Genomic DNA, 55,802 nt, shown 5'->3' on the forward strand with positions numbered 1-55,802 from the left:
CCGGGGGGTGGGGGGGTGCCCTGCTGTCGCTCTAGTTCGTCCCGCCCCCCCCCCCCCCCCCCCCCCCCCCACGACCGGCATCCAGGCGACTTGACCGCCGTGCCGGAGGCGCGGCCATCAAGCACCGTCAAGTTTTGGTGCGGTCGGAGCATTCCAGCCGCGCCAGAGAGCCAGTATGCGCAGGCCCATGATGACCACCGACCCGGTGATGGCGACCGGCTCGGGCGGCAGGCCCGCCCAGTCACCCAGGGCGACGATCATGGCACCGGCCAGGGCCGCTACGGCGTAGATCTCGCGTCGGAGGACCAAGGGGATCTCGCGCAGGAGCACGTCCCGCAGGGCGCCGCCGCCGATGCCGGTGGTCATCCCGACCAGGCACGCGGCATAAGGGGGTGCGCCCAAGGCGAGGGCGGTGTTGGTGCCGCCGGTGACGAACAGGCCGAGGCCCACCGCGTCCAGCACCAACACGGAACGGCGAAGTTTGGCCACGGTCGGGTGAAACAGGAACACGACGAGTCCCGTGCCGCCCGCGACCGCCAGGTACGGCCAGGTCACCAGGGCCGTGGGCGGGGTCACGTCCAGCAGCACGTCTCGGATGGTGCCGCCGCCCAGCGCGGTGGTCAGGGCGAGCACGATGACCCCGAAGACGTCCAACCGGGACCGCACGGCGGCCAGCGCGCCCGAGGCGGCGAACGCGGCGATCCCGATCAGCTCCAGCGCGGTCAGCACCGGTGGAGGCTAGGCGACACCGCCGCGTCCGGTCACATCGAGGAGTCAGAAGAAGTCGGCCAGGCGGGGCACGCCCGGTGCGCCGACCAGCCGGTCCAGCAGGGCCGCCTCACCACCGCCGTCGAGCAGGCCGGCGCGGCGCAGGGCGTGGGTGTCCTGCATCCCGCTGAACCACGGCCCCAGCGCACGGGCGTGCAGGCGGACCGCACCGCTGCCGCCGGGCTCGACCCGCACCTTCCCGTCCTCCACCACGAGCCGCTGCCGGCCGGCGTGCCAGGGAGCGTGCTCGTCGATGATCTCCAGGTCGACGGCGGCGTCGCGCAGGGACGGGGCCGCCGGCCACCCGCGTGCGGCGACGGCGGCGGGCAGGTCGACCACCCGCAGCAGCCAGGCGGAGGTGGTGACGGTGTAGCGAATGGCCTGGTTGGTGAGCAGGCCCGTCACCGCCGGGTCGGTCACCCGCAGCGACACCTGGTCCAGCAGTCCGGACCAGCTGGTCAGCGAGCGCAGCAGCCCCAACTGGGTGTCCCGGTCCCGCCCGATCAGGTCGAACACCCGCAGGCCCTCGCGCTGGCGTTCGGCGGTCAGGAAACCGCGCACCTCGCCGTCGTGGCCGGGCACCACGGTGACCACGTCCAGGTTGAGCACGTCGGCCACGTCCACGCCCGGCTTGGACCGGTCGACCAGGCCGTTCACCGTGGACGCCAGGTCGGTGTAGCAGGCGTGCAGCGCGTCCAGGTCGGCCTCGGTCGCGGCGCGGGCGGCGAGCCGGGGGCCGGTGGGCAGGCGGTCGAGCGGGAAGTCCACCCACTCGAACACCCCGGCCCGCTCCCAGCCGCGCGACCGGTACAGCGCGGGCACGGTCGCGTAGAGCGCGGACAGGGGTTGGCCGTGGTCGCGCAGGTCGGTCAGGGTCCGGTCGAGCAGGCCGGACGCCACGCCCCGGCCGCGCGCCGACGGGTCCACGGCGACGCCGCCGACGCCGCCCATCGGCACCGGCGCGCCGCCGAAGAACTGGTGGAAGTCGGTGATCGTGAGCACCGCCGCCGGGCGCCCGTCCAGCTCGGCGAGCAGCCCGCGCCGCCCGGGGCGGACGGGGTTCTCCTCCGACGCGGCCCCGAAGGCCACCTTGCGCAGTCGGCGGACCTCGTCGGCGTCGGCGTCGGTGAGTTCTCGGATCAGCACCCGTCCTGCTTACCAGGCGAAGAAGCCCTGCCCCGACTTCCGCCCCAGTTCACCGCGCGCGACCTTGTCCCGCAGCAGCGCCGGCGGCTCGAACCGCGGCCCCAGCTCGGCCGCCAGGTGCTCGGCGATGGCGAGGCGGACGTCGAGGCCGACCAGGTCGGTGAGCTTGAGCGGGCCCATCGGCCAGCCGTAGCCCAGGCGCATGCCGGTGTCGATGTCCTCGGCGCTGGCCACGCCCTCCTCCAGCATCCGGATGGCCTCCATGCCGACCGCGACGCCGAGGCGGGAGGTGGCGAAGCCGGGCGCGTCCTTGACCTCGATGACGGTCTTGCCCAGGTCCTCGGCCCACTTGCGCGCGCTGGCGACCGTGGACGGGGCGACCCCGTCGTGCACGACCAGTTCCACCAGCTGCTGCACGGGCACGGGGTTGAAGAAGTGCATGCCGATCACGCGTTCGCCGGGCAGCCCCTGGGCCAGCGCGGTGATCGAGAGCGAAGAGGTGTTGGACGCCAGGACCGCGTCGGGGCAAGCGTTTGCGGCGTTGGCCAGCACGCGGCGCTTGAGGTCGACGTCCTCCGGGACGGCCTCCACGACCAGCTCGGCGGGCACCGCGGCCAACTGCTCCACGACGGTCAGGTTCTTCAGCACCTCGTCGGGCGCGCTCGCCAACTTGCCCCGGTCGGCCGCCTTGGCCAACGACGCCGCGACCGCCGACCGCGCGGTCACCACCCGGTCCGCGGACGACTCGGCCAGCACCACCTCGTGCCCGCCCGCGAGCAGCAGGTGCGCGATCCCGGCCCCCATCGTGCCGCCCCCGATCACCACCGCGATCATGCTTCGACGACCTCCGCGGCGAACATGGCGACCAGGTCCATCCCGCCGATCTCGGTCAGGTTGGCGCCCGCGGCCTGCCACTCGGGCGACTTGAACGCGGCCTTCATGTCCGCCTCGGAGGCGAAGTACATCTCGGCCACGACGTGCGGCTCGTGCTCACCCAGGAAGCCCGGCACGAACACCCGCCCGACCTTCGCCACCTCGGCCTTCAAGAGGCCGGGCGTGTTGCGCACGAGGGGGAGGTGGGAGTCGAAGTAGGCCTCGTCGAAGGCCTGGGCGTCCTCGGGTTTCCGGTACAGCGCGATGTACTTGATCATGTGACACCTTCCGTCCGGTCTGGCCGCCGGACTGTAACATCGGCACGATGGCGGTGTGCGGATCATCCTGCTACGCCACGGCCAAAGCCTGGGCAACGTCGACGAACTGGCCTACTGCCGTATACCCGACCACGCCCTCCCCCTCACCCCGCGCGGAGAGCGGGAAGCCGCCGAGGCCGGTCCCAGGATCAAGGAACTGCTGGACGGCGCGCCAGTGGCCGTCTACGTCAGCCCGTACGTCCGCACCCAGGCCACCCTCCGCGGCCTCGCCCTGGGCGAGCAGGCGGAACGGGTCGTCGCCGAGCCCCGCCTGCGCGAACAGGACTGGGGCAACCTCCAGGACCCGGTGCAACAGGAGGTCCTGAAACACCAGCGCCACGCCTTCGGCCACTTCTTCTTCCGCCTGCCCAACGGCGAATCGGGCGCGGACGTGGACGACCGCCTGGCGGCCTTCCTGGTCGACCTCGAAACCCGCATGAACCGCCCGGACCACCCCGACACGGCCCTGGTGGTCTCACACGGCCTGACCATCCGCCTGCTGTGCCGGCGCTTGTTCGGGTGGAGCATCGAGCTGTTCGAGTCCCTGTCCAACCCGGAGACCTGCGAGCACCGGGTTCTGACGTGGGACGGCGCGCGGTGGTCGCTGGACCGGCCGTTCGTCCAGTGGCGCGCCTCCCCGGACGGCGCGACCCAGGGTTGGAGCGCGACCCGGGGTTAGAGCAGACCGCGCCGGTAGGCGGCGACCAGGCGGCGCGGGACCAGCAGTTCGCGGCCGTCCAGGGTCTTCACCGGCACCAGGTCCGGCACCGCGGCCTTCCACTGCGACCGCCGGTGCCGGGTGTTGCTCCGCGACGTCTTCCTCTTGGGCACGGCCATCAGCGCGACCTCTTCCCGTACCGCCGGTTGAACTTCTCGACCCGCCCCGCCGTGTCCACGACCCGCTGCGACCCGGTCCAGAACGGGTGCGAATCCGAGGTCACGTCGACCACGATCAGCGGGTAGGTGCGCCCGTCCTCCCACTCCACGGTCCGGTTCGACGTCGCCGTCGACCGGGTCAGGAAGGCCTTGCCCGTCCCCGAGTCCTGGAACACCACGGGGTGGTAGTCCGGGTGGATGCCCTTCTTCACGACTACAGCTCCTCCATCTCGTGCTCGGCGAACGGGTCCACGAAGTCCAGTTCGTCCGCCAACGCCCATTCCTCGTCGGTCACCAGCGCCTCGCGCAGCGCCGACGTGATCTCGAACTCCGCGGCCTTCCAGGTGATCGCGACGATCTCCTGCACCCCGCCGGTCCGCCGCCCGATCTCCCCCATGTGCAGGCCGCCGCCCGCCGACTCCAGCCACAGCAACGCGTCGGGCTGGCTGACCAGCCACAACCGCCCCCGGCTGCGCACCACCCCGTCCAACAGCACGTCCAAAGCGATGTGCAACCGCATCGGGTGGAACGGCCGCGACGCCACGAAGTGCACGACCCCGACATCGCCCGCCGGCTCCAAGGGCGCACCACGCAGCAATGACCCGCTGACCTGGTCGAACCGCTCGACCCGGTCCAAGCCCCGCACCACCGCCGGCAGCTCGTCCAACGACACCCGCGGGACACCGGGAGACAGCCGGTCCAGCACGGCAGACAGCTCGAAGGACGGCGTCCCGACCATCACCAGCACGTCGGCGAACTCGGTCCGCCCCACCACGACCTGCGCCAACGTCCGCTCGTCCCCCGGCACGTCGGACACCAGCTCCTCGTCACCGGTGGCCTCCGCGAGCCACGTGGACGTGTCCACCGCCGTCACCACGGCGTGCACCCGCACCGCCCGCGACCGCAGGGCCAGGCACACCGCCTCGGGTTCCAGGGCCGGGTCGAGGTCGACGATCACCCGACCACCCAGGGCGTCCAGCAACGGCAGCAGGTCGTGGCGCAGGGTGCAGGACACGCAGCCGTGCTCCAGCTCCAGCACCTCCAGCTCCCCGTCGACCCACCGCCGCACGACACCGGAGCGCAGGTCCGTCAGGTCGTACCGGACCAGCACGGCGTCCGGCGAGGCGCACCACAGGGACGTGGCCACGCCGTGCCCGCCGGCCACCAGAACGACAACGGTTTCCATGTGCGCTACAGTAGATGAAAACGGTTGTCATTCCAAAACCGTGTCCCCACACCGGAGGTCGCATGTCGTCCCGCCACTGCCAGCTGACCGGGCGGAAACCCGGCTACGGCAAGCAGGTCTCGCACTCGCACCGGCGCACCAACCGCCGCTGGCTGCCCAACACGCAGCGCCGCCGCTACTGGCTGCCCAGCGAGAACCGGTTCGTCGTGCTCACCCTGTCCACCAAGGCGATCAAGACCGTCGACCGGCGGGGCGTCGAGTCCGTCGTGGCCGAGCTGCGCGCGCGGGGGGAGAAGGTCTGATGGCCAAGAGCACCGACGTCCGGCCGATCATCAAGCTCCGCTCCACCGCCGGCACCGGCTACACCTACGTGACCCGCAAGAACCGCCGCAACGACCCGGACCGGCTGGTCCTGCGCAAGTTCGACCCGGTGGTGCGCCGGCACGTCGACTTCAAGGAAGAGCGCTGATGGCCAAGAAGTCCAAGATCGCCAAGGACCGGCAGCGCCGCGAGGTCGTGGCCCGTTATGCCGAGCGCCGGGCGCAGCTCAAGGAGCTGATCCGCACCGACCCGGAGCGCCGCGCCGAGGCCCAGGCGGCACTCCAGCGCCTGCCCAGGGACGCCAGCCCGACCCGGCTGCGCAACCGCGACGCCGTCGACGGCCGTCCCCGCGCCTACTTCCGGGCGTTCGGCCTGTCCCGCCTCCGGTTGCGGGAGATGGCGCACAAGGGTGAGCTACCCGGTGTCACCAAGTCGAGCTGGTAGGAGAGCCCACGTGCCCAAGCCCGAACGCACGCCCAAGAAGCGGGTCAACCTCCTGCGCAAGGAGGGCGTGACGACCGTCGACTGGAAGGACGTCACGCTGCTGCGCAAGTTCATCTCCGACCGGGGCAAGATCCGGTCCCGCCGGGTCACCGGCCTGTCGCCGCAGCAGCAGCGGCAGGTCGCGACGGCGATCAAGAACGCGCGGGAGATGGCACTGCTGCCCTACCCCTCGCAAGGCCGCTGAGCGAGGCGGTGCCGGCCGTCGCCAGCACCGCCAGCGCGGGCCAGTCGGCCGTGAAGTGCCCCTCGGCGCCCACCACGAAGCTGCCGTACAGGCCCCAGCACTGGAGGGCGGTCAGCGCCGCGCCCAGCGGTGTGGTCACCAGCGACACCGCCACCACCACGGCGACCAGCGCCACCAGGGAGACCAGGGGCCAGTTGCCCGTGACCACCGCCGCCACGACACCGCCCGCGAAACCCAGCGCGGACCCGGGAGCACTTCCGATCCTCGGCATGACCCGCCATTCAACGCCCGGTTGAGACGCACGCCACCGCAGCAAGGCGGAGTTCACCTGATCGCGTGAGGCACGATCGTCCGAATGAGCTTCTACGACGTACTGCACCGCCGCCGGGACACCAGGGGCGAGTTCACCGGCGCCCCCATCCCGGACGACGTACTGCGCCGGGTGCTCACGGCCGCCCACGCCGCGCCGAGCGTCGGGCTGTCGCAGCCGTGGGACTTCATCGTGGTCCGCGACCGGGACACGCGGCGCGCGTTCCGCGACCACGTGCAGGCCGAGCGCAGCGTGTTCGCGTCCGAACTGGAGGGTGAGCGCGCCGACACGTTCGCCCGGATCAAGGTCGAGGGGATCCTGGAGTCCACGCTGGGCGTGGTCGTCACCTACGACCCCGAGCGCGGGTCGCCGGCGGTGCTGGGCCGGCACGCCATCGCCGACGCGGGCCTGTACTCGGTGTGCCTGGCGATCCAGAACCTGTGGCTGGCGGCGACCGCCGAGGGCCTGGGCGTGGGCTGGGTGAGCTTCTACCGCGAGGACGAGCTGCGCCGCCTGCTGGACATCCCCGCCGGCGTGCGGCCGGTGGCGTGGCTGTGCGTCGGACCGGTCGCGTGCCTGCCCGACACCCCCGACCTGGAGCGCCACGGCTGGCGGAACCGGCTACCGCTGGACGACGTCCTTCACCAGGAGCGGTACACACGGCGTTCGTCCCGGTAGCCTGTCTAAGCCGTACCGCAGGTGGGCGGCCCCGCGTACCCGCCCACCGAGCCGGAATGGAGTGTCGACACGGGTGGAGCAGCGAGATCAGCTGGTAGCGGTGCCACAGCTGGACCTTGAGGTCAAGGCGTTGCTGAACGCTGGCCGCCTCCAGGAGGCCAACACGCTGTTCGACCAGGTCGTGAGCCGGATCCCGCCGGGCGCCGACCGGTGGACGCGGTCGGCGGTGCTGGTCAACCGGGCGAAGCTGGCGTGGCGGCTGGGCCGCATCCCGCTGGCCCTGGAACTGGCCGCCGAGGGCTGGACCGACCTGGACGGCGAGAACGCCGACAACCCCGCGGCGGCGCAGGCCATGCACGCACTGGCCTACCTGCTGGAGGGCATCGGCAACCGGCGGGCCGCGGTGGACATCCTGCGGCTGTCCGTGCAGGTCGCGCGGCGGGCGGACGTCCCCGAGGTGCTCGGGCACTGCCTCCAGGGCCTGGGCGGCACGCTGAACTTCCGCGCCATCTCCTCGCCGCCGGAGGTCGCGCCGTCGATCTTCGCCGAGGCCCGCGAGTACCTGCGGGAGGGTTTGGAGCTGACCACCGACGAACAGATGCGGCGCGCCCTGCTCGGGGCGTACAGCCGGTCGCTGGCCGGGGTCGGCGAGCTGTACGAGGCGGAGCAGGCGGCGCGCGAGACGCTGCGGCAGGCCGACGAGGCCGGTGACCGGTGGGCGCAGGCGGTCGGGAACTGGGTGCTGGCGGTCGTGCGGCGGGACCAGGGCGACCTGGTCGAGGCGCGCACGCTGGCCAGCCGGGCGGTGGCGGCGGTCGAGACGATCAACGACGCGTCCCTGCTGCTGCGGTTCTCCCTGGACCTGGCCGACATCTGCGAGCGCATGAGCGACCACGTGGGCGAGGCGGCGGCGCTGCGCTGCTCGGTCGCAGCGGGCAAGACCGCGACGGAGACGTTGCAGGAGGGCCTGGGGCAGGCGCTGGAGCAGCGGCGGGTGGCCGTGCAGGCCCAACGGCTGGCCGTGGCCGCCCAGGAAGCGGCGGCCCGCGACCCGTTGACCGGCTTGGCGAACCGCCTGGGCCTGGAACGCGCGGCGGCGGGCTTGTTGGAGTCGACGGCCGCACGGGGCCGGGTGCCGTGGCTGGTCCTGGTGGACGTGGACTGGTTCAAGGGCGTGAACGACGACGCCGGCCACGCCGCCGGTGACGCCGCGCTGCGCGAGATCGCCCAACTGCTGCGCCGCGAGTGCCGGGCCGACGACCTGGTGGCGCGGTGGGCGGGCGACGAGTTCGTGGTGCTGCTGGGCGACACCGACAGCAACGCGCGCGACGTCGGCCCGGTGGTGGCCGAACGCATCCGGGCGGCCGTGGACTGCCACGACTGGACGATGGTGCTGGGCACGACCCGCCGGCCGACGGTGAGCATCGGGGTGGCCGCGGGTCCGGCCAAACTGGACCAGCTGTTCGCGGCGGCCGACATGGCGCTGTACCGGGCGAAGCGGCAGGGGCGCAACCGGGTCGAGGTGGAGCCGAGCGTGGCCGAGATCGTCGGCGGCGCCTGAGTCGGCCGCACGAACGCCTGACTCGGCCGCACGAACGCCTCAGTCGGCCGCACGAACCCGATTGTCGTACCCCGGTGGGACGATGGAGACGGGGGCCGGAGGCCGACCGAAAGGCAAAACCGGAGGCCGACCGCGAGGCAAAACCGGAGGCCGACCGAACCTGCGAGACCTACCGAACGTGCGAGACCGGGCTCTCCCGCGCGGCCCCACACCGCACGGGAGTCGAGCCGGTTCTCAAGCGATCAAGCCGCCGCGGAAGGCCACCAGGGCCGCCTGCACGCGGTTGACCGCGCCGATCTTGCCCAGGACCGAGGACACGTACCCCTTCACGGTGGCCTCGGACAGGTGCAACGTCCCGCCGATCTCCGCGTTGGACATGCCCTGTCCGATGAGGACGAGCACCTCGCGCTCCCGTTCGGACAGCGACGCCAGCAGGCGCCGCGCGGGCTCGGCCGCGCGTTCCCCGTCGGCCACCGCCGCGAGCACGCGGGCCGCCACGCCCGGGTCCAGCACGGCGCCGCCGGACGCCAGGTCGCGCACCGCCCGCACCAACTGCTCGGGCTCGGTGTCCTTGAGCAGGAAGCCCGACGCGCCCAGCCGCAGCGCCTCGGACACGTACTCGTCCACGTCGAACGTGGTCAGCATGGCGATCCGCGGCGCGTCGGGTATGGAGCGCAGCCGCCGCAGCGCGGTCAGCCCGTCGGAGGACCGCATCCGGATGTCGAGCAGCACGACGTGCGGGCGGTGCTGGCGGGCCAGTTCGGCCACCAGGTGCCCGTCGTCGCATTCGGCCACGACCTCGATGTCGCCGGCGCTGTTGAGGATCATGCGAAGGCCGGACCGGACGAGGTCTTCGTCATCGGCCAGCATCACCTTGATCACGACGCCTCCCCGCGTTGGCGTTTCGTGTTCGTACTCGCTCAGCCTCGCGCACGAACACGCAAGCTGACGTTAATTCACCGTTATCTCACCACGGATGCCGCCCGGAACAGCCTGTTCACAGTTGCCAGGAAATCCCGGAGATCAGCCGAGAACGCGCGCAACTTCCTGGCGCAGACGCGGCAACAGGGCGTAGAGCTTGTCGCCCGGGCAGAGCGTGTCGCGGTAGTCGCGGTGGCCGAAGATCTCACTGGGCGGGATGGCGTACTGCTCACATGTGTACACGCAGAAAGACACCAGCGAGTCCCACAACAGGACCGGCGGCTCGACGGACATGTAGTTGCCCTCGTTCTCGATGCCGATGGCCTCGCTGTTCTGGCCGGGGCAGTGCGCGCCGACCACGACCCGGTCCCCGGCCCGCAGCGCGGCGAGGCTGCCGTGCCTGCCCTCCATGAGGAAACCGCCGCGGCTGTTGGTGAAGTGCTGCCCTGAGTCGATCCAGCCGTTGGTGTCCATGTGGAGGTCCTGGATCCACCGGGCGTGGGCGTAGGCGTGCGCCTGGCTGACGTCCGAGGTGTTCTCGGTGGCGGTGTGGTGGATCAGGATGCGGACCGGGCGCTGCGTGAGCACGGTCGGCGCGGCGGCGGGCGGCCGGGCCGACCAGTCGGCGCACGAGCGGATGGGCAGGACGGGCGTCGCGTGCGCGGGGGTGGCGGTGAGGAAGCCGGCGCCGACGACGCCGGCGAGCAGGGTTCGTCGACGCATCACGTGGAACGTTTTCCCACTGCGGGTCCTTCACGGCAACAACCGACACCCGTTCGATGGAGTGACACCGGCCCGCGGCAAACGCGAAGCACTTTCGCGAATCTTTACTTGTGAGTAACGTGCGTCACACGAACCCTGCCTGGAAGGAGCTTCGCGTCATGCGGAGAGCCGCCCGATCCCTGGCCGTGGTCGCACTCCTTGCCACGGCCGTCACCGTTCCCGCCGCCGGGGCCTCGCCCCGCACGACCGCCTACGCCCCGGACGACTACTGCCTGGGCCAGTGCCACGACGTGTTACCACCCGGCCAGAACGGCAACGCCACCCTGGCCGAGATCCTGGCCCACAAGGCGCTGGGCACCCGGCCCGCGCACGCCGCCGACCAGCTCGGCAAGTACGACTCCCTGGTCTCCGGCTACGGCGGGCTGACCAACGACCAGCTGTCGACCTTCTTCAACGACGCCTCGTTCGGCGTGCCCGCCGACCAGGTGGAGAGCACGATCAAGCCGCGCGCGGACGTCACGATCATCCGCGACAAGCGCATCGGGATGCCGCACATCTACGGCACCACCCGGTCCGGCACCGAGTTCGGCGCGGGCTACGCCGCCGCGCAGGACCGGCTCTGGCTGATGGACCTGTTCCGCCACCTCGGGCGCGGGCAGCTGACCGGGTTCGCCGGCGGCGCCGAGGGCAACCGGGCGCTGGAGCAGAGCTTCTTCAACCAGATCCCCTACACCGAGGCCGACCTGCAACGCCAGATCGACCAGGTCGCCACGCAGGGGCCGCGCGGGCAGCAGGCGTTGCAGGACGTGAAGGACTACGTCGCCGGCATCAACGCCTACCTCTCGGCGGCGGTGAGCGGCCGGTACTTCCCCGGCGAGTACGTCCTGACCGGGCACGCCGACGCCATCACCAACTGGAACGACATCCGGCCGTTCCAGCCGACCGACCTGGTCGCGATCGCCGCCGTGGTGGGCGGCCTGTTCGGCGCCGGCGGTGGCGGCGAGGTGCAGAACGCGCTGGTCAAGCTCGCCGCGCAGAACCGGTACGGCGCGGCTCTGGGTGACCAGGTGTGGCGGTCGTTCCGGGAGCAGAACGACCCCGAGTCCGTGCTGACCCTGCACGACGGACAGCGCTTTCCCTACGGCACAACGCCTTCGTCGCCGCAGGGTGTGGCACTGCCGGACGGTGGCGTGGTGACGCCTGAGCGGATGGTGTACGACCAGACCACTTCGGCGCAGTCTACTGTGGACGTACCGGCGGAGTTGCAGGCCGTGCAAGGGATCTTCGCCGATGGTGTGCTGCCGAAGGACTTGCTGACCAAGAAGCACGGCATGTCCAACGCTTTGGCCGTGTCCGGCGCGCACACCGACACCGGCAACCCGATCGCCGTGTGGGGTCCGCAGACCGGGTACTTCGCGCCGCAGCTGCTGATGTTGCAGGAACTCAACGGTCCGGGCCTGCGGGCGCGCGGCGTGTCGTTCGCGGGCGTCAGCATGTACGTGCAGCTCGGGCGCGGCATCGACTACTCGTGGAGCGCGACCTCGGCGGGCCAGGACATCACCGACACCTACGCCGTCGAGCTGTGCGAGCCCGACGGCCGGCCCGCGTCGGCGGCGTCCCTGCACTACCGGTTCCGGGCGGAATGCCTGCCGATGGAACGGATCGAGCGCAAGAACGCGTGGAAGTCCACGGTCGCCGACCCGACCCCGGCGGGCTCGTACACCCTGGTCATGTACCGCACGAAGTACGGCTTGGTGCAGAGCCGCGCGCAAGTCGGCGGCAAGCACGTGGCCTACACGTCGTTGCGGTCGACGTACCTGCACGAGGTCGACTCGATCATCGGGTTCCAGGAGTTCAACGACCCGGGCGCGGTGCGCTCGGCGCAGGACTTCCAGCGCGCCGCCGAGCACATCGGGTACGCGTTCAACTGGTTCTACGTCGACGCGAAGGACACCGCGTACTTCAACTCCGGCGCGAACCCCGTGCGCAAGGCCCACATCGACCCGCACCTGCCCGTGCTGGCCGTCCAGGGCAACGAGTGGGAGGGCTGGGACCCCGACCGCAACACGGCGTCCTACACGCCGTTCGCGCAGCACCCGAACTCGATCAACCAGGACTACTACATCTCCTGGAACAACAAGCAGGCGCTGGACTACTCGGCGTCGGGCTACGGCAACGGGTCCGTGCACCGCGGCGACCTGCTGGACGACCGGGTGCGAGCGCTGATCGCCGGTGGGCGCAAGGTGACGCGGACGTCGTTGACCCAGGCGATGGCCGAGGCGGGCGTGGCCGACCTGCGGGCCGAGCAGGTGCTGCCGAAGGTCCTGCGGGTGCTGGACACCGCCGCCGTCACCGACCCGGCGCTGGCGTCGGCCGTGACGAAACTGCGGGACTGGCAGCGGTCCGGGTCGCTGCGCAAGGAGACCTCGCGCGGCAGCAAGACCTACGCGCACGCCGAGGCGATCCGTCTGCTGGACGCGTGGTGGCCGCAGCTGGTGAAGGCTTCGTTCCAGCCCGGCCTCGGCGACGAGCTGTACTCACGGCTCACCGGGGCGATCTCGGTGGACGAGCCGCCTTCGGACAAGCACGGCGCCGCGCCGCACAAGGGGTCGTCGTTCCAGTACGGCTGGTGGAGCTATGTCGACAAGGACCTGCGTGCGGTGCTCGGCGAGGGTGTGGCCGGTCCGCTGGGCGCGAAGTACTGCGGTGGCGGGTCGCTGTCGGCTTGCCGCCAGGTGCTGCTGGACTCGCTGGCGCAGGCCGTGGCGGTGCCGGCGACCACTGTGTACCCCGCCGACGCCGACTGCGCGGCGGGCGACCAGTGGTGTGCGGACACGATCATCCACCGCGCGATGGGCGGCATCACCCACGACAAGATCCACTGGCAGAACCGGCCCACCTACCAGCAGGTCGTGCAGTTCCCGGCGCGGCGGGGTGCGGCGGTGACCAACCTGGCGGCGGGGTCCACAGCGGTCGCGAGCAGCTACGAGCGCGGTTGGTACTACTCGCCGCCGGGGTACGCAGTGGACGGCAAGCCGGACACGCGGTGGGCCAGCGACTGGAGCGACAACCAGTGGCTGCGGGTCGACCTCGGGTCGTCGCGGACGGTCGGGCGCGTGGTCCTGTCCTGGGAGGCGGCCTACGCGCGGTCGTACCGAATCGAGGTGTCACCCGATGGCACCAACTGGCGGGAGGTATTCACGACTGGTGCGGGAAACGGCGGACAGGACGTCGTGTCGTTCACCCCAACCGCCGCACGATTCGTACGAATGACGGGTATCCAACGCGCCACGAGTTACGGATACTCACTGTACGAACTTGAGGTCTACGACACGTAGACCGGTCCGCAGGAAGACCCCGGTCCACCCCCAGGGACCGGGGTCTTCCGCCTTTTCTAGGCTTTGAACGAGCGCTGCGGCGGGGCCTGGAACAGGTAATTGCGCAGGTCAGGGCGGATGCGCTCAACCTGGCGCCACTCACCGTGCTGCCACGCGAACATGCGGTAACCGCGTTCCGCGAGCCACTCCACGACATCCTCCGCGCGGTATCCGAAGCGCGCCAAGTGCCGTTCTTCGATCTCCAGAAGAAGTTTTGGTCGAAACCTCTCGATGGTCTCGGTTCCGCCTTGCAGCACGCGCAGTTCGGCGCCTTCCACGTCCGCCTTGACGAAATCCAGCCGCTCAATACCGTTCGCCGCGACGAACCGGTCGAGGGTGTCCGTGCGGACGACGACCTCCAGGTGCTCGGCGAACTCGGTGTTGGACCCGAGCCCGTCCGCGCCCGCGGTGAGGAACGACCGCCCGGTGACCGGGAGCCCGTGCCGCACCGGGACGCTCATCACGTCCTTGCCCTCGCGGGTGCCCAGCGCCACCGAGTGCCGCACGATGTTGCGCCCTTCGCGCGGGCGCAGCACGTAGGAGAGCGCGGGGTGCGCGAACAGGAGCGGCTCGATGCTGTGCACTGTCCCTTGTGGACCGACAAGGCGCGACAACGACACCGTGTACAGGCCCAGCGCGGCGCCGATGTCGACGCAGGTGTCACCGGGCCGCACGACGTCGCGCAGGCCGATCAGCTCGGGTTCGACGAACGGCGTGAGACGGGCGAGCACACGCAACGCACCCGCCACCGCCGCTCCGCGCGCCTCGGTCAGGTTGTGGATCACGGGACCCACAATAGAGAAATCAGGGCAGCGGCTTGGCCCCGTTGTGGTTCTGCGGCAGCTCGTGGTTCCTCGGGAGCTCGTGGCTGTGCGGCAGCTCGTGGTTGTGCGGGAGCTCGTGGTAGGAGGGAAGTCCGACCTGCTCGGCGAACTCCTCGGCCACCGTCGTGCCGCCGTAGATGCCCAGGGCCTTGGCCAGGTGCTGCTTGAGCTCGTGGCGGTGGCCGTCGGACAGGCGGGGCAGGGCGGTTTCGAAGCTGGTCACCAGGGTGTCGGCCCAGTGCTGGTCGCGGCGCTGGGCGGCGATGCGGACGAGTTCGTTCAGGTGCTGGGAGAGGGCCACGGCCTGCTCGACCTGGTAGCCGTTGCGGTGCAGCCACCAGATCGTCGCGGTGGACAGGTCGGTGAGGACTTCGTCCCGCAGGTACCGGATCTCGGCCCGCTCCGCGTCCCGCTCGGCTTGGCGGACGGTAGTGGTGCGCAACAACTCAATGTGCTTGCGCGCGGACTCAAGGTCACCGTCGTCAACCGTCAACTCCACACCTTCGGCCCGCGCCCACACGTGCGTGCCCTCAACCTGCCGCTCGGCAGCAAGCTCGTCCCCGAGCTGGAACTGGAGAGGGGCGTGATGCACCAACATGGCCCGCTCGGTGATCTTCTTGGCGCGCTTGACGATGTCGTTGATCGCGGCGCTACGCGGCGAGTTGTGCCGCGCACCGGTGGTGAGGTCAAGCCGCCAGTGCACGGTCAACTTGGCGTGAAAGTCGAGCCCGTACACAGCGCTGGGCAGAGGCGTCTCAAAGACGTGCTGATGCGAGGACGAGGGCGGAACAAACGTGAAGTCCTCCCCCCGCCGCTCCTGCCGCCGCCGCCACCAAGCCCCAAAGGCCCCGAGGGGCCCAGGCCGGAAGTCAGGCCAAGGTCTACCGCTCATCAAGCCACTCCCGCCAACCGACCAAGGATGCCCCCTACCTACCCGACGGGGGCGGCAAGGAGAAGGCACCCCACCCCACTTCCCCCCAACAGCCCACCACACCCCTCCTAGGTCCGTCACCCCCGGTGCATACTCGCCCTACGCGCATGTCCACCTGGGTGACGGCCGCGTGGCGGGGCCGGCTCCGACCCTCGCCGAGGCGGTTGGGTAGGCTGCCCCGTGCGCCCTCGTAGCTCAGGGGATAGAGCATCGGTTTCCTAAACCGTGTGTCGCAGGTTCGAATCCTGCCGGGGGCACTCACCTTTCGCCGGGTGAATCAAGCCCTGAGCTGCGGCAACGCGCTCGGGGCTTGATCTTTTCCGTCAGCCGCCGTCGGCTGGAATCTGCCCTGTTTGCCACCATCCACGGACTCAGCCGCCGCCTGGTCCAGTGCGAGCCGCAACCGCCCCAACGCCGCCAAGTCGATGACCAGCACGGCCGGGAACGCCTTGCCGAAGGGCCCGACGCTGTCGCCACTGAACGCAAGGCCGAGATCGCCGAGTCCGAGGTCGTCAAGGTCTACCCCCACCGCAACAACATCCCCGCGGACCTCTGGGACCGCCTCCTCAACGACGCCACCGAACACATCGAGGTCCTGTCCCTGGCGGCCCTGTTCCTGGTCGAACGCCCGACCTTCGCCAAGGAGCTACGCACCAAGGCCGAGAACGGCACCCGCGTCCGCCTCCTCTTCGGCGACCCCACCGCCCGCCGCAGCGAGGAGGAGCAACTAGGCAAGGGCACCGTCGCCGCCCGCATCCGCAACGCCCTGGCCTTCGTCCGCCCACTGGCCGAGGTCCCCGGCATCGAGGTCCGCCTACACAAGACGACCCTCTACAACTCCGTCTTCCGCTTCGACGACGAGATGATCGTCAACACCCACGTCTACGGCTTCCCCGGCGCCCACGCCCCAGCCCTACACTTACGCCGCCTGTCCGCCGGCGACCTGTTCGAGACGTACTCCGAGAGCCTGGAGACCGTCTGGGCCGGGGCGAAGCGCGCCACCTTCTGACAAGGTCGAACCATGACCCGGACCGACTACCTCAACGACCCGAACGCCCCGAAGCCCAACAGCATCCGCGCAGCCGTCAGCGCCATCGTCCAGGACCCCACCGGCCACCTCCTGATGATCCGCCGCACCGACAACGACAAGTACGCCATCCCCGGCGGCGGCCAGGACGTAGGCGAAACCCTCACCCAAACCGTCGTGCGCGAGGTCGAAGAGGAAACCGGCATCCGTGTAGAGGTCACCAGCCTGGTCGGCCTGTACTCCAACCCCAACCACGTCATCGCCTACGACGACGGCGAGGTCCGCCAGGAGTTCTCCATCTGCTTCCGCGCCCAACCCACCGGGGGCGAGCTGCGCACAAGCAACGAGTCCAAGGAAGTCCTGTGGGTAGAGCCCAACCGCCTACCCGACCTAGACATCCACCCGTCGATCCGCCTGCGCATCGACCACGGCCTCAGCAACCGCGCCGAGCCCTACTTCACCTGATCTCAACCCCAGCCGCTCGCAACCGAGCCTCCGTACGCTCCACCGCCGCCACCAGCTAGGGCTCCGCCTGTCGGATGAAGAACGTCATAAAGTCTTCCGGCCCATACCGCGCCTGGATCTCCGCAATCCGCTCACGAACCCCGGTCGTCTCCCCCTCCGGCCCGGTGGTCATGTCCGCCCACCACAGCGCGTCCCGCAGCGGCGTTTCCTCATCCACCCACCGCGCCAGCTCAGCCGAGCGTCCCCTCAACTCCGCCTCCCGATAGGCACAGGAGTGATGAGCCACAAGCGCACACAACCGCTCAGGAAAGCCGTGTTCCTCGAGGTACCGTGCCCCATCAAGCGGATGAAACCCAGTCTTCGTCAACTCCGGCGCATATCCGACGTCGTGAAGAAGAGCCGCCGCTGTCAACAGCCCTCGTTCTGCTTCTTCGAAGATTCCAGTCGCCAATCCGACCCGCTTGGCGACGCCTCGAACATGAGCCAACCGCTTTGGCACGCTAGCGAGTAGCCGCTTACTGATTCGGGACGCATCTACCGCCAGATTTGCTCTCATAGTTCATTCCGACTTCACGAATCCAGCAGTCATCGCTCCCGTGCCATAGCGATCAATCTGGCTTTCACATCGCTTGTCAAGGCCATCTCACCACCGCGCCCGGTTGGGCCGAGTAGTAGCCGCGCATCTTCGAGAGTTTCCCGAATCTTCCGACGAACGACGCGCGGCGAGAGGTCTGCCAACTCGCTGCGCAGCTCGTCAGCAAGTGCAAGTAGATCGGGAGGAACAGCGTCAAGGACTGACATGTTAAGCATGAGCGGCAACGAATCGCCCTTTTCCTTAGAAAGTTTGCTTCTAACTGGGCCAATGGCAAGATAATTGAGCATGAAGTCTGGACTAATCGCAGGATTCGCCGGCGGCTTTCCATCGATGGCGTCAGCGATCCGAGCTTTGATACGGAAAGCGGTTCGGTCGAGCGTTAGCCACCAACTTTTATAACCAAAAGCTGACCTACGCTCGCGCCGCTCCTCACGCCGAACAATAATGCCGACGTAGTTTTCGACATCGTGACCGATAAGCCGGTCTCTAGTCGCCGAATCCATCGGGGGCAAGCCGAGCGCGATACGCATCTTGTCTTTGTAGTCTCTGTTCTCGTGCCAGACTTCAGCCACAGCGGCACGCAACTCGAGGTTGGCACGGTTCACGAAGTCTTTGAGTGACTCGTTTACGATGTCGTGCTCTTCCTCCAGGTAGTCCGCAATGTCAGCCTCGGGGTCTTTACCACAGAAGTTTTCCAGCCATCTCTCGAACTCGGAGTCATCCTTGCCTGCCAGACGGTGCGCATTCAACAGGAACGGCGGTGAGCCATGAGCACCCTCTTTCGAGAGTGCTCGGAGGTACATGCGGCACCTGTTGACATGGGTTGCCAACTCCTCAATTACCCCATCCGAGACATACAGGCTAAGACCGCACTGTGTAGCGGCAGAAAAGAGCTCCGTGTGCGAGCGCTCCTGCGGCTCAAGCAGCTCCTCGGCGAGAAGTGGTAGAACCACAGAGGTGTCGAGCCAAATATCCCCCTCGGAAAAGATTTTTACAACCGCCGATTGGACATCCGGTGTTTCACGCATGAAGGCGAACAGGGTATATGTATCGGCCAGGCTACGAAGATACGACCGGACGTCATCCGGAGGGGCCACGAGCAAGGCTTGAAGCGTCGCAGCGATAATATGCACTGGCAACTCGGGAGGTTTTCCCGTTTTCGTTACTACGTTGCCGACAACCGCCTCGATATCAGCGGGCCTGACATCCGTTCCTTGGTCTCGAGATACCGCAACGGCAAATGCCTCGCCACGATTCAGCAAGATCTTCTCTACCATCGACCTGCATTCGTCGACCAAAACCTCCATTTGACCCTGATCCAGAATTACCTCGGCTTCTGAGGCAGATGTGCAAAGTGAATCGCGCAAATGCTTCCGCAAGACATCGTCTTGCACTTCGAGGTCTGTAAGCCTGTTTGCCAATCGGACGCGTTCGTCCCATGTTAGGCAAAACTCATCGACCTGCCGCCAGTGCCGGATGTACTTCTTTTCGAGCCTCTTAAGCGCTCCGTCAACCTGTTCACGCAGGCTCCGCTCATGATGACCCGGCAGAAGCTGGCCGACAAGCTCGTAAACTCGGGACCGTGCCATCCTCTTGTCACTTGTCGTGTCACGAAGAACCGACCGTACGATTGCTTCGAAGCAGACTTTCGTTAGGCCTTTCTCTCGCGTGTCATCGGCCCACTGAAGGCCAAGGTAAACGAATGCCGCCTTCACTTCGAGATCATCAAGCGCTTGAGCCTGCCGCCGCATTAGGTTGGAGTCCGAAAGTATCGGCTCGACGACGAGCTTGGCCAACTCCTCGGCTTCAGCCATAGTCGCCGTGCTGGAATTCCGCACATTGACGAGCCAATCCAGCCCTCTGGGGTCGAGATGTATGCCAAACTTCGCTCGTGCAGTTCGCCGCAACTCTACAGACTTCGAATCGATCGGCTGATTAGTAACATATATCAGGACTCGAACGTCAGGGAATGTTTCCTTCAAGCGCTTGCAGGTTTCAGTAATCTTCGCCGCGAAGTCCAGGCGGACCGAGTATTGAACAAGCGTAGTCGGATCGTCTTCCACTTCGAAGAGCAGCGCGTCTGCGCCACCGTCTCCAGACAAGCCGCTAACGGGGCGTAGATTAGGAAATTCGTCGGCAAGAAAGACGGAAGCCAGGCGTTCGAACGGTCGCCACTGCGTGGAGTCGAGAGTCTTGAGCGCGAACGCGAACCGCTCGGAACTGATCATCTCAGGCTCCCTCACGACCACCATGTTGCACGCCCCGCACGGGCGGGCACCTCCGACGACATTCACTCTTTCAGGTCGAATCCATGATCGGTAGCACTGCGTTACACCGCTAGGCCATAAGAGTGATAGTTCTGCGAGCTTCGGCGTCGCTTAACAACATAGTGGTTACACAGGGTTGACAAGATCACGGCATGTATGGCCGACTTGCCGAATTTGGCTCTACGGGATCAAGGCTCGCCGCCTGCGGCAGCGCGCGGCCGGGCGGTCCCCGCGTTGGCACCGACTCCCCGCATCACGGCACGCCGGGCTCCCGCTTCGCTCCGCCCGTCGGCCGTGCGCGGAGTCGGTGCACGTGGACCGGAGGCGGCGCGCAGTGTGACGGCGAGCTGGAGGCCGAGGACTTCGGAGGCTTGCCGGTTGGGACGATCGCGCGGTTACCCGGCTAGCGTGGGCTGGGCGCGGCGATCGGCTGCCGCGACGGCTTCGCCGTCTTGCCGGCGAAGAGGCGGATCGGCTTTGAGCACCAGGCGGACGGAGCCCGGCGCGAAGCGCGAAGCCAGCGCGAAACGGAGTGGCGACGGCGGAGGCTGGGGCGGGGCTTAGGTGCAGGTCACGGGGTACGGGACACCGTGTGCCCCACGAGCCTTCCTACACCGTGTGTCGCAGGTTCGAATCCTGCCGGGGGCACTCACCTTTCGCCGGGTGAATCAAGCCCTGAGCTGCGGCAACGCGCTCGGGGCTTGATCTTTTCCGACAGTCGCCATCGGCCGGGATCTGCCCTCGTCTGCCGCCATCTACGGACTCCTTACAGTGACGGCTACCAGGAGGCCGAAGAGTCCTGCGGCTTGCCGGTTGGGACGATCGGATGGTCACGCGGACCTCCAGCCCCTGGGTGAGCTACTTCGTCGAGGGACGCGCAACTGACCGTTGAGCGTTACCGGTTCGGCGCCCCGAACGGCCGGGGGGTGGGCTGGTCGGGTGGGGCTTGGTGTGGCCGGGCCTGGGCTCTGTGTTGGTGGAGAGCTCGGGCCCGGCCGGTTTTAGCGGGTTGACTGCTCGGCGGGTGGGGTGGGCTGAGTGGTGAGGGGTGGGTTAGTGGTGGTGGAGTTGGACTACGTGGCCTCCGGAGGGGCAGACGCCGCAGTTGGTTATGTAGGCCTTGTTGCCGTCGAAGGTTAGGCCGCCGGGCATGGTTAGGCCGTCTAGGGCGACTATGTGTTGGAGGCCCGTGTGTTCTACGCGGATTAGGGCGCCGGTGGGGTTGCCGGAGGTTAGGCCGTTGTGGGCGATTTCTAGGACGTGGAGCCTGCCTTTGTTGTCGAAGGCCACGTCGATGATGTTGGTGAAGCCTTCTGCGAAGACCTCACTGTGGCCGGAGGGTAGGACGCGGTGTACGCGGGCTTGGCCTTGGGGGAAGGGGAAGCCGGTTAGTTCGCCTACGTAGTAGGCGCCGTCTGGGCCTCGGACTACCGATGTGGGGACCGACTGGACTTCTGCGCCGTTGATTGTGCGGCTGGGGAAGACTGCGAGGGTTGAGACGTGGCCATTTGGGGATACTCGTAGCAGTGAGTTTCCGCCTGCGTCGACCACGATCATGCTCCCCTTGAGGGCGTAGACGGAGTTGGGGTTGCTGTCTACGTGGCCCTGGTCTGGGTTGGTGGCTGCCTCGTGGCCGGCGATGTCGGCTATTGTTTTCCAGCTGCCGTCGTGGCTGGTCAGTAGGCGGCCGGTGGCGTCGCGGCCTACGTCGGGGAGGCTTTCGCGCAGGGCTGGGTCGGCGCCCAAGCCTACGGTGAACACGTAGCCGCGCTTGCCGGGGCGGAATGCCACGTCTGAAGGGCCGATGGCGGAGGAACCATCAGGGGCGGCGATCGACGGGAGTCCTGTGAGCACCCGCACGGCGGTTTTGTCGTGGGGGTTTACTCGGGTGATTGCGCCGGAGGTGCCGAAGCACGCGTTGCCGCCCTCCGGACTGGGGAAGCACGGGCCTGCGCCGCCGCGGCCGGCCTCGGCCACGTACAGGCTGCCATCTGGGGCGACGTCCAGGCCGCGGGGGTTGTCCAAGCCTTCCGCTACGACGGTCCAGCCGCCGGCATGGGCGGTCGCCGGGGTGAGCACCGCGGCGACGACCGCGCCCACCACCACGAGTATTCGGGTTCGGGGACCCGTCACCACTCCTCGGCCCATCACCACTCCTCCCGAGATCATCAATCCTTTGTGGACTGGAAGGATTGATGACGCTAATCCGCTTGTGCGGATGCCGCTCGCCCACGCGAAGCGCGGCAACGCTGTCGGGGGTAGCTGTCGGTACGACGACACTGTGGGTCACCACCACGTGTTCGGTCGCCGAATGACGGCGGCCACGGTCGTGCTCTGCCGCGTGGCTGCGAGCACGACCGTGGCCGGGGGATGATCAGGTCTTTTCACCCGATGGGGGACGGGAGGGAGGGCGGAGTTAGGACCTCCACTGTTGGTTGGCGGTGCCGGAGCAGGACCACAGGACGAGCTTGGTGCCGTTGGCGGTGCCTGAGCCGTTCGCGTCGAGGCACAGGCCGGACAAGGCGCTGGTGATGGTGCCGTTGGAGTTGACGTTCCACTGTTGGTTCGCGCCGCCGGTGCAGTCCCAGATCGCCGCCTGCGTGCCGTTGCTGGTGCCCCAGCCGTAGGCGTCCAGGCACTTGTTGCCGTACACGACCAGCTGCTTGCTCGACGTGTAGGTCCAGGACTGGTTGGAGCCGCCGTGGCAGTCCCACAGCTGGACCTGGGTGCCGTTGGTGGTGGTGGCTCCCGGGACATCGACACAGCGGCCCGATTGCACGCCTACGATCTGCCTCGCCGTGGTCGGGGTGCCGATGGTGCCGGACACCGATCGGAGGGCCTCGTACCACTTCGCGGCCATCTTGTCGTAGCCGGTGGCGGTGGGGTGGACGCCGTCGATCAGGTCGGCTGTGGTGAGCGCTGAGTGCATGTCGACCAGGTGCACGCGCTTGCCGGCGTTGACCTTGCTCTGCACCATGCCGGGAATCGTGGCGTTGAAGCCGCGGGCGCGGGACTCCTGCGATTCGTTCGTCAGCGGGATGATGGTGGCGACGAAGACGTCGGCGTTCGGCACGGTCGCGGTGATCTTGTCGACCAGCGCGGACAGGCGAGCGGGAGCGTTGGCCATGTTGAAGTCCTGGAGGACGTCGTTGGTGCCGATGTGCAGGAGCACGGTGCGCGGGGAGGTGTTCCCGAGCCAGCTGACGACGTTCGCGTCGATCTGGTCGATGCGCCAACCCGGGTGGCCCTCGTGGTCGTGGTCGCCCAGTGAGTCGGGGCCGTTGAACTGGGAGCCGACCAGGTCCACGCGGTAGTTCCCGGACCCCAACCGCTGCCACAGCCCGATGCGGTACCCGCCCGGCACCTGCGTCCCCTCGGTGATCGAGTCGCCCAGGGGCATCACCCGGGTGCCGCCGTTGGATTCCGCGACCGCTGTGGGCGCGGTGGGCAGCAGTGCGGTGGCGAGCACCGCGGCGGCGCAGGCGATGAGCCGCCGTGACCTTGCCTGCATCATGGCCTCCACTCGAAGTTTCGTTAGCGCTCACATTGGCGGGGTGGAGGCTGTGGTGTGTCAAGTGATTGATCCACTTGAGACGGTTGTTGACCGGTGAAGGTAAACCTGGTTTTGCGTTACGCAGCAGTAGGTTTGACCCGTTGTCTTGATAGGGGTTGCCGGTCTTGTGGCTGCGACTCGGTGGTGTTAGCGTTCACAGCCTCGTCGCCCCACTGATTTGCGGGCGCGGGGTGGCTACCACGACGGCCCGCCCCGCGCCCGCGTCCACCACGGCCTACTCGGAGCCGGTGTCCGGTTTCGCGTGGAGGATGGCGCGGGCTTGTTCGGCGGCTCGGACGATGCTCTCCGAGACGAAGTCCACGAACCGCGCGATGTTCTCCAGGCGGGCACCGGCCGGGGTCGTGGCACCGAGGACGCCGACGCCCTGGCGTGCCGTCTCCGCCAGGGCGGTGGTACCCCTCGCACTGGCCATCATGGACTGGTACCAGACGTCGTCGTCCACGACGTAACGCTCGCGGCGGCGGTCGTCGCGCTCGCGGCGGACCAGGCCCTGTTCCTCCAGGAACGCGATCGCCTTGGAGATCGACGCCGGGCTGACGTTCAAGCGCTGCACCAACTCCCCAGCGGTGAGACTGCCCTGGTCGGTCGTGTAGAGGCACGTCATGACCCGCGCCATCATCTTGGGCGTGCCGCTCTGGATGAGGACCGCGGTGAGCAGGTCCTCGTACTCCCGCACCGCCTCCGGGTCACGCCCGTGGGCCGGTGGCGCCGCCTGCGGTCCGCGCGGCGCGGCTTGCCTGCGGCGGCGGGCGCGGCGTTCGGTGGCGTGGTGGGCGAGGTCCGCGCGGTAGGCGGTGGGTCCGCCGTTGCGCATCACCTCGCGGGTGATCGTGGACGTGGGTCGGTCGAGGTTCCGGGCGATCTCGGCGTAGGCCAGCCCTTCGGCGAGGCCCAACGCGATCTGCCGGCGGTCCTGCTGGGTGAGTCTGCCTCCGGGCATGCCCCGACCATAGCGTTCATCTACATCTCATTGCAACGACAGCAAGGCGCGTGTTGCGTTAGCCAGCAGGACCATTGCAATGATCTCGAAGCTGTGACCAGCTACAATAGCAAAAACAAGCAACAAGCTCGTTGCTCGAACCTGCGAACGCAACGTAGCTTTTGCAGTGTCGGAAACACCGAGAACACCACACCGCAGGAGCTGAGAACGATGCAGAAGTTCGACACCACCGCCCCCGTCACCGCCGTCCTGGACGTCCCCGCCGGCCACCTCCGGTTCATCGCCGCCGACCGCGCCGACACCACCGTCGAGGTCCGGCCCGTGGACGCCGGCAAGAGCCGGGACGTCAAGGCCGCCGAGCAGACCACCGTCGAGTACCACGACGGCGTCCTGCACATCACCACCACGGCCAAGAACCAGCTGCTCGGCCCCTCCGGCTACGTCGAGATCACCGTGGGCCTGCCCGCCGGGTCCCGCGTCGAGGCCAAGGCCGCCGCCGCCGACCTGCGCGGCGTGGGACGCCTGGGCGCGGTCGTCTTCGACGGCTCGCAGGGCGACATCAAGCTCGACGAAGCCGCGAGCGTCCACGTCACCACCCACGCCGGCGACGTCACCCTGGGCCGCCTCACCGGTCCCGCCGAGATCAGCACCGGCAAGGGCGACATCCGCGTCACCGAAGCCACCGGCGGCGACCTCGTCCTGACCACCCAGGCCGGCGACATCACCGTCGACACCGCTCCTGGGGTCTCCGCCTCCCTCGACGCGGGCACCGCCTACGGCCGCATCCACAACTCCCTCACCAACGCCGGCACGCCGTCGGTGACCATCCGCGCCACCACCGCCTACGGCGACGTCACCGCCCGCAGCCTCTGACCGCGAAAGGAAAACCGCGTCCGCAGTAATGCGGCAAGTGCTGTGAAAACTGAGGGAAATACACCTGGCGGAATTGCGGCGTGGGTGAAACGTCCGCGCTCTAGCATTCGATCCACGAGTCATGGCCGGACCGGACCAGTGTCGTGGGACCGTCCGGCGGGCGCGGACCACCCGCGCCCGCCGGAACCGGGTGCCTCACTTGCTGTCGTCGCCGTTGCCGCCACCGTTCATCGCCGATCACCTCCACCCCGGTATGGCGGCCCGGAGCGGCGGTGTCCGTCAGGGACCGGTCGAGGAGGCGAGCAGGGTGGTCAGGCGTGATCTGAGGGCGGTGACGGTGGCGTGGTACGAGGAGTTCCCGCCGTCGGCGGTCGCCTTCAGCCAGCGCTCCACCAGGCGGATCAGCTCGTCGGCCGTGGACAGCGCCGACTCCCGTTCCGGGGCCACGCCGGTCTCCACGGCCAGCAGCAGGACGGGTGCGGCGCGCAGGGCGAACAGGGAGTCGTCCAGGCGCGGGTGCAGCCGGCCGGGCGCGAAGCCGGGGTTGGCCAGGACCCGCCGGACCCAGTCGTGCGCCGTGCGCACCCACTGCCCGGCCTCCGCGGGCACCAGGACCGCCAGGGACGCGGCGGCGTCGGCCGCCAGGTACAGGCTGCGGGCCAGCGGTCGGAAGTCCCGGTCGCGGTTGAACAGCCTGGTGCGGCCCGGGATCACCGAGTGGGTGAACAGGTGCAGGGACGCCCGGAGGTCGGCCTCGGAGTCGTTGTTGCCGCCCAGGAAGGCGGCGTAGTTGTGCAGTTGGAAGCTGAGCGCGCTGTGGTCCGCGTCGGGGGTGGACAGGTCCACCTCGACCGCCTCCGCGAAGGCCGTCCAGTAGCGGCGCAGGGCGTCGGTGAGCGGGGCGGAGGCGAAGGGGCGCAACATGTTCAGCTCCACGCACGTCACCGCGAGGATGTCGGCGAGGGTGCCGCGGTCGAGCGCTTCGGACGCCAGGCACGCGTCGGCCGCCGACAGCAGCGCCGCGACGGTGTCGGCCCCGGCGCGTCCGGTGTGGCGCTCCACTCCGGCCCGTTGCACGGCAAGGCGCAAGCGGGTCTCGGGAACCAGAGGGTCACCAGGGTCCACAGTGGACAGAAGCGCCTCCACACCGTCGAGGAGACCGGCGAACTCCGGCCCGGTCACCCACGACGACGGGGCGAGCAACCCCATCTGCCGCACGATCCCCATCGCCGCCAACACCACCGCCCGACGCCCGAGCACCGGCAACGCGGCGACCTCGGCGGGCGCGGGCAGCCGGACCGGGCGGGCGATCGCGTCGGCCAGGGCGTCGGCGAACTCGTCCGGCCGCGCCAGCGACCCCGGGCCGTGCGCCCAGGTCTCCACCAGCTCCCGCACCAGGCCCGACGACGGGACCATCGCCTCGACCACGGCCTGCCCCGGCTCGCGCTCGCTGACCCACACGTACCCGGCGCTGTCCGGGGCGCCCATGTCCACCATGAGGCTGATCAGCAGCTCCACCAGCCGGTCGCCCACGCCGGGGCCGGTGCCGCGACCCGACGACGGCAGCGCGCCGGTGCTGTTCAGCCGGGCCACCGCGACGCCGTCGAGGAAGTCCAGGTCACGCGGCCGGGTCACCGGGTCGTGCGGGTCCGGCGGGACCGCGCCGATCTCGCAGCGGGCCTTCGGCCGCCCGGCCAGCCGGTCCGCCCACGGGAACAGGGGCGCGCTGAGCGACTCCCGCTGGATCGCGCGTGCCTTGACCGCCGCCACGACCAGGGCGGGCTGGGACCGGTAGACCTCGACCGCGGTGGCCGCCCACGCCGCGATCCACTGCACGGTCGGCAGCTCGCCGCCGTCGCCCCCGCGCAGCAGCGGCAGGGCCGCGGTGATGGCCTCGGTGACCGGGGCGAGCAGGACGTTCGTCGCGGTCAGCACGACGGCGGCCTTGGTGTCGGGGCCGAACCGGTTGACCGTCGCCGGGACGATCTCGTTGGGCAGCGCCCGGCCGGAGGTGGGCAGCACCGCGCGGTCGTGCACGACCCACTCGCCGTCGTGCTCCCGCTCGCGCAGCCGGGCTTGGGCCGCCCGGGTGGGCAGCGGCGCGCCGCGGGCGATCTCGGAGGCCGTGATGGTGGTGAAGTCGCACACCCAGGTCAGGGGCCGGAACGGGTTCTGCTCCGAGGGCACGCCGAACAGCGGCGCCACCTTGCGGGCCAGCCGCGCGGGCACCAGCTCGGACCGCTTCTCGACCACCAGGGGCACGACCGCGGGCAGCAACGCCATCCGTCCCTCCACCTCTCCTCACGTCACGGTTCCATATACCGCTCACATAAAATCTTACGTGAGAGTAGAAAACTACCTATGCGCCTGCGGCAGAGCTCATCCCTCTCCCCCGAAGTCGTCCTCGCCGCCCTGTCCGAACTGCGCGGGTCCAGGGCCGCCCTCCACCGGAGCCACCTGGTCGCGCGCTGCGACCTGGGGCTGGCCATGCCGGGTCTGCGGTTCGGGCAGGCCGCCCCGGCGGCGGGGTTCGTGCTGTCCGGCGACTGCGTGTGCCGCGACCTGGTGGCCGACGTGCTGCACATCGTCTCGGTGTTCCTGACGGAGCACGGTTCGGACCGCACCAACCTGGCCGGCGCGGTGCGGTCGCACGTGCGCAAGCGGGTCATCGACGTCTTCCGCGGCTACCGCGCCGAGCGGGGCGCGCAGGTCAAGCCCAAGCAGGTCCGGCAGAACAGGTTCGGCCGTGCTTTACCGGATGAAGAGCACCGCGCGGTGTTGGGCCACCTGGCCGACGAGGCCGGGTACTCCGCGCCCTTACCGGGCCAGGCCTACCTCCTGCGCAGACTCGCCGAGCGCTGTGCCGCCGAGTTCGGCGAGCCGGTGCCGTACTACCTCGAACGCATGCCCACCATGCTGCGCACCGTCAAGCAGGTGTGCAGCGCCGGGACCCGGGTCAACGTCGGCACCCGGACCGCCCCGGAGTACGTGACCTGGTACGACGCTTACATCGAACGGCCGTTGGGCCGCCGCCCGGACACCCGCGTGCTGTCCGACGACGCCGCCTGGAGCACCGTGGCCGACCCGGGCGCGTCCCGCGCGTTCGACGCCGTCACCGAAGCAGAGCCCGACCCGGACACCGCCGTCGTGGCGACGGTCGTGGACCGGGTCGCCGCCGTCGCCCCCGCCGACCAGCCCCGGACCGTCCGCACCGCCGTGCGCGCCCTGGCCGAGCGGGGCCTGCTGCCGCGCGACCGGGCCGCCGCCCTGCTGGCCGACCCGGACCGGCTGGACGACGTGCTGGTCAAGGCCCGTGAGGTCGTCGTCGCGGGAGGTCGTCGTGGCTGAGCCCCCGGTGGACGAGGCCTTGCACGACCGGGCGCTGTACCTGGCCGGCGCCATCGAGGTCGCGCCCGAGCGCGTGGACCCCGTCGAGGCGGGCACGGTCGGCGCGGACTACCTGGACCAGTTCGTCGAGGATGTCGCCGCGACGCCGGAGGCCGTGGAACTCGGCGTGCTCCTGCTGGACTTCGCCCTCGCCCGCGTCCCCGAGCACGAAGAAGCGGACCGCTGGCGGTACCGCGCCGGCGACGCGTTGTCCTTCCTGGCCGAGGAAACCGACTCCACCGCCCACCTCGACGCGGCCATCGCCCACCTGACCGCCGTCGCCCGGCGGACCACCGGCGAGTTCGCCGACCCGGCCGCCGCCGAACTCGCCGCCCTGACCGCGACCAGGCTGGCCGTCGCCTCCCGGGACGAGGACCTGGACGCCGACGCCGCGCGGCGGCTGACCGACGTCCTGGACGGGTTGGACCCCGCCGGCCCGGACCGGATCGACTTCCTGCTCCAACGCGCGCACGCCCACCGCTGGGCCTACCCGCGCACCCTCGACCCCGCCGACCTCGACCACGTGATCGACGGCATGGCCGCCGTCTTTCCCGACCTCGAACCGGACGAGGAAGCGCGCGTCGAGGCGTTGGAGGCGCTCGTCGCCGTCCACGAAGAGCGTTTCCTGCTCACGGAATCCCTGGAAGCGCTGGAGGCGGCCCTCGCGGCGGCCCGGGAGGCGCGGTCGCTGCTGGCCGACGACCCCGAGCGCGCGCCCGAGGCCCGGGTCGCCGTCGCCGCCCTGGTGGCCGCCCGCTTCTGGAACTCCCCCGACCGCGACGACGCCGACCGCGACGAGGCCATCGCCGAGTACACCGCGCTGGACGCCGAGGTCGGGCTGGAGGACCGGCACGCCCGCCAGTACGGCTTCCTGCTGTGCTTCCGCGGTGGCGTCACCGGCGACGCCGACGACATCCGCGGCGGGATCGACGTCCTGAAGACCGTCGAAGAGGACTGGCTGGCGGCCAGTGCGATCGCCGAGGCGCACGAATTCCTGGTCGCGCTGGACGGCCCGCACCACCTGTGGGACGCGGTCGAGTGGTGCACGCGCGCCCTCGCCCACCCCGAGCCCAACCCGGACGACGCGCTGGACGTGCGGACCCGGCGGCTGGAGGCGATCGAGGCGGCGGCGGGCCGGTTCGGCGTCGGGGCCGTGCTGAACCGCTTCGACGCCCGCGCCATGCTCGCCGACGCCGACACCGCCGTGCGCACCGCGCCCGGGGTGGACCCGCGGGCCAGGGCACGGCTGGCGGTGCGGTCGGTGGTGCTGCGGGTGCAGTGGATGGCCGAGTTCCTCCCGGTCGGCGACCCCACCGCGCTGCGGGCGGCCGTGCAGGCGCAGATCGACCTGTTGACCGAGGTCAAGGCGACCGTGCCGGCGGTGGACCACGATGTCGTGAACGCCCTGTCGAGCCTGGTGGACATCATGCGGCGGGCGTTCGTCGGCGAGACCGGCGGCGGTCTCGAGGGGGACATGGACGGGCTGGTGCGGGCGCTGCTGTCCGGACCGGCCCCGTCCACCCCGTCCGCCCCGGACGCCCCGGACGCCCCGTTGTCGCCGGAAGCCGAGGCCGAGCAGGCGATGACCGCTTATCTGCGCGCGGTCTACGAGCGGGCGGCGGCCGGGCAGGACCCGCGGGCGCTGATCGGGGACTTCACCGCGCTGGTGTGGCGGGTGGACGCGCTGCCGCCGTCCGAGCAGCGGGACGTCATGGAGCAGGTGGTGACCCAACTGTCCCGGATGGCCGGCCCGCCGGGCAGCTTCGACGGCTCGCCGCCGCGGCTCGGCGACTCCGACGACGGCGACGTGGCCCGCCTGTTCGGGACCGCCGGCGAGTGGCGGGCGGCGGTGGCGGACGGGGACCCGCGGCGGGCGCTGTGGGCGTACCAGGCGGTGGAACGGGCCGCCGCCGGGGTGCGGTCGGGGGCGCCGATGGAGTTCGCGGCGCGGATGGTGCGCGGGATGACCCGGGCCCGGCTGTCCGCGGTGGTGCCGACCGACCCGGCCGAGCTGGACGCGGAGATCGCCGCCCTGGAGGCCGCGTGGCGGGACGGCGGCGGGGTGGACGCGGCGGTCGACCTGGGGTCGCGGCTGCGGCTGCGGGACCGGCCCGGCGACCGGGAGGCGAGCCGGGCGGCGGTGCTGACGGCCCTGGTCGCGGCGGCCGGCGGGGCCGAGGGGGCCGGCGGGGCCGAGGAGGCCGGCGGCGGCGGGGCGGCCGGCGGCGGCGCGGCGGCAGGCGGCGGCGCGGCGGCAGGCAGTAGCGCGGCGGGCGGCAGTAGCGCAGCGGGCGGCAATGGCGCGGCGGGCGGCGGAGCGGCTGGCGGTGGCGCGGGGGCTGGCGGGGCCGAGGGGGCCGGCAGTGGCGGGGCGGCCGGTGGTGGCGCGGCAGGCGGCGGTAGCGGGGCGGCCGAGGGTGGCGCGGCTGGTGGTCGCGCGGCGGGCAGCGGTGGTGCGGCGGGCGAGGGTGGCGCGGCGGGTGGTGGCGGGGCGGTGGGCGTGGTTGGGGACAACGTGACTGCCTGGTGTCTGGACGACGGTGCTACCGATGACCTGGTGCGCGTGCTGGAAGCGCGGCGGGCGGCGGAGGTCGGGTGGGGTGACGCCGTCGTGACCGGGCCGGACGAGGTGCGGACGGGGTTGCGGGCGGCGGGGGTCGATGTGTTGGCCTACCTGGTGCCCGAACGTGAGGCGCACGGCGGCATGGCGGTGGTGGTGCCGGCCGACGGGCCAGTGCGGGTGATCCCGTTGCCGGACTTGACGACCACGCCGCTGGCCCGGTTCGCGGCGACCCGGGACGCCCGGTACGCCACCCCCACACCCACGACCGTGCGCGCGTGGCGGGCCTCGCTGACCGATGTGTGCGCGTGGGCGTGGCGGGCGGCGGGTGCGGAGTTGGTGGCGGCGGCCGGTGGTGGGCGGCTGGTGCTCGTGCCGGTGGGGCCGTTGGGGCTGGTGCCGTGGCCGGCGGCGTGGCGCGAGGTGGACGGGCGGCGGCGGTACCTGGTCGAGGACGTCGACGTGGCGTTGGCCCCGTCCGGGCGGGTACTGGGTCTCGCGGCGGGGAGGGCTCCTGCCGTGGGTGCGGCGGTGTTCGTGGGCAACCCCAACCGGGACGACGCTGCGGCGGCCGTGGCGGCGGAAGAGCTGCGGGACACCTTCTACCCGGACGGGCGGTTCCTCGGCGGCCACGGGCAGCCGCCCCGGCCGTGGCGGGTGGCCGAGGACGGCGCCGGCACGCCGGAGCAGGTGCGCGCGGCGCTGGCGGACGGGGTGTCGGTGCTGCACCTGGGGTGCCGGGCGGTGTCGGACGTCGACGCGCCGCACCGGTCCCGCGTCACGCTGCACGCCGGCGCGCCGCTGGACCTGGGGCCGCTCGACGCCGACCTGGTCACGCTGACCGGCCACACCTCCACCGACGGGTCCCACGACGACGCCCGGACCCTGCCCGCCGCGTTCCTCGCGCTGGGCGCCCGGTCCGTGCTGGCGACCCGGTGGCCCGCCCCGACCGCGCACCTCGTGCACCTGGTGCACCAGCACTGGAAGGACTCCCCCGGCACCGCCCTGCGCACCGCGCAGCTGCGGGTGCTGGACCCGGCCTTCGACCGGTCGACCCTGCCGCCGCACCTGCGCGACATGGTCCCGACCGACCCGGCGGAGATCGAGCACTGGGCCGCGCTCGCGCACTTCGGGCGTTGACTCGTGCGTCCACAGAGGACAGAGGCGGGCAGCCGTCCGTCAAACGGGGGTGTGGTGGACGACGTGCTGTGGGTGCTCGCGGCGGCGCTGGCCGTCGCGCTGCTCGTCACCGCGGGCACGTGGCCGGTCGCGGCCCGGCGCAGGCGCGAGCACGCGGCGCTGGTGCGCGACGCCGTGGCCCGGATGTGCGCGCAGGACCGGCCGACGCGGTTGTGCCGGCTCGCCCGGGACGTCGTCGACGTGCTCGTGCGCCAGGACCAGGGCGCAGAGGTGCTCGGGCGTGCGGAGGACGCGGACGTCGACCGGCTGGTCAACCGGCCGGGGGACGCGGAGCTGCTGGTGTCCGCCGAAGCCGCGACCGCCCCGCACCCGTTGGGGCGCAAGGACAAGCGGCCCGACGACAGCGCGTGGCACGTGGCCGACCGGGTGCCGCGCGTCGCCGACCACCCCGAGCCGGCCGACCTGTGCGCGCGGGTGCGCGGGACGGCTCAGCGCCGCATCGCGCGCGCCCGGCTCGTGCTGGCGCAGGCCGACCGGCTGGACGAGGACCGCGAGTGCCGGGACCGGCTGCGGATCGCGTTCGAGCAGGCCGACGAGCAGGTGCGGGCCGCCGGCGACCTCGCCGACGCGGGTGACGTGCTCGCCGCTCTGCACGCGCTGACCCGCGTGGAGCTGCCGGTGCCCGAGGACGGCGTGCCCGGCCAGGCCGACGCGCCCGCCCTGCGCGCGCAGGTCAACGCCCTGGCGCGGCTGGCGTTGCGGCACCGGGCGGCGGTCGCGGCGCACCGGGGCGGTCACCTGGTCACCGGAGCCGAGGAGGGGTCGTGAGCGACGACGAGGAGCTCGTCTACCGGCGGCGCGAGCGGCTGGCGGACCGGTGGCGCGGGCGGCGCGACGGCCGGCGGCGGCACCCCGCGTACAGCGACCTCGTGGCGATGGCCGACGACGAGCGCGTGATCACCGCGCCGCACCCCGAGAGCCTGATCCGGCAGTCCTTGCGGCGCATGGAGACCGAGCTGGTGCGCTTCGAGGCGCGCACCGCAGGCGACCGCGCGACGCTGGCCCGGCTCCGCTCGGAACTGGCCGCCGCCGCGGTCGGGCTGGAGCGCGGCACCGCCGCCGTGGCCCGCGCCGAGGCCGAGCTGGACGAAGCCGAACTGCGCCCCCGCAACCACGCCGAGCTGCTGCCGGAGAACCGGGCCGTGCTGCTGAGCCGGCGCGACGAGATGCGCAACCGGCGCATCGCGGCGGCCCGCGGCGAGGAGGCCGCCCAGTTCGCCGCGCTCAACGCCCTCGCCGCCCGGATCGAGGCGGTCAAGGAGCAGATCCGCACCGAGTTCGTCCTGGCCCGGAACCGGGCGCGGTGGGAGGGCGCGCACTGCGCCGTCCGGGTCGCCGCGTACTGGGAGCACGTCGTGCTGGTGCACCCCGAGGGCACGTACCTGGCGCCGTTGCTGCGGTTCGCGACCCAGGAGCTGCCGTCGTGGGTGACCACACCGCCCGACGCCGACCCCGCCGACCTGGGGCGCGGACCGTTCGAGTCGCACCGCGTGGCCCAGCGGCTGGAGACGACGCCGCGCCTGGACCGCCGCCGGCGCCGCACAGGCCGGATGGACCGCACCGGGCACGTGGACGACGCCGACCGGACGGATTCCGCCGACCGGGTGGATCCAGCCGACCGGGTGGACCGCGCCGACCGGGCGGGCGATGGGAACCGCACCGATCACGCCGAGGAAGTCGAGGGCACCGCATGAAGTCGTTGCCGATGCTGCGGGCGTCCCTCGCCCTGCGCCGGGTCCGCGCCCGCCTGCCGCACCTGCGCGCCACCCCCGACCCGGACCTCGACCTCGCCGCCGTGCGCGCCCGGCTCGACGAGATGCTCGACCGGATCACCCCGACCACGGCGTGGCAGGCCGGCCGCATCCTGGAGTCCTTTGTGGACACCCACGTGGCCGACTGGCTGGCCAAGGCCAAGGTGCACCACGAGACCCTGGCCGCCGAGCTGGACCTGCTCGCCGTCCGCGTCACCGAGGTCCGCGAGCTGTACCAGGTGCACCACGAGGACCAGACCGGCGTGCTGGACGACCTGGAGGGCGCGGTGTCGCACGCGCTCGAGCGGGTCAGCGACCCCGACGCGCCCTACTACGAGCCCGAACCCCGCAAGCAGCGCAGAGGGGGCAACCGATGACCGCACCGCGAACCCCGGGCGTGGTCCGGCGCAGGCCGGTGATCCACGGCGACCCGTCGCAGATCGTCGGTCCCCCGTGGACCGCCGGGCTGTACTACTTCGTCCTGCTCGCCGCCGCCGGCGTGGACGTGGTGACCTTCCACCAGGTGCTGATGGCGGCCGTGGACGAGGAGGAGCTGTTCCTCTGGGTCATGGTCGTCGGGTTCACCGTGGTGTGCCTGGCCCTGTCGCACACGGTCGGCCAGCAGGCCAGGCAGGGCGTCGCCACCCGGCACGTCGTCGGCGCGCGCACGGCCGCCCTGCTGTGCCTGGTGGGGTGGCTGGCGCTGGGCGCGGCGGCGTTCGTGTTCCGGTGGAACTACGTGGGCACCGACGTCGGCTCCTCGATCCCCATCGTCATCGAGGGGCAGGAGACCGACACCGGTGGCGACGCCGACGCGCAGGAGCGGCGCCTGTCGGCGCTGCTGTTCCTGTCCCTGTACGTGGCCACCGGGCTGGTGTCGGGCGTCGCCGGCTACCTGCGGCACAACCCCGCCGCCCGCCAGTACGCCCGCGCGCTGTCCCGGCGTTCGAAGGCGGCGGCCGAGCAGGCCCGACTCCAGTCCAAGCTCGCCGCGGCCACCGAACTGGGCGAGGCCATCGACCGGGCCCGGCGGCAGCGCGACGCCGACTGGGCCGCGCTGGAGGTGCGCTGCCGGGCGGCGGCGGACCGGTTGAAGCACGAGACCAGGTTGGCACTGCTGGAGAAGGTCGGCCCGCCCCGGTTGCCGGGACCGGGCCACGACCCGGGACCGGACCAGGTGCCGGGGGCAAGCGAGGGACCGGGCCAGGTGCCGGGGCCGACCGAGGGAGAGGACCCACGATGACCCACAACCCAACCCGCCACGCGCTCCCCCGTGCACTCCGTCACGCCCTCGTCGGGTGCTTGGTCCTGGCCCTGGCGGCGCTGACCGCGTGCACCTCCGAACCGCCGCCCCCGCCCCCGTTGCCCGCGGGGTGCCCGGTCGACGCCGGGCAGGCGTTGACGCTCGTCGTCGGCGCGCGCATGGGCAGTCCGCGGCCGACGTTGCCCGTCGAGGTCGAGGGCCTGGTGGAGACCGCCGCGCGCGGCGAGCGGAAGGTGCAGGTGGTCCGGGTGGACGGGCAGCCGACCGTGGCGCTCGCCGCGGACGTCCGGATCACCGGCAAGAACGAGACCCAGCGCGAGAAGCAGGTCGCGGAGCTGGTCGGCAAGGTCAAGGCGTTCGTCGAGCAGTTGGAGCCCAAGCAGGCGGAGGCCGACGTGCTCGGCGCGCTGGCCGAGGCGGCGCGGGTGACGCCGGAGGGCGGGACGGTCGTCCTGGTCGACTCGGGGCTGGCGACGGCGGGCGCGGTGTCCTTCCGCGAGGAGGGCATGTGGGGCGCGAACCCCGGCGAGGTGGCCGCGTTCCTGGCCGCCCAGCGGCTGCTGCCGGCGTTGACCGGTCGGTCGGTGCTGCTGGTCGGGCTCGGCGGGACCGCCGACCCGCAGCCGGCGCTCAACGAGGACCTGCGCGGGCGGGTCGGGAAGCTGTGGCGCGAGGTGGTCGTCAAGGCGGGCGCGACCTGCGCGGGCGAGCTGGGGATCCCGTCGCGGCGCGATGCCTTCCCGACGACCGTGCCGGTGACCGTGGTGAACCTGCCCGAGGAGCCGAAGCCGGTGCCGTGCGGGACGACCAAGCTGGAGGACAGCGGTTCCGTGGGGTTCGTGCCGGACACGGCGGACCTGCGCGACCCGTCCGCCGCCGACCGGACCCTCCAGTCGCTGGCCGGTGTGGTCTCGAGCGGGGCGCAGCGGGTGACGCTGGTCGGCAACACCGCCGGTGGCGGACCGGCGGCCGGGCACGTCGAGCTGTCGACGCGGCGGGCGGAGGCGGTGAAGGCGATCCTGGTGCGACTGGGGGTGCCCGCCGACCGGATCGCGACCCGCGGCGACGGCAACAGCGGGCCGTACCACGAGAACGACCTCGGCCCGGACGGGGTGCTGATCCCGGCGGCGGCGGCCCGCAACCGGTCCGTGGTGGTGGAACTGTCGTGCCCGCAGTGATCAAACCCGGAACGATCGTTCGCGAAACGATCGTTGGCGGGTCGGTCCAAGTCGCGTCGAGGCCCGCGTGACCGCGCCGGATCTCGGGACCGAGCTGGACCCGGGACGGGTGCGGCCCGATGCCGAGCCGGACACCGTGCTCGACCCGGGTCGCACCGCGGTCGGCACCGGGTGGGCGCGGGTGTTGCCGGCCGGGCTAGCGGGGCGGTTCGAGGTGGTGCGGGATCTGACCGGGTCGGGGCGGCAGGGGGACGTCTACCTGGTGCGGGTTCGGGACAGCGACGAGCAGCTCGTGCTCAAGGCGCACCGGCCGGGCTGGCGGCTGGACGATCGGGTGGTCGACCTGCTCGTCCACGGCCGTCCAACGCGGCACGTCGTGGCCGTGCACGAAGTCGGCGAGGAAGAGGGTCGCTGGTACGAGGTGATGGAGCACCTCGCGGGCGGCACGCTGGCCGAGTGGCGGCGCCGGCATCCGTCCGGAGTGGACACCTCCCTGCTCGTCGAAGTCGTCCGGCAGCTGGCCGAAGGGCTCGCCGCGCTGCACCGGGCCGGGGTGGTGCACCGGGACGTCAAGCCCGCCAACCTGCTCATCCGGGCGTTGGATCCGCTGGAGGTGGTGATCGCCGACCTCGGCATCAGCCGGCACCTGCCCGACGGCGAGGCGTTCACGGCCACCAACGAGATCGGCACCGTCCCCTACGTGCCACCGGAGTTCATCAGCGGCGGCCGGGTCCTGCCCGCGTTCGACTGGTGGTCCCTGGGCGTGACCGTGCTGGAACTGGCCACCGGGCACCGGCTGTTCGAGGGCATCGACGACGTGCGGGTCCTGCGCGCCCGGATCGGCACCCGCCCGATCCGGGTGGACGTGGCCGACGACCGGATCGGGTTGCTGTGCTCGGGCCTGCTCGCGATGGCGCCGGAGGACCGGTGGGGCGCCGACCAGGTCGCCGCGTGGCTGGCGGGTGGGTCGCCGCCGGTCGCCGCGGTGCCGGTGGTCGCGGCCGAGGAGGCCACCGAGCCGTACGTCTACCTCGGCGAGGAGTACCGGGCGCGGGACCTGCTCGCGACCACGATGACGGAGAACTGGGGCGTCTCGCGGGCGTGGCTGTTCGGCGAGGACCCGCAGCCGCTGCGCCGGTTGCACGGGTGGCTGGAGCAGTTCCCCGGGTTGCCGGAGCGCCGCAAGGTGGGCCGCCGGGAGACCGCGGACGTCAAGCTCCTGCACGAGTTGCGGGCCGTCGACCCGACCCACCCGCCGTACTACCGGGGCTGGAACATCACCCCGGCCCGGCTCCCCGAGCTGGCCGAGGAGGGCGTGCGGGGCGTCGGCGCGGCGGGCGAGGTCGTCACGGACCTGTGGCGGGCGGACCTGCTGCCGTTGCTGGCCACCGGTCGGCCGGGGTCCGGTGCGGGCGGTGGGGACGGGCTGCCCGGTGTGCGGGAGCGGTGGCACCGCGAGGACACCGCCCTGCGGACGCTCGCGGCGGCCGTGCCCGATGTCGGCGCACGGGCGGAGGTGCAGCGCATCCTGCGCCAGGACCAGGCCTACGCGCTGTCGCTGGCGCTGCTGGCCGCCACCGCGACCGGGGCGCACCTCCTGGCCCTGCGCCGCACGCTGGACGAGCAGGACCGGGCGCTGCGGCTGCCCTGGTTCTCCGACCTGGTCGCGCGCACCGAGTACCCGTGGATCGCCTTCACCCTCGTCCCGCACGCGACCCGGGAGGCGGCGCGGATCGAGGACGAGCGGGTGCGGCAACGGGCGCATGAAGCGTGGCTGGCGCGGACCGAGCGGCAGCGGGAGTGGTCGCGGCGGCAGAACCGGCCGCAGGCGCTGGGGTACGCGGCCACGGGGGTGGCGGCGGTCGCGGTGGCGTTGTTCGCGCTGATCGGGTTGAGCGACGTGGCCGGGGTCGCCTCCGACGCGCAGGTGCTGGACGCGTGGTTCGGGGCGGTGGCCGCGCTCGCGGTGGTCACGGTCGCGGAGTCGCTGCTGGCGTGGGACGCGGGCGGCCGGTTCCACCCGGCCTACTCGTTCCTCGGTGCGGGCGCGATCGCGGTGGGTCGGGTGGCGCGCGGGCTGTTGGCACGACGGATCGCGGTCCCGGTGGTGCTGGCGTTCCTGGCGGTGCTGGGGCTGGCGACGGTGGTCCGGCCGGTGGTGACGCCGGCCGTGGTGGCGGCGGTGACGGTGGCGTGGGCGGTGCAGCGGCACCTGGCCTGGCGCGCCCAGGACCGGCGGGAACGGGACATCGTCGCGGACGCCCGGTTGGTCCGTCAGTAGTCGGCGAGGGAGGAAGCGATGAGTTCAGGTGGGATCGTCGTCGCACCGTTCGCACTGCCCGTCGTGGCGGCGGGAGCGGTCGTGGTCGTGGGCGCCGTCGCGGTGGGCGCGGTCGCGGTGCTGGCGGCTCGGGCCGCGAACGCCGCCATCGAGGGGTCGGTGCGCGCTCTCGGGAACCACGGCGAGCGGCTGGAGGCGGAGGTGGCCGGGCTGGAAGCGGCGGCGGCCGACGCCCGCCGCTGGGAGGTGGCCGCCGCCGACGTCGTCGCCGTCAACGCCCGCCTCCGCCTGCTGCGCGAACGTGCCGCCGCCGCCGGAGCGGCCGTGGACGTGCCGAACCCGCTGCGGTTGGACAGCAGTCGCGACCCGGCCGAGCTGGGCCGCTGGGTCGGCCAAGTGCAGGTGGAACTGGCCCGCGCTCAAGAAGCCCTGGACGCCTTGGTGCCGCTGCCGGAGCTCGTCGTCGAAAAGTCCACTGTGGACACCAGCATGGCGGACGCGCTGGCGAGCCACCGGGAGGCGTTGCGCCGCCGGTACGCCACGGCGGTCGCCGCCGCGCCCGAGCCGGTCTCCCCCGGCGCGGTGGAACGGGTCCTGGCCCTGCTCGACCCGGACGCGAGCACCGACGAGCGGTCCGCCGCGCTGTCCTCCGCCGCCCTGGTCGCCGCCCACCCGCAGGAGCAGGACGTCTACCTGGCCGCCCTGCGCCGCCGGATCACCGCCGAGATCAACCCGGCGGTCGCGCGCCGCCGGCTGGTCGCGAGCTGGATCGAGACCTTGGAGGGCGACCCGCTGGGCGAGGTCCTGGCCGGGGCGCGACGGCCCGCCGGACTCGACGGCACCGCCGACGAGCTGCGCGCGGTCGTGGCCGGGACCCGCGACCTCTCCGCCCGGCTGCGCGCCGACGGCGCCCGGCTGGTGGAGTGGGCGCAGGAGACCGCCCAGCAGGCGTTCGTGCGCGAACTGGTCAAGCACCACCTCACCGACCTGGGCTACCAGGTGGAGGAGACCTTCGAGGTGCGCAACTCCGCCGGCCTGCGGCTGACCCGCGCCGACTGGTCCGGCGAGCACGTCGCCGACGTGTGGGTGGACGCGCACGCCACCGTCCACGGCCAGGTGCTGCGCGAGGTCGCCGGCGCGGGCGACGACGCCCGGATCACCGACCGGGAGCGGTGCGACACGTTCGCCGACGACCTGGAGGCGGTGGCCGGCCGGGTGCCCGAAGCGCAGGTGGTGGTAGACCGCACGGCCGCCCTGCCGGTCCGCACCGCGACCGGCACGAGCGACGACACCGCGCAGCAGCAGAGGAGGCGGACGCGATGACCGATGGCACCGCCCAGCAGCGGAGGCGGGCGCGATGAGCGACGACACCGCGCCGCGCTCCGGCCGTTTCCTGCCGGAGTTCCCCGCGTTCGTCAACGAGGTCGCCGGGACGCTGGCCGTGCACGCCCAGTACGTGCTGCACGGCAACCTGCGCGACCAGTTCCTGCTCACCCCGCCCGGCGGGCACCCCGAGATCCTCACCCTGCTGCCCCTGCTGTGGCGGGCGTTGCGCCCCTTGGGTTTCGAGGCCCTGATCACCTACGACCAGGTGGACGGCGTGGGTGTGTTCCCGCCGGAACCGGCCGCGCTCCAAGCCGCCGAACGGGTCCTGGGCGCCCGCGTGATCGGGCGGCGGCCGTCGCTGGAACGCCTGCGCGTCCACCTGGCCAAGGCGGTCGGCGTGCCCGAGCAGCCGCCGCTGGAGAGCGAGGGGAACGCCGACGAGCGGCCCCCGGTGGTGCGGCCCGCCGCCCGGGTCGCCGTGGTGGTGGACCACGCCTCCCGGCTGACCCGCGTGCCCGGCCAGCTCGACCAGAACGAGCGGGACTTCTTCCTGTACTGCCAGAAGCTCGCGCTCACCGCGCGGCCGTCGTCCTTCGGCGACGACCGGCCCGCCGAGCTGCACAACCCGGTGCTCTGGCTGGTCGAGGGCGAACGGGACCTGCCCGCCTGGCTCACCGCCGGCGTCGAGGCGTTCCGCACGGTCGCCGTGGGCCTGCCGACCCTGGACAACCGGCTGGACATGGCCCGCCTGCTGGTGCCGGTGTTCCCACCATCCACAGTGGATAGACCGACCCGGATCGAGCCGGCCGAGGAGTTCGCCAACCGGACCGAGGGCCTGACCCTGGAGTCCATGCTGCGCATCGCCCGGCTGGCCCGCGACCGCGGGCTGGGCCTGGACCGCATCGCCGACGCCACCCGGATCTACAAGCTGGGCGTGGACGACAACCTGTGGCGGCGCGGCAGCGTCCGGGCGCAGATCACCAAGGGCGAGCAGGTGATCTCCGGCCGGGTCAAGGGGCAGGAGCGGGCGGTCGCGAAGACCCTGGACATCCTCAAGCGGGCCGCGCTGGGCCTGTCCGGGGCGCAGGCGAGCACCCCGGGGTCCCGGCCGCGCGGTGTGCTGTTCTTCGCCGGACCCACCGGCGTGGGCAAGACCGAGCTGGCCAAGCAGGTCGCCGAGGTCCTGTTCGGCGACGCCCAGGCCTACCTGCGGTTCGACATGAGCGAGTTCGCCGCCGAGCAGGCCGCCGACCGGCTCATCGGCGCGCCGCCGGGCTACGTCGGGTTCGAGGCGGGCGGCGAGCTGACCGGTGCGGTGCGCAGGCGGCCGTTCCAGGTGGTGCTGTTCGACGAGATCGAGAAGGCGCACCCGCTGGTGCTGGACAAGTTCCTCCAGATCCTGGAGGACGGCCGGCTCACCGACGGGCAGGGCGTGACCACGTACTTCTCCGAGTGCGTCCTGATCTTCACGTCCAACCTGGGCATCATCGTCACCGACCCGGAGACCGGCGCGCGGCGGCGGATCGTGGACCCCGGGATGCCGTACCCGGAGCTGGAGGCCAAGGTCAAGGCCGCCATCCGGGACCACTTCACCACCAAGCTGGCCCGGCCCGAGCTGCTCAACCGCTTCGGCGACAACATCGTGGTGTTCGACTTCATCAGCCCCGCCACCGCGGCCGGGATCTTCGGCGCGCAACTGGACAACATCGCCGCCCGCGTCCACTCGGAACTGGGGCTGGCGCTGGAGTTCACCGACACCGCCCGCGCGCAGCTGGCCGCCGCGTGCACCGCCGACCTGGAGAACGGGGGCCGGGGCATCGGCAACCTGCTGGAGAGCAACCTGGTCAACCCGCTGGCGCGGGTGCTGTTCGACGAGGACGTCCAGCCCGGCGCGCGGGTCCTGGTCACCGGCCTGCACACCGGGGAGCAGGGTCCGGTGCTCGCCGCGCGGGTGGGTGCGCCGTGAGCAAGAAGTGCCCGGTCGACCCGGACGAGGTCTTCGACGACGCGGACACCCTGTGCCGGGTGCACATCCGGCCGCTGGTGGTGGTCGCCGACGAACCCCCGCCGCCGGCCGCCCCGGTCGAGGGGGCCGAACAGCGCGAACCGTGGTCGCTGGAGGTGTGCTGGCACTGCCGCACGCCCTCGCCGCACCCGGACAACCGGTCGTGCCTGAGCCCGGACTGCCGCCGCTCGCTGACCCCGCCCGCCCTGCACGTCCGGTTCCGCGACGGCGAGGTCGAGCTGGACCCAGGCGAACGCGTCGAACTGGGCCGCCACGGACCCCACGGCCGGACGTTCCGGGACTTCCCCAACGTCTCCCGCCGGCACGCCGTGCTCGGGGTGGACGCCGACGGGCGGGCGTGGGTCGAACCGCTGCGCACCCCCAACGGCACCTTCCTCAACGACGCGGAACTGCCCGAGTCAGTGGGCCGGACGCTGCTGTCCGGCGACACCGTCCGGCTGGCACGGCACGCCGAGGGCACGGTCACCCTCTACGACCGCACGAGCGGAGGCGCCCGGTGAGCGTCCTGTCACCCTGGCGGCGGGTGCGCACCCCGGCCGCCGAACTCCCCCGGCCCGTCGTCGAACCCCGCACCCCCGCCGCGCTGCTCGTCACCCAGGCCGAGGCCCGGGCCGCCCAGGACGCCCAGCGGCACGTGCGGGACAGCTGGTCGTTCGGCGGGCCGGACGAAGGGCCGTCCGAGGCGTTCGACCCCGAGTACGTGGTGTCCCTGCGGCGGCTGTGCGACGCGGCCGTCCAGTCGGCGCTGGAGCGGCACGCCATCACCCGCGACCGCACCGCCCACCTGCGGGCGCGGGCCGACGAGGAGAACCGGCTGATGGTCGCCGCCCGGTCGCAGATGGACCGGCTCGCCGCCGACACCGCGCGGCGGGAGACCGCGCCCGAGACACCCGAGGCGCCCGAGGACCGGGTGCCCGACGACGACCCGGTGTGGGAGGGCGAGACCGTCGCGCTGCCGGCGGTGTGGCGGCTGGTGATCCTGCTCGGGCTCGTGGTCGCCCAGGTCCCGGTGCACTACCTGGTGTTCCGGCACTTCCTGGCCGGTCGGGTGGAGACCGGGGCGATCTGGGCGGTGTGCGCGTCGATGGCGGTGTTCCTGGTGGCCGGGCCGCACGTCACCGCGTTGCTGGTGCGGGCGCGGCAGGCCACCGGCACCGAGCGCCGGCTGACCCTGGTGGTGTGGGTGACCGGGCTGTTCTGGGCGCTGGTGGTGGCCGTCCTGGGGTTGCTGTGCGGGTCGGTGCTGGAGCTGGAACGCGGGCAGTTGGTCCCGCTGAACCTGACCGCCACCACGCTGGTGCTGATGTTCGTCGGCGGGCTGGTCGTGGCGGGGGCGTTGGCGTTCATGCTGGGCCTGTCCCGGCGGCACCCGTTCCAGGAGGCCTACGCCCGGCACCGGCTGCGGCGCGACCGGGCGCAGGAGGCGTGGCGGGCGCTGGTGGACCGGCTCAACCCCGAGCAGACCGACGACGACGGACCCGAGGCGCTGGTGCAGGCGGTGCGGGCGGCGTACGCGGCGGCGGAGGAGGCGTACTTCGCGGCGCTGACCCAGGCCGTCGGCGACCCGAGCTTCACCGAGGCCGTCCAGCGCCGGCGCGGGCTGCGGCCGTGAGCACGCTGCGGGTCAGCCGGACGCACTTCCCCGTCACCGCCCTGGGTCCGGGCACCCGGCTGGGCGTGTGGGTGCAAGGGTGTTCGTTGGCGTGCAAGGGGTGCATGGCGCAGGACACGTGGGACGCGGGCGGCGGTGTGGCGGTCGAGGTCGCGGACCTGGTGGCGTTGTGGCGGGAGGCTATGGCGCGGGGCGCGGAGGGGCTGACCGTCAGCGGCGGCGAGCCGCTCCAGCAGCCTGAGGCGCTGCGCCAGTTCCTCGCCGCCGTGCACGCCGAGCGCGACGACCAGGACATCCTCGTCTACACCGGTTACGAGGAATCCGAGTTCGACGACATCCGCCGAAATGCGGTCGAATTCGCGGACGTCGTGGTCACCGGGCGTTTCGACATCCGCCGGCCGACGGCGTTGATCTGGCGCGGATCGGCGAACCAGCGGATGGTCATGCGAACGGACCTCGGCCGCCGCAAGTACACCCAGCACGTCGACCACGAACCCGAGCGGGCGCCGATCCAGGTGCGGGCCGACGAGAGCGGGATCTGGCTCATCGGCACCCCTCGACAGGGCGGACTGGCCGGTCTGGAGCGCGGGCTGAGGGCGAGCGGGCTGCCGGTCGAGGGCGCGAGCTGGCGGTTGAGACCGCCGGGCCAGAGCGGTTGAGAAGGCGGTTGAAAGGCCAATTCGACTAGTTACTGTTAATGACTTTTTGACCGGTCGATAGTTATCCCCGTGGGGCGCTCCTAGCTTCGTGGACATCGAATTCCGATGTGCACGGGGAGAGCACCATGAACATTCGGGAAATGGCGCGGCGCGGAGAGTTGGCCGACTACGCGGCGACCGCGACCGGGGAGGAGCGGCGGCGGCTGCGGGCCGAGACCTACGCGCTGGTGCAGCCGGTCGTGTTCCACCAGTTGACCCGCCGGCTCGAACTGAACCGGGGCCACCGCGCGTGCGCGGTGGGGGTGTCCCGGCTGGACGACCCCTGCCTGGACCGGTTCCACGACGACATGGACGCGGTGCTCGACGACGTCTTCCGCAACGCCCGCGTGCCCGTCCACAACCTGGAGGGCTGGGTCAGCCGGCGGCTCACGCTCGCGACCGTCAACGGCTACCGCCGCCGGCGGGGCGAGCGCGGCGCGTTGCAGCGCCCCAGGGTGCCGCGCTGGCTGGCCACCCGGCTCGGCGAGGACCCGGCGCTGGCCGCGCTGGCCGTGGACGTGCTGGAGTTCGTCGGCAACGACGTCCCCGCGGGAGCACGGGTGTGGCCGACCGAGCGGTGGGCCGAGCGCCGTGGCGGCGTCGACCCCGAGGTCGCGCACCGGGCCGTGCTGCGCGACCTGGACACCGTGCTCACCGCGATGCGCGCCAAGCCCGCCTGGTACGAGGCCTATGTGGAGCGCCCGCTGGGCCGCAAGCCGCACGCGGCGGTCCAACTGGGCGCGGACGACGTCGCCGGACCGGCGGACGACGGTCTGCTGGTGGAATTGGCGGGGCTGGCCGTGGACACGATCGAGGACCGGCTGGCGCGCGGCGAGAACCCGCGGCACGCCGTGGCGGACGTGGTGACCGCCGTCTTCGGCCCCGGCACGGTGACCGCCGTCGACCGCGTGCTCGCGGCCCTGGGAACGCACGGCTGAGCCGTCCGTCAGAGGAAGTGCAGGGACCGTACGCACGAGGAGGGCTGATGGGGATCGAGGACGTCCTCGCGCGGTGCCGGGCGACCGCGGACCGGGTGGCGGCCGGCGCGGTCGACGGCGCCGAGGTGGCGTCGTTCGTCGCCGACCTGACGAGCCTGCCCCCCGACCACCCGGAACGCGGCCGGCTCGCCGTCACGATGGTCTTCGCGCTGACCAAGGGCGGCGGCTTCGCGCCGGTCGAGGTGGCGGGCCGGCTGGACGGCCTGCTCGGGCTCGTGGACCGCGTGCCGCCCACGCTCGCCGTCTGGCCGCTGGTGCGCGCCTCGGCCCGCGCGCAGGTCCTGATGCACGCCGCCGCCAACGACCTGCCGATCGACCTCGCCGACGCGGAGCGGGAGCTGGCCGAGCTGGCGGAGGGCGTGTGGGACGTCCCCGCGGTCAAGCTCGTGGTCGAGGGCGCCAAGCGGGTCGTCACGATGGTCGCCGCCGGGCGGGTGGGCGACGAACGGGCGATGGACAGGTCGTTCGAGGCCATGCTCCCGTCGCTCGACCGGATGGGCGACGACCCGAGCGCGACCACCATGCGCTCCCTCGGCGGCATCCTCCACAGGGTCTCGGCGGCGCAGCGGTCCGGCGACCTGGACGAGGTGATCCGGCTGATCGGCGAGCTGAAGGCGGCCACCGCCGACCTGCCCGCCGACGTGCGTGCGGCGTTCACGGGGGCGTTCGACGACTTCGACGCGTTCTCGGACGCGATGGGGCGCGGCACACCGGACAGCGGGGACCCTGCGGAGGCCGCGGAACGGACCGTGCGGTCGCTGGACGACCAGAACGCCCCGGTCCACAAGCGGGTGAAGGCCCGACTGGTCTTGTTCGCCGCCTTGACGCGCGGTGGCGAGGAGACCGACCTGGCCCGCGTCGACGCCGCGGTGGACCACCTGCGCACGGCCCTGGACCTGGGGCCGGACCGGTCGCAACTGGAGTTCGTGCTGACCGGGCTGGGTGTGGCGTTGTTCCGCCGTTCCGAGATCGCCGGCTCCACCGACGGGCTGCACGAGGCCGAAGGGCACCTCGTGCGGGCGATGGAGTTGCTGGGCGGCCCGCGGCACCCGCAGTGGGCACTGGCGAGCGGGCTGCTGTCGAACATCCGGCAGCGGCTGGGCGACCTCGCGGGGGCGGGCGAGTTCGGGCGGGCGGCGCAGCGCAGCTACGCGTGGCGCGCGCTGCTGGAGCCCGACCCGGCGGAGGCCCGGATCGCCGTCAGGGACGCCGTGAAGGACGCGATCGAGCTGGCCCGGACGTGCTTGCGGGCCCACAACATCGCCGACGCGCTGCGGGCCCTGGACACCTGCCGCGGGCTGGTGCTGTTCGCCGAGGTCGAGCTGCGGGACGTGCCGGCGAAGCTGGAGGCCGCGGGCCGGGCGGACCTGGCGGACCGGTGGGTGCGGGAAGGCAGGGACTCGGAGGGGCTGCGGCGGGAGGTGGTGGCCGCGCTGGTGGACGCCGGGGCCACGCGCAACCTGCTCGACCCGCCCGACTTGGCGGAGATCCGGCGGGCGCTGGCCGACGCCGACGCGGACGCCCTGGTGTACCTGGTGCCCGGTGACGGCGTGTTCCCCGGCACGGCGGTGATCGCACCCCGCACGGGGCCGCCCGCCTACATGGCGTTGCCGCACCTCGTGGTCGAGGGCGACGCGGACATCGAGCGCTACCTCGCGGCACTGGCCCACCGGTCCCGGGAAGCCCGGCGCGACTCTCGGGAGATCGCCCCAGACGGCGGCGGGTCGTTCGGCGACAGCGTCGAGGCGCTGTGCGACTGGGCGTGGCGGGCGGCGATGGGTCCGTTGCTGGAGCGGTACTTCGCGCGGACCGCCGCCGGGCGGGTGCCGCGGGTCGTGCTCGTCCCGATGGGCGATCTCGCCCGGGTCCCGTGGCAGGCCGCGCGGCGCGCCGACGGCACGTACGCGGTGCAGCTCGCCGCGTTCTCGCAGGCCGTGTCGGCCCGGCTGTTCTGCGACAACGCCGCCCGCAGGCCGGTCAAGCCGGGCTCGACGGGCCTGGTCGTGGGCGATCCGGACACCGCGGGCGCGGCGGTCGGGCTGGACGCGGCGCGGGTCGAGGCGCACGCCATCCGGCAGTCCTTCTACCGCAGCGCGCGGTACGTGGGGCGGCGCCCGGACGGGTCGACCAGCCCGTCCGGGCGGGGCACCGCCGCGGAGGTCCGCGAGTGGCTCGCCGACACCGCGCCGCAGGCCGGCACGACGCTGCACCTGGCCTGCCACGGCTCCTACACCACCAAAGACGGCAAGGTGACGGCCGCGCTCCTGCTCGCGCCCGACGACACCGAGCTGGGCGAGCTGGACACCGACGAGATCGTGCGGGTCCTGCGGGCCGTGCCGGAACGCCGGATCGGGCTGGTCGTCATGGCCGCCTGCCACACCGGGCGGTCCGTCCACGGCTACGACGAGGCCTACAGCCTGGGCACGGCGTTCCTCGCGGGCGGTGTGCGGACCGTGCTGTCGACGAACTGGGCCATCCCGGACGAGTCGACCTCGGCGCTGATGTACCTGTTCCACCACCACCTCCGGGTGGACGGCATGCGGCCGTGGCAGGCGTTGCGCGCGGCGCAGATGTGGATGCTGGACCCGGACCGGGTGCCGCCGCCGGGGATGCCCGAGCGGCTGCGTGCGGTGACCGCGGGCCACGACCACGCGCACGTCGTGGCGTGGGCCGGGTTCGTGCACGGTGGCCAGTGAGGACCGCGCCCGTGAAGACCCCGCCAGTGAAGATCCCGCCCGTGGAGACCCTGCCCGTGGAAGCCTGCTCGTGAAGACCCGGAGGGAGACCGGATGTCCTCGGTAGACCAAGCCATCGCCCGGCTGCGCGCCGAAGCCGACGGCCTGACCGGCGCCGCGCGCGTCGGGCCGCTGGGCCGCCTCGGGCAGGCGCTGATGCAGCGGTTCTCGCAGAACGGCATGACCGCGCCTACCGCCCTGCCCGACCTCAACGGCGCGGTGGAGGCGTTCGAGGAGGTGCTGGGCCACCTCGGCGAGCAGGACCCGATGCGGGTCAACGTGTCGCTGCTGCTGGGTTTCGCGCTCAGCGCCCGCAGCAACTACCTCAAGGACGGCAAGGACGTGGACGCGTCGATCGGGCACCTGTCCGCGGCGCTGGAGTCCGGCGGCGCACCGCCCGCGGCGGCGGCCGGCGCGCGGATGATGCTGGGCCAGCAGTACCTGGGGCGGGCCATGACCCGGGTGGCGCTGGGGCAGTCGGTGATGGGCATGTTGGCCGCGGCGGCGAACCAGACCGAGATCCCCGACGTCGACCGCGCCGCCGCGTGCTTCCGGGCCGTGCTGGACGGGCCGTCCGTCAGCGACGACATCCGCGAGATGGCCCGGATGTCGTTGGAGTTGACCGAGGCCGCGCGGGCCATGCTGGGTGGTTCGCCGGGCGGGTACGACCTCCAGAGCCTGATGGGCGCCATGTCGAAGCTCCAGGAGATGCAGCAGAAGTTCGGGAGGGCGGCCAAGCCGGGGTACGGGGCGTTCCAGCCGCACGACGTGTTCAGCTTCTCCGACGTGGGCAAGTGGGTGAACATGAACCCGCTGGACCACCCGGTCGCGGTGGTGGAGGGCACGGTCGAGGAGACCACCGAGAAGAGCACCACCGAGGCGAGCACCGCCGAAGCGAGCACCGCCGTGGTGCCTGCCGTCGAGGAGGTGCCGCGCGCCCGGCCGGTCGAGCCGGAACCGGAGCCCGAGCCCGTGGACGTGCGGGGCTTGTTGCGCAAGCGGCTGGGGCTGGTGGAACCGGTGTGGGAGTCCGCCGCCCGTCTTCTGTCCGAAGTGGACACTCCGGCGGTGGGGGTCGTGGACGACGCGGTGGCCCTGGCCGGCACGGTGGTCGACGAGGACGAGGACGCCGACGTGGTGGACTGGTTCCTGGTGGCCGTCACGCTGCACCTGCGCCACCGGCTCGACCCCGGCGGCGGCGACCGGCCGGCCGGCGCGGAAGCCCTGCTCACCGCCGCCCGCAGGGCGCCCGCGGACCACCCGGCGCTGCCCGCGGTGCTGCGGTCGCTCGGCGCGTTCCTCGACGCCGACCAGCCGCTGGGCGGGGTGCTCGACACGGTCGCGGCGGGGTTCGCCGGGCGGTTCGACGCGGTGCTGGCCGGCGGGCGGGTGACCGACCCCGAGCAGTGGGCGGACCTGCACGCGCTGCGGTGCGTGTGCCGGGCGGCGTGGGCGCTCGCGGAGGCGGGGCAGGCCGTGGACCGGCTGTCCCCCGGCTACCCGTGGCCGGGTCCGCTGAAGGCCGTCGTGCGGCCCGCGGGGTGAGCCGGTGTTCATCGGGCGCGACGCCGAGATGGCGGTGTTGACGGGACTGCTCGCGGAGGTCGCGGAGCACCGGCCGGCGGCCGTGGTGCTGGACGGCGAGGCCGGTGTCGGCAAGACGCGCCTGGTGGCGGAGTTCTCGGCGGCGGCGCGGGCGGCCGGCGCGGTGGTGCTGGCGGGTGGGTGCCTGGAACTGGCCGGCGGCGCGATCCCGTACGGGCCGCTGATCGAGGCGTTGCGCCGGTTCGTGCGGCAGCACGGCGAGGAGGAGGCGCGGCGGTTCGCCGGCCCCGCGTGGGCGGAGCTGTCCGGACTCATCGCGGACTTCACCGGCGCGCCGGCCGCACCCGCGCTCGGCGCGCAGACCCGCGTGTTCGGCGCGGTGTCGCGGCTGCTGGACCACATCGGCGAGCAGCAGCCGCTGGTGCTGGTGTTCGAGGACGTGCACTGGGCGGACACCGCGACCCTCGACCTGATCGCGTACCTGGCGCTGACCGGGACCGACCAACGGATGATGCTGCTGTGCAGCTACCGGTCCGGACTGCGCCTGGGGCACCCGCTGCGCGCCCGCCTGGCCGAACCCGAGTTCACCCGCCGCACGCACCGGATCAGCCTGTCCCCCTTCACCACCCGCGAACTGCGGGCCTTCGTCGCCGCCCTGACCGGCGCGGACGTCAGCCCCGAGCGGGCCGACCGGTACTTCGCGCTGTCCGAGGGCAACCCGTACTTCACCGAACAGCTCGTCGCCGCGGGCACCGGCGTGCCGGAATCGATCAGCGACCTGATGCACGGCCGCCTGGCACAGCTCGGCCCGGACGCGGCGACCGTCGTGCGGGTGGCGGCGGTGGCCGGGCGGCGGGTCGGGGACGCCCTGTTGGCCCGGGTCGTCGGCCTGGACGAGGCCGCGCTGGACGCCGCGCTCACCGAGTGCCTGGCGCACCGGGTCTTGGTGGAGGACCGGGTGGAGGAGTCCTACAGCTTCCAGCACGCCCTGTTGAGGGAGACCGCGTACGAGACGGTCCGGCCGCGCGAGCGGCGGCGGCTGCACGGCGCGCTGGCGGAGGCGCTGGCCGAGGAGGTGGGCGGCAACCCGCACGTGCTGCCCGAGCTGGCCTACCACTGGTTCGCGGCGGACCGGGTGCCCGAGGCGCTGCGGGCGGCGATCGGGGCGGGCGACCTCGCGGTGCGGGTACGGGCGTTCCAGGAGGCGGAGGTCCAGTACCGGCGCGCGCTGGAGCTGTGGTCCCGGCTGCCCGGGGACGACCGCGACGAGCGGGTGCGGGTGCTGACGGCGGCGGCGGACGCGGCGCGCTGGGCCGGGCACCTGCGGCAGGCGGTGACGTGGGCGGAGGAGGCCGTGGCGTGCGCCGCGGAGGGCTCGACCAGCTCTGACGGGGCCGTGACGGGTGTTTGGGACAGCGTGACGAGCGCCCGAGACGGCGCAGCGAGCGTTCGAGACGGCGCAGCGAGCGTTCGAGACGGCGCAACGAGCGCTCGGGACGGCGCAGCGAGCGTTTGGGACAGCGCGACGAGCGTTCGGGGCGGCGTGGCGAGCGCTGGTGAGGGCGTGGCGAGCGTTCGGGGCGGCGTGGCGAGCGCCGGCGAGGGCGTGGCGCGCGGCCAAGACGGCGTGGTGGGCGCTGAGGTGGGTTGGCCTCCGGCCCCCGGTCACCATTCTCCCACGGGGGTACGACAGTTTGCCGGGTCGGCGCTGTTGGGGGAGTTGTACGAGCGGTTGGGGAGTTACCGGTGGGAGGCCGGGTTCGATGACGAGGCCGTGGCCGCTTATCGTGCCGCCCGCCAGCTGATGGAGGGTGGGCCGCCCAGCGCGGCGGGGTCCCGGGCGAGCGCAGCGCTGTCCACTGTGGACATCAAGCGGGGTGACTACACCGAGGCCTTGTCGCTGGCGCGCGCGGCGGAGGACGAGGCGCGGGCGGCGGGCGCTACCGCCGAGGTGGGGCGGGCCAAGAACAGCTCCGGGCTGGCCCTGGCGCTGCTGGGCAAGCACGCCGAGGGCGTGGCGGAGCTGCGCGAGGCGTTGCGCATCGCCACCGAGGCCGACCACCTGGAGGACATGCTGCGCGCCTACGGCAACCTCGGCGTCTGCCTGGAACGCGCGGGCCGGGTGGCCGAGGCGGTCGAGGTCTTCCAGCAGGGGCTGGAGAAGAGCCGCGAACTGGGGCTGCTGGGCGCGCGGCAGGCCGGGCTGCTGGCCAACAACGCGTGCGCCACGCTGTTCCTGCTGGGCCGGTGGGCCGAGGCGGACGTGCTGATCACCGAGGTGCTGCGGTACTACCCGGCGCGCGAGACCACGTTCCAGCGGCTCACCAAGGCCGAGATCGACCTCGCCACCGGCCGGCTCGACGACGCCGAGCAACTGCTGGAGAGCGTCCGCACCCAACCCAGCGCGCAACCCCGGTTCCTCAGCCCGCTCTACCGGTGCCTGGCCGAACTGGCCGCTCACCGCGGCGACCCGGAGGCCGCGCTGGACACCGTGCGGCACGGCGTGAAGGCCATCGCGGACGCCGAGGACCACCTGCTGGTGCTGCAACTGTGCGCGTTCGGCCTGCGGGTCGCCGCCGACGCCCGGGTGGCCGCGCCGGACCTGGTGGAGTGGGCGCGCACCGCGGGCCGGGGCGCGGACGACGCCGAATCCGCTGTCCTGGCCGCGCAGAGCGACGCCGAGCACCGCCGTGCCGACGACACCGACACAGCCGCCGAGTGGACGGCGGTCGCACAGGCGTGGCGGGAGCTGGACCGGCCCTACCCGCTGGCGTACGCGTTGTCCCGCTTGGCTTCCGCCACTGTCCGGGACGGCGACCGGGCGGGCGCGTCGGCCGCCGCGGCGGAGGCGGCGGGCATCGCCGAACGGCTCGGCGCCGCGCCGCTGCTGGAGTCCGTCACCCGCCTGGCCCGGTCGCACCGCCTGTCCCGCCGGTCCGAGCCGAAGGACGGGCTGCCGTTCCACCTCACCACCCGCGAACTGGAAGTGCTGCGCGAACTGGCCGGCGGCCTGACCAACCGGCAGATCGGGACCCGCCTGTCGATCACCAAGGAGACCGTCGGCACGCACCTGTCCAACGCCTACCGCAAGCTCGGCGTGGACAACAAGGTCTCGGCCCTGGCCAAGGCGCGCGACGCCGGACTGCTCCGCTAGCTCAACCCCTGGAGGACCCACATGGCCCGCAAGGCCCTGCTCATCGGCGCGCAGACCGGTGGCCTCACCGGCGTCGCCAACGACGTCGCCGCGATGGCGGACACCTTGGCGCTGTGGGGTTTCCACAGCACCCGGTGCGAGGAGGAGAACGCCAGCCGCGCGGGCATCCTCGACGCCTACGAGCGGCTCATCGGCCAAGCTCGCCCGGACGACGCCGTGGTCGTCTACTACAGCGGCCACGGCGCGTACTCGCCCGACCCGGAGCGCGGGTGGGGCACTCCCGGCCACAAGGTCCTCCAGCTGATCGAGCCAACCGACTTCACCGCCTCCACCGAGGAGGACTTCCGCGGCATCACCGCACTGGAGTTGTCCGTGCTGCTGGCCCGACTGACCGAACGCACCCGCAACGTCACCGTGATCCTGGACTGCTGCCACTCCGCCCACATGTCCCGCGACCGCGACCCCGTCGTGAAGGGCAGGTCACGCCCGGTGCCGGCCCACCTGATCCGCGCCCACCTGGACACCCTGCGCCGCGAAGGCCTACCAGTGGACCTCCCCGCAACCGGCAACCCGCACGCGGTGCGAATCGTGGCATGCGGCCCGGAGCAGTTAGCGGGCGAGGCCGCCAACGCCGACGGCGTGCGCATGGGCTACCTGACCGACGCACTCACCCGATCCCTCACCGAACTGCGGGACAGCGGCCTGGCGGTGTCGTGGGCAACCGTCGTGGACCGCGTGCGGCAGCGCGTGCTGGCCGCGTGGCCGAGCCAACGCCCCGAGGTAGAGGGCCCCGCACGACGGATCGTCTTCGACACCACCGAAACCGACCCGGTGGCCACGTTCCCGGTCAGCCCGATGCGCGACCGTGTACGCATCGCGGGCGCACCGCTGTTCGGCGTGCGCCCAGGCGACGAGTTCGTAGTGATGCCCGACGACTCACCAGAGGCCGACGACACCCGCAAACTAGGCGACGTCGTAGTCGGCCAAGTCGACGCCCAAGCCGCATACGGAGTGCTGTCCACCGACGCACCGGTGCCCCTAGGCGCGCGAGCCCACCTGGTACGAGCCGCACTACCCGCACTGCCAGTACAGATCACCGGCAACGACCCCCGCTTGGCCACAGTCGCCCGCTTGGTAGAGCCAGTACCGATCGTCGCCGTGGCCGAGGACGCCGACGTACGGGTCGAGGCCGAACCAGCCGGCCTGGTAGTCCACGACACCTTCGGCCCACTGCACGCACCACAAACCGCCGACACGGTCGTCGCCAACCTCAAGCGAGTAGCACAGGCACAGGCGCTACGGCGCCTGACGGAGGACCCGTGGCTAGCGCTCGCAACACCCGTATCCATCAAGTTCGCGAGGGTGATCGACGGGACAGCAGTACCGCTCCCCAGGTCCGGGGCAGTCGTGCACTCCGGTCAATCGATCTGCATAGAAGTCCGCAACCAGGGCACGACAACAATCTACGTGTCACTACTGGACATCGGCGTGTCCCACCAAATCTCAGTCCTCAACCCGTCCGCTCCCAGCGGCGTGCGCCTGGACGCGGGAAGCTCCTACACCTTCGGCGGCCACGACCACACGGGCCGACTAGCCGGCCTTGCGGTGAGCTGGCCCCACACCGTTCCCGCCCGCGACCCACGCCCGGAAACCATCGTGGCCCTGGTAAGCGCCGAACCAACCGACACACGAGTACTGGAGCAGTCGGGCGTCCGCAGCAACAACTGGTCCCGCTTGGAACGCTACCTACGTCAACTGGGCACAGCCGGCATCCGCGAAACCGCCCCAGAAGCCGCCCGCCCCGTCCGCTTCGCCGTGCACACAGTGGACTTCGACCTGGTCCCCACCCCCGCACCCGCCCCGGAAACCTCCACCTTCCAGGTAGACGACCGCCCCACCACCCCGTCCTGGCCCCGCTCGGCTCGCGAGTGCGAGGTAGCCGTGCACCTGTCGGACTTGGTGGTCCACCACAACCGCCGCTCCCGCTGGTCAAACGTCCGCCTGGACGCCCTGGTCATCACGAACGACACCTTCCACGTCCACACGGAGTTCTTCGAAGACATCAAGGACGGCGAACGCCTCCCCTTCCCCACCACCCCCATCTTCCAAGGCACCGCCCGCTCTTCCTTGGACGTAGCCGTATGGATGTCCCCCGCAGCCCCCTTCAACCTGGCAACACACCTCCCCAAAACCTCCCCCAACCTGATCGACACCGCCCACCAGGCACTGATAACGGCCCTGGGCACCACCACCGGCCTGTACCGAACAACCCTGACCGCCGCCGAACACTTCGGACTAGCCCGAACCGTGGGCGACGGCTCCGTACGAGCCCAAGACTTCTCATTCCGCTGCACGGTGACCGAGCCGTCCGTCAGGGTGGGGGTAGCGGGCTCCACACACCGAGAGGGGACAGCAGGATGAAGCGAGTGATCATCGGCGACCAGTCATGGGGCCTGTCCGACGCCGACGCGGCCAAGGTCGTGTCCGACATCGAACAAGCCATGACCGACGGCACCGTAGTCCGCCTCCCACTGCTGGCCGAAGGCAGGCCGGTAACCGTCTTCTTCAACGGCAAACTAGCCCTCACCGCCGTAGTAGACGACGACTCCGGCACCCGCCCCACCGAAATCTCGGGCTAAAAGCCCCCACACAACCCCAAAGGCCACGCCCTCCGGCGCGCGCAGCGCGCTTCCACGAAGCTCGCGCAGCAAACCGCTCCCCTGGGCTTCTTCCGTCATCCCCGTATGGCCTGCCCGAAGGGCTACCACACTTTTGGTCGGGTGCAGCCGAAATTTTTGTGAGGAACGAGCAAAAGTTTTAGCGGCACCCGGCCAAAAGTGTGGTTG

48 protein-coding genes and 1 tRNA gene are annotated in these 55,802 nt (G+C 71.7%); 31 read left to right on the top strand and 18 right to left on the bottom strand.

The features are described from left to right. Positions 1–117 precede the first annotated feature (117 nt). From WBN91_RS21275 to WBN91_RS21290, 4 genes are read right to left on the bottom strand one after another with little or no spacing between them, the layout of a single operon-like run. Positions 118–729 carry a trimeric intracellular cation channel family protein gene (locus tag WBN91_RS21275; RefSeq protein ID WP_337725861.1) on the bottom strand — a complete coding sequence of 204 codons (612 nt, stop codon included), beginning with the start codon at positions 727–729 and terminating at the stop codon, positions 118–120. A 45-nt stretch (positions 730–774) separates the two neighbouring features. Beyond that, positions 775–1,914, bottom strand: a complete 1,140-nt coding sequence (locus WBN91_RS21280) for a GNAT family N-acetyltransferase (protein ID WP_337725860.1) — start codon at positions 1,912–1,914, stop codon at positions 775–777. Positions 1,915–1,923: 9 nt separating this feature from the next. Further along, a complete protein-coding gene (locus tag WBN91_RS21285; protein WP_337725859.1) occupies positions 1,924–2,748 on the bottom strand; it encodes a 3-hydroxyacyl-CoA dehydrogenase family protein in 825 nt (274 codons plus the stop codon). Further along, positions 2,745–3,065 carry an EthD family reductase gene (locus WBN91_RS21290; RefSeq protein ID WP_337725858.1) on the bottom strand — a complete coding sequence of 107 codons (321 nt, stop codon included), beginning with the start codon at positions 3,063–3,065 and terminating at the stop codon, positions 2,745–2,747. The genes WBN91_RS21285 and WBN91_RS21290 overlap by 4 nt, the downstream gene beginning before the upstream one ends. A gap of 55 nt (positions 3,066–3,120) precedes the next feature. Between WBN91_RS21290 and WBN91_RS21295 the strand changes: the two genes are divergently transcribed. Next, a complete protein-coding gene (locus tag WBN91_RS21295; RefSeq protein ID WP_337725857.1) occupies positions 3,121–3,783 on the top strand; it encodes a histidine phosphatase family protein in 663 nt (220 codons plus the stop codon). Here the strand turns inward: WBN91_RS21295 and rpmF are convergent. Genes rpmF through WBN91_RS21310 form a run of 3 tightly spaced genes read right to left on the bottom strand, consistent with a single transcriptional unit; the run spans position 3,780 to position 5,166 of the window. Beyond that, positions 3,780–3,941, bottom strand: coding sequence for a 50S ribosomal protein L32 (gene rpmF, locus WBN91_RS21300; RefSeq protein ID WP_337725856.1), 162 nt, complete (start codon positions 3,939–3,941; stop codon positions 3,780–3,782). The two genes, WBN91_RS21295 and rpmF, sit on opposite strands and share 4 nt — an antisense overlap. Then, a complete protein-coding gene (locus tag WBN91_RS21305; protein WP_337725855.1) occupies positions 3,941–4,192 on the bottom strand; it encodes a type B 50S ribosomal protein L31 in 252 nt (83 codons plus the stop codon). Before WBN91_RS21305 ends, rpmF begins: the two co-directional genes overlap by 1 nt. Positions 4,193–4,194: 2 nt before the next feature. Then, complete coding sequence (locus WBN91_RS21310) at positions 4,195–5,166, bottom strand: GTP-binding protein (RefSeq protein WP_337725854.1); 972 nt, start codon at positions 5,164–5,166, stop codon at positions 4,195–4,197. Positions 5,167–5,228: 62 nt separating this feature from the next. Here WBN91_RS21310 and rpmB point away from each other — a divergent pair, with 62 nt between their 5' ends. Genes rpmB through rpsR form a run of 4 tightly spaced genes read left to right on the top strand, consistent with a single transcriptional unit; the run spans position 5,229 to position 6,175 of the window. Further along, positions 5,229–5,468: a 50S ribosomal protein L28 gene (rpmB, locus tag WBN91_RS21315; RefSeq protein WP_337725853.1), complete on the top strand. Its 240-nt coding sequence runs from the start codon at positions 5,229–5,231 to the stop codon at positions 5,466–5,468. Further along, a complete protein-coding gene (gene rpmG, locus WBN91_RS21320; RefSeq protein ID WP_033439124.1) occupies positions 5,468–5,635 on the top strand; it encodes a 50S ribosomal protein L33 in 168 nt (55 codons plus the stop codon). Before rpmB ends, rpmG begins: the two co-directional genes overlap by 1 nt. Then, a complete protein-coding gene (gene rpsN / locus WBN91_RS21325) occupies positions 5,635–5,931 on the top strand; it encodes a 30S ribosomal protein S14 (protein WP_337725852.1) in 297 nt (98 codons plus the stop codon). Before rpmG ends, rpsN begins: the two co-directional genes overlap by 1 nt. A 10-nt stretch (positions 5,932–5,941) precedes the next feature. Continuing rightward, on the top strand, positions 5,942–6,175 hold the full coding sequence (rpsR, locus tag WBN91_RS21330; RefSeq protein ID WP_337725851.1) for a 30S ribosomal protein S18: 234 nt from the start codon (positions 5,942–5,944) through the stop codon (positions 6,173–6,175). Here rpsR and WBN91_RS21335 read toward each other — a convergent pair. Further along, positions 6,123–6,446 (bottom strand): hypothetical protein, encoded by a 324-nt coding sequence (locus WBN91_RS21335; RefSeq protein WP_337725850.1) that lies wholly within the window; start codon positions 6,444–6,446, stop codon positions 6,123–6,125. The genes rpsR and WBN91_RS21335 overlap by 53 nt on opposite strands. An 84-nt stretch (positions 6,447–6,530) precedes the next feature. Here WBN91_RS21335 and bluB point away from each other — a divergent pair, with 84 nt between their 5' ends. Together bluB and WBN91_RS21345 are read left to right on the top strand one after the other, a co-directional pair. Next, positions 6,531–7,163, top strand: coding sequence for a 5,6-dimethylbenzimidazole synthase (bluB, locus tag WBN91_RS21340; RefSeq protein ID WP_337725849.1), 633 nt, complete (start codon positions 6,531–6,533; stop codon positions 7,161–7,163). A gap of 100 nt (positions 7,164–7,263) precedes the next feature. Further along, positions 7,264–8,724, top strand: a complete 1,461-nt coding sequence (locus tag WBN91_RS21345) for a tetratricopeptide repeat-containing diguanylate cyclase (protein WP_337725848.1) — start codon at positions 7,264–7,266, stop codon at positions 8,722–8,724. 234 nt (positions 8,725–8,958) lie between these two features. On the opposite strand, the gene WBN91_RS21350 is transcribed toward WBN91_RS21345, so the two are convergent. Together WBN91_RS21350 and WBN91_RS21355 are read right to left on the bottom strand one after the other, a co-directional pair. Further along, entirely contained in the window at positions 8,959–9,606 is a 648-nt protein-coding gene (locus WBN91_RS21350; protein ID WP_121223286.1) for a response regulator, read from the bottom strand. A gap of 141 nt (positions 9,607–9,747) precedes the next feature. Further along, positions 9,748–10,368, bottom strand: a complete 621-nt coding sequence (locus WBN91_RS21355) for a peptidoglycan recognition protein family protein (protein ID WP_337725847.1) — start codon at positions 10,366–10,368, stop codon at positions 9,748–9,750. 158 nt (positions 10,369–10,526) lie between these two features. Here WBN91_RS21355 and WBN91_RS21360 point away from each other — a divergent pair, with 158 nt between their 5' ends. Then, positions 10,527–13,706: a penicillin acylase family protein gene (locus tag WBN91_RS21360; protein WP_337725846.1), complete on the top strand. Its 3,180-nt coding sequence runs from the start codon at positions 10,527–10,529 to the stop codon at positions 13,704–13,706. Between the two features lie 56 nt (positions 13,707–13,762). Here the strand turns inward: WBN91_RS21360 and WBN91_RS21365 are convergent, their stop codons facing one another. Continuing rightward, on the bottom strand, positions 13,763–14,530 hold the full coding sequence (locus tag WBN91_RS21365) for an FkbM family methyltransferase (RefSeq protein WP_337725845.1): 768 nt from the start codon (positions 14,528–14,530) through the stop codon (positions 13,763–13,765). 19 nt (positions 14,531–14,549) lie between these two features. After that, a complete protein-coding gene (locus WBN91_RS21370; RefSeq protein WP_337725862.1) occupies positions 14,550–15,272 on the bottom strand; it encodes a hypothetical protein in 723 nt (240 codons plus the stop codon). Positions 15,273–15,684: 412 nt separating this feature from the next. On the opposite strand from WBN91_RS21370, the gene WBN91_RS21375 reads away from it, so the two are divergent. From WBN91_RS21375 to WBN91_RS21385, 3 genes are all read left to right on the top strand, one after another. Next, positions 15,685–15,757 (top strand) — tRNA-Arg (locus tag WBN91_RS21375). Positions 15,758–15,810: 53 nt separating this feature from the next. After that, entirely contained in the window at positions 15,811–16,509 is a 699-nt protein-coding gene (locus WBN91_RS21380; protein ID WP_337725844.1) for a DUF5919 domain-containing protein, read from the top strand. Between the two features lie 12 nt (positions 16,510–16,521). Beyond that, positions 16,522–16,992: an NUDIX hydrolase gene (locus WBN91_RS21385; protein ID WP_337725843.1), complete on the top strand. Its 471-nt coding sequence runs from the start codon at positions 16,522–16,524 to the stop codon at positions 16,990–16,992. Between the two features lie 55 nt (positions 16,993–17,047). On the opposite strand, the gene WBN91_RS21390 is transcribed toward WBN91_RS21385, so the two are convergent. From WBN91_RS21390 to WBN91_RS21410, 5 genes are all read right to left on the bottom strand, one after another. After that, on the bottom strand, positions 17,048–17,548 hold the full coding sequence (locus WBN91_RS21390) for an HD domain-containing protein (protein WP_337725842.1): 501 nt from the start codon (positions 17,546–17,548) through the stop codon (positions 17,048–17,050). A 29-nt stretch (positions 17,549–17,577) separates the two neighbouring features. Then, positions 17,578–19,815, bottom strand: a complete 2,238-nt coding sequence (locus tag WBN91_RS21395; protein ID WP_337725841.1) for a hypothetical protein — start codon at positions 19,813–19,815, stop codon at positions 17,578–17,580. 1,092 nt (positions 19,816–20,907) lie between these two features. Beyond that, on the bottom strand, positions 20,908–21,954 hold the full coding sequence (locus WBN91_RS21400) for a ScyD/ScyE family protein (RefSeq protein ID WP_337725840.1): 1,047 nt from the start codon (positions 21,952–21,954) through the stop codon (positions 20,908–20,910). A gap of 316 nt (positions 21,955–22,270) precedes the next feature. Next, positions 22,271–23,365 carry a ricin-type beta-trefoil lectin domain protein gene (locus WBN91_RS21405; protein WP_337725839.1) on the bottom strand — a complete coding sequence of 365 codons (1,095 nt, stop codon included), beginning with the start codon at positions 23,363–23,365 and terminating at the stop codon, positions 22,271–22,273. Positions 23,366–23,642: 277 nt separating this feature from the next. Further along, positions 23,643–24,368, bottom strand: coding sequence for a GbsR/MarR family transcriptional regulator (locus WBN91_RS21410; protein WP_337725838.1), 726 nt, complete (start codon positions 24,366–24,368; stop codon positions 23,643–23,645). A 210-nt stretch (positions 24,369–24,578) separates the two neighbouring features. Between WBN91_RS21410 and WBN91_RS21415 the strand changes: the two genes are divergently transcribed. Next, entirely contained in the window at positions 24,579–25,241 is a 663-nt protein-coding gene (locus WBN91_RS21415; protein WP_337725837.1) for a DUF4097 family beta strand repeat-containing protein, read from the top strand. 279 nt (positions 25,242–25,520) lie between these two features. Here WBN91_RS21415 and WBN91_RS21420 read toward each other — a convergent pair whose 3' ends face one another. Then, positions 25,521–27,524 (bottom strand): hypothetical protein, encoded by a 2,004-nt coding sequence (locus tag WBN91_RS21420; protein ID WP_337725836.1) that lies wholly within the window; start codon positions 27,522–27,524, stop codon positions 25,521–25,523. A gap of 78 nt (positions 27,525–27,602) precedes the next feature. On the opposite strand from WBN91_RS21420, the gene WBN91_RS21425 reads away from it, so the two are divergent. The 19 genes from WBN91_RS21425 (at position 27,603) to WBN91_RS21515 (ending at position 55,595) form a co-directional block, all read left to right on the top strand. Continuing rightward, on the top strand, positions 27,603–28,589 hold the full coding sequence (locus tag WBN91_RS21425) for a hypothetical protein (protein ID WP_337725835.1): 987 nt from the start codon (positions 27,603–27,605) through the stop codon (positions 28,587–28,589). Continuing rightward, positions 28,582–32,328, top strand: coding sequence for a CHAT domain-containing protein (locus WBN91_RS21430; protein WP_337725834.1), 3,747 nt, complete (start codon positions 28,582–28,584; stop codon positions 32,326–32,328). The genes WBN91_RS21425 and WBN91_RS21430 overlap by 8 nt, the downstream gene beginning before the upstream one ends. Before the next feature lie 54 nt (positions 32,329–32,382). Continuing rightward, positions 32,383–33,156, top strand: coding sequence for a hypothetical protein (locus WBN91_RS21435; protein WP_337725833.1), 774 nt, complete (start codon positions 32,383–32,385; stop codon positions 33,154–33,156). Further along, positions 33,153–34,082: a hypothetical protein gene (locus WBN91_RS21440; RefSeq protein ID WP_337725832.1), complete on the top strand. Its 930-nt coding sequence runs from the start codon at positions 33,153–33,155 to the stop codon at positions 34,080–34,082. The genes WBN91_RS21435 and WBN91_RS21440 overlap by 4 nt, the downstream gene beginning before the upstream one ends. Then, entirely contained in the window at positions 34,079–34,516 is a 438-nt protein-coding gene (locus WBN91_RS21445; RefSeq protein WP_337725831.1) for a hypothetical protein, read from the top strand. Before WBN91_RS21440 ends, WBN91_RS21445 begins: the two co-directional genes overlap by 4 nt. Then, positions 34,513–35,382, top strand: coding sequence for a hypothetical protein (locus WBN91_RS21450; protein ID WP_337725830.1), 870 nt, complete (start codon positions 34,513–34,515; stop codon positions 35,380–35,382). Before WBN91_RS21445 ends, WBN91_RS21450 begins: the two co-directional genes overlap by 4 nt. Then, positions 35,379–36,581 carry an OmpA family protein gene (locus WBN91_RS21455; RefSeq protein WP_337725829.1) on the top strand — a complete coding sequence of 401 codons (1,203 nt, stop codon included), beginning with the start codon at positions 35,379–35,381 and terminating at the stop codon, positions 36,579–36,581. The genes WBN91_RS21450 and WBN91_RS21455 overlap by 4 nt, the downstream gene beginning before the upstream one ends. Positions 36,582–36,648: 67 nt before the next feature. Continuing rightward, on the top strand, positions 36,649–38,862 hold the full coding sequence (locus WBN91_RS21460) for a serine/threonine-protein kinase (protein WP_337725828.1): 2,214 nt from the start codon (positions 36,649–36,651) through the stop codon (positions 38,860–38,862). 18 nt (positions 38,863–38,880) lie between these two features. Further along, on the top strand, positions 38,881–40,185 hold the full coding sequence (locus tag WBN91_RS21465) for a hypothetical protein (RefSeq protein ID WP_337725827.1): 1,305 nt from the start codon (positions 38,881–38,883) through the stop codon (positions 40,183–40,185). Between the two features lie 34 nt (positions 40,186–40,219). Then, positions 40,220–42,154 (top strand): AAA family ATPase, encoded by a 1,935-nt coding sequence (locus WBN91_RS21470; protein ID WP_337725826.1) that lies wholly within the window; start codon positions 40,220–40,222, stop codon positions 42,152–42,154. Continuing rightward, positions 42,151–42,714: an FHA domain-containing protein gene (locus WBN91_RS21475; protein WP_337725825.1), complete on the top strand. Its 564-nt coding sequence runs from the start codon at positions 42,151–42,153 to the stop codon at positions 42,712–42,714. Before WBN91_RS21470 ends, WBN91_RS21475 begins: the two co-directional genes overlap by 4 nt. Further along, positions 42,711–43,826: a hypothetical protein gene (locus WBN91_RS21480; protein ID WP_337725824.1), complete on the top strand. Its 1,116-nt coding sequence runs from the start codon at positions 42,711–42,713 to the stop codon at positions 43,824–43,826. The genes WBN91_RS21475 and WBN91_RS21480 overlap by 4 nt, the downstream gene beginning before the upstream one ends. After that, entirely contained in the window at positions 43,823–44,485 is a 663-nt protein-coding gene (locus WBN91_RS21485; RefSeq protein WP_337725823.1) for a 4Fe-4S single cluster domain-containing protein, read from the top strand. The genes WBN91_RS21480 and WBN91_RS21485 overlap by 4 nt, the downstream gene beginning before the upstream one ends. A gap of 125 nt (positions 44,486–44,610) precedes the next feature. Then, complete coding sequence (locus WBN91_RS21490; RefSeq protein ID WP_337725822.1) at positions 44,611–45,462, top strand: hypothetical protein; 852 nt, start codon at positions 44,611–44,613, stop codon at positions 45,460–45,462. Between the two features lie 47 nt (positions 45,463–45,509). Next, complete coding sequence (locus tag WBN91_RS21495) at positions 45,510–48,218, top strand: CHAT domain-containing protein (RefSeq protein WP_337725821.1); 2,709 nt, start codon at positions 45,510–45,512, stop codon at positions 48,216–48,218. A gap of 93 nt (positions 48,219–48,311) precedes the next feature. After that, on the top strand, positions 48,312–49,802 hold the full coding sequence (locus tag WBN91_RS21500; RefSeq protein ID WP_337725820.1) for a hypothetical protein: 1,491 nt from the start codon (positions 48,312–48,314) through the stop codon (positions 49,800–49,802). A 4-nt stretch (positions 49,803–49,806) separates the two neighbouring features. Next, positions 49,807–52,956 carry a helix-turn-helix transcriptional regulator gene (locus tag WBN91_RS21505; protein WP_337725819.1) on the top strand — a complete coding sequence of 1,050 codons (3,150 nt, stop codon included), beginning with the start codon at positions 49,807–49,809 and terminating at the stop codon, positions 52,954–52,956. A gap of 21 nt (positions 52,957–52,977) precedes the next feature. After that, positions 52,978–55,377 (top strand): caspase family protein, encoded by a 2,400-nt coding sequence (locus WBN91_RS21510; RefSeq protein WP_337725818.1) that lies wholly within the window; start codon positions 52,978–52,980, stop codon positions 55,375–55,377. Next, the gene (locus WBN91_RS21515) at positions 55,374–55,595 is read left to right on the top strand and encodes a hypothetical protein (RefSeq protein WP_337725817.1); all 222 of its coding nucleotides are present in this window, start codon (positions 55,374–55,376) and stop codon (positions 55,593–55,595) included. Before WBN91_RS21510 ends, WBN91_RS21515 begins: the two co-directional genes overlap by 4 nt. Positions 55,596–55,802 lie beyond the last annotated feature (207 nt).

This window comes from Saccharothrix sp. CCNWYY140 (assembly GCF_037401995.1).
Classification (GTDB): Bacteria; Actinomycetota; Actinomycetes; order Mycobacteriales; family Pseudonocardiaceae; genus Actinosynnema.

What these genes read in the sequence shown, in the direction of transcription:
- WBN91_RS21285 (WP_337725859.1), bottom strand. Translation starts at nt 2,748, where the DNA reads ATGATCGCGGTGGTGATCGGGGGCGGCACGATGGGGGCCGGGATCGCG.
- WBN91_RS21290 (WP_337725858.1), bottom strand. Translation starts at nt 3,065, where the DNA reads ATGATCAAGTACATCGCGCTGTACCGGAAACCCGAGGACGCCCAGGCC.
- rpmF (WP_337725856.1), bottom strand. Translation starts at nt 3,941, where the DNA reads ATGGCCGTGCCCAAGAGGAAGACGTCGCGGAGCAACACCCGGCACCGG.
- WBN91_RS21310 (WP_337725854.1), bottom strand. Translation starts at nt 5,166, where the DNA reads ATGGAAACCGTTGTCGTTCTGGTGGCCGGCGGGCACGGCGTGGCCACG.
- rpmB (WP_337725853.1), top strand. Translation starts at nt 5,229, where the DNA reads ATGTCGTCCCGCCACTGCCAGCTGACCGGGCGGAAACCCGGCTACGGC.
- rpmG (WP_033439124.1), top strand. Translation starts at nt 5,468, where the DNA reads ATGGCCAAGAGCACCGACGTCCGGCCGATCATCAAGCTCCGCTCCACC.
- rpsN (WP_337725852.1), top strand. Translation starts at nt 5,635, where the DNA reads ATGGCCAAGAAGTCCAAGATCGCCAAGGACCGGCAGCGCCGCGAGGTC.
- WBN91_RS21335 (WP_337725850.1), bottom strand. Translation starts at nt 6,446, where the DNA reads ATGCCGAGGATCGGAAGTGCTCCCGGGTCCGCGCTGGGTTTCGCGGGC.
- bluB (WP_337725849.1), top strand. Translation starts at nt 6,531, where the DNA reads ATGAGCTTCTACGACGTACTGCACCGCCGCCGGGACACCAGGGGCGAG.
- WBN91_RS21355 (WP_337725847.1), bottom strand. Translation starts at nt 10,368, where the DNA reads ATGCGTCGACGAACCCTGCTCGCCGGCGTCGTCGGCGCCGGCTTCCTC.
- WBN91_RS21360 (WP_337725846.1), top strand. Translation starts at nt 10,527, where the DNA reads ATGCGGAGAGCCGCCCGATCCCTGGCCGTGGTCGCACTCCTTGCCACG.
- WBN91_RS21385 (WP_337725843.1), top strand. Translation starts at nt 16,522, where the DNA reads ATGACCCGGACCGACTACCTCAACGACCCGAACGCCCCGAAGCCCAAC.
- WBN91_RS21390 (WP_337725842.1), bottom strand. Translation starts at nt 17,548, where the DNA reads ATGAGAGCAAATCTGGCGGTAGATGCGTCCCGAATCAGTAAGCGGCTA.
- WBN91_RS21395 (WP_337725841.1), bottom strand. Translation starts at nt 19,815, where the DNA reads ATGATCAGTTCCGAGCGGTTCGCGTTCGCGCTCAAGACTCTCGACTCC.
- WBN91_RS21405 (WP_337725839.1), bottom strand. Translation starts at nt 23,365, where the DNA reads ATGCAGGCAAGGTCACGGCGGCTCATCGCCTGCGCCGCCGCGGTGCTC.
- WBN91_RS21410 (WP_337725838.1), bottom strand. Translation starts at nt 24,368, where the DNA reads ATGCCCGGAGGCAGACTCACCCAGCAGGACCGCCGGCAGATCGCGTTG.
- WBN91_RS21415 (WP_337725837.1), top strand. Translation starts at nt 24,579, where the DNA reads ATGCAGAAGTTCGACACCACCGCCCCCGTCACCGCCGTCCTGGACGTC.
- WBN91_RS21420 (WP_337725836.1), bottom strand. Translation starts at nt 27,524, where the DNA reads ATGGCGTTGCTGCCCGCGGTCGTGCCCCTGGTGGTCGAGAAGCGGTCC.
- WBN91_RS21425 (WP_337725835.1), top strand. Translation starts at nt 27,603, where the DNA reads ATGCGCCTGCGGCAGAGCTCATCCCTCTCCCCCGAAGTCGTCCTCGCC.
- WBN91_RS21445 (WP_337725831.1), top strand. Translation starts at nt 34,079, where the DNA reads ATGAAGTCGTTGCCGATGCTGCGGGCGTCCCTCGCCCTGCGCCGGGTC.
- WBN91_RS21450 (WP_337725830.1), top strand. Translation starts at nt 34,513, where the DNA reads ATGACCGCACCGCGAACCCCGGGCGTGGTCCGGCGCAGGCCGGTGATC.
- WBN91_RS21455 (WP_337725829.1), top strand. Translation starts at nt 35,379, where the DNA reads ATGACCCACAACCCAACCCGCCACGCGCTCCCCCGTGCACTCCGTCAC.
- WBN91_RS21465 (WP_337725827.1), top strand. Translation starts at nt 38,881, where the DNA reads ATGAGTTCAGGTGGGATCGTCGTCGCACCGTTCGCACTGCCCGTCGTG.
- WBN91_RS21470 (WP_337725826.1), top strand. Translation starts at nt 40,220, where the DNA reads ATGAGCGACGACACCGCGCCGCGCTCCGGCCGTTTCCTGCCGGAGTTC.
- WBN91_RS21490 (WP_337725822.1), top strand. Translation starts at nt 44,611, where the DNA reads ATGAACATTCGGGAAATGGCGCGGCGCGGAGAGTTGGCCGACTACGCG.
- WBN91_RS21495 (WP_337725821.1), top strand. Translation starts at nt 45,510, where the DNA reads ATGGGGATCGAGGACGTCCTCGCGCGGTGCCGGGCGACCGCGGACCGG.
- WBN91_RS21500 (WP_337725820.1), top strand. Translation starts at nt 48,312, where the DNA reads ATGTCCTCGGTAGACCAAGCCATCGCCCGGCTGCGCGCCGAAGCCGAC.
- WBN91_RS21510 (WP_337725818.1), top strand. Translation starts at nt 52,978, where the DNA reads ATGGCCCGCAAGGCCCTGCTCATCGGCGCGCAGACCGGTGGCCTCACC.
- WBN91_RS21515 (WP_337725817.1), top strand. Translation starts at nt 55,374, where the DNA reads ATGAAGCGAGTGATCATCGGCGACCAGTCATGGGGCCTGTCCGACGCC.